We start from the raw sequence: 57,671 nt of genomic DNA on the forward strand, positions 1-57,671 counted from the left end.
AAGCCTGAGTAATATTTGACCAAATGCTCGGCCAGCCAAACTAACATGGTGCTTTCTCCTGTAACGCGCGTACTACCTGCTCCATTGCGGCACTACGTGAACCTTTGATTAACACGGTGATGACCGCATGTTCCGACAGTAATTCCGCCACGCGCGCGATCACTGCTGTCTTGTCCTGATAATGTTCGCCGTTGCCGGACGCTTCGCTCAGCACGCGGCTCAAACCGCCGACGCTGATCACTTTGTCGACGCCGGCCAGACGGGCGGCTTCGCCCACCTGACGGTGGCACTCTTCCGCTTCCGCGCCCAGCTCGGCCATATCGCCGACCACCATCACGCGATAGCCCGGCATCTCTGCCAGCACCTGCGCCGCCGCGGTCATCGACCCGACGTTGGCGTTATAGCTGTCGTCCAGCAGCAGCTTGCCTTCGGCCAGCGCGACCGGGAACAAACGCCCCGGCACCGCCTGCAGCTGTTTCAGACCCTGACGCACCGCTTCGAGGGTGGCGCCCACCGACATCGCCAGCGCCGTCGCCGCCAGCGCATTGGCCACGTTGTGGCGCCCTGGCAGCGGCAGCGCGATCTCGGCGGTGCCGAACGGGCTGTGCAGCGTGAACTGCGTGCCTGCGCCGTTCACCCGTACGTCGCCCGCGAAGAAGTCCACGCCTTCGGCGGCCTGCGGCGAGAAGCGCCAGACGGTTTTGCCGCCCAGCATGCTCTGCCAGTGCGGCCAGTCGTTGTTATCGGCGTTGATGATCGCCACGCCGTCGGCCGGCAGGCCGGTAAAGATTTCACCTTTCGCCTGGGCGACGCCGGCCAGCGAGCCGAAGCCTTCCAGGTGCGCAGCCGCCAGGTTGTTCACCAAAGCGGTCTGCGGACGCGTCAATGCGGTGGTGTAAGCGATTTCGCCAATATGGTTAGCGCCCAGCTCTATCACGGCAAAATCATGCTGCGGTTCCAGACGCAACAGCGTCAGCGGCACGCCGATGTCGTTATTGAAGTTGCCGGCGGTATACAGCACTTCGCCGCATTCGCGCAGAATGGCGGCGGTCATTTCTTTCACCGAGGTCTTGCCCGAGGAACCGGTCAGCGCCACCACGCGCGCCGGCACCTGCTGACGCACCCAGGCGCCAAGCTGCCCCAGCGCCAGACGGGTGTCTTGCACCACCAGCTGCGGCGCGTCCACCAATAAGCGCTTACTGACCAGCAGCGCCCCGGCGCCTGCGGCTACGGCATCCGCCGCAAAGTCGTGAGCGTCGAAACGCTCGCCTTTCAGCGCCACAAACAGGCAACCGGCGGTCACCTTGCGGGTGTCTGTCGTCACCTCGACAATTTGGCAATCGGCGCCAATCAGTTCAGCGCTCAATACCTCAGCCAGTGTCTGAAGAGAGACAGGGATCATGCCAGCACCCCCAGCAGTCGGGCGACCGTCGTGCGGTCGGAGTAATCCAGGCGACGGTTGCCCACCAGCTGATAATCTTCGTGGCCTTTGCCTGCCACCAACACCACATCCTGTTCCTGCGCCTGCATGATGGCGCTGGTCACCGCTTCGGCGCGGCCGTGGATCACCAGCGCCTGCCCGGCGTCCAGCAATCCGGTCAGGATGTCGTTGATGATCGCGCGCGGCTCTTCGGTACGCGGGTTGTCATCGGTGATCACCACGCGATCGGCGAACTGCTCGGCGATGCCACCCATCAGCGGACGCTTGCCCTTGTCGCGATCGCCGCCGCAGCCGAACACGCACCACAACTGCCCCTGGCAGTGCAGGCGCGCGGCTTCCAGCGCTTTCTCCAGCGCATCCGGCGTGTGGGCGTAATCCACCACCACCGTCGGTTTGCCCGGCGCGTTAAACACTTCCATGCGGCCGCAGACCGGCTGCAAGCGGCTGCCGGTTTCCACCAGCGCCTCCAGCGGATAGCCCAGCGACAGCAGCGTCGCCAAGGCCAACAGCAGGTTGCTGACGTTGAACGCGCCCATCAGGCGACTTTCAATCTCGCCGTCACCCCAGCTGGAGCTGAAACGAACGGTGGCACCGTTGTCGTGATAATCGACCCCCGTGGTTTTCAGCCAGCGGCCGTGGCCGCCCGGCTGCAGGTTGCCCTGCATCGTCACCGCTACCGCATCCGGCAGCTTGCTCAGCCAGCGCTGACCGACTTCATCGTCGGCGTTGATGATCGCCTGCCCCACGCTGTGGGCGGCGAACAGCGACCATTTGGCCGCCTCGTAATTGGCCATGTCACCGTGGTAATCCAGGTGATCGCGGCTCAGGTTGGTGAAGACCGCCGCGGCGAACGGCAGCGCCGCCACCCGGTGTTGCACCAGACCGTGGGAAGAGACTTCCATGGCGGCGAAGGTCGCGCCCTGTTCCGCCAAATCGTTTAATACGTGTTGAACATCCACCGCAGAACCGGTGGTATTCTCGGTCGGACACACCTGGCCCAGCAGGCCGTTGCCGACGGTACCCATCACCGCGCTGGTTTCGCCCAGCAGTTGGCTCCACTGCGCCAGCAGCTGCGTAGTGGTGGTTTTGCCGTTGGTGCCGGTCACGCCGACCAGACGCAGACGCTCGCCCGGCTGGTGGTAAAAACGCCCGGCCAGCGCGGAAAGGCGCTGGTTCAGTTGGCTCAGATAGATCACCGGCACGCCGTGCATTTCAACGATGGCGCCGTCTTCGGCCTGACCGTCAGCTTCGGCGATCACGGCGGCGACGCCCTGCGCGATGGCCTGCGGAATATAGCGGCGTCCATCCGTTTGATGGCCGACAACGGCGACAAACAGATCCCCGGCAGCCGCCACACGGCTGTCTAATGTCATTTCCCGCAGCGCGCGCCCGGGTGCCGTCGGCACCCACGGGGCGAGTAAGTCGCGCAAATTACGATCTGCCACCTGAACCCTCTTTCTTGTTAATCACTAATTCGCTTTTGTCACCGGTAGGCAACGCGTCAGGCTCGACGTTCATGGTGCGCAATACGCCGCCCATGATGGCACCGAACACCGGCGCGGAGATTGCGCCACCATAGTATTTCCCGCCCTGCGGGTCGTTGATGACGACCACCAGGGCAAAACGGGGGTTACTTGCCGGCGCGACGCCGGCGGTATAAGCGATGTATCGGTTGACGTATTTGCCGTCCGGGCCCACTTTTTTCGCGGTACCGGTTTTGATGGCGATACGGTATCCCTTGATGGCGGCTTTCACGCCGCCGCCGCCCGGCAGGGCCACGCTTTCCATCATGTGCACCACGGTGCGCACCAGAGGTTCAGGGAAAACGCGTTCGCCGGCGACCGGAGGGTCAACCTTGGTGATCGACAAGGGGCGATACACGCCCAGGCTGCCGATCGTTGCATAGACTCGCGCCAACTGTAACGGAGTTACCATCAGCCCGTAGCCGAAAGAGAAGGTGGCCCTCTCTATGTCAGACCACCGTTGTTTTTTTGGGTATATGCCACTGCTTTCTCCGACCAGCCCCAAATTGGTCGCTTTTCCCAGCCCAAAACGAGAGTAAGTATCTACTAACGCTGAGGACGGCATCGCTAACGCCAGCTTTGAAACACCGACGTTACTCGACTTCTGCAAGATCCCGGTCAATGACAGCTCCGAGTACCGCGCCACGTCTTTGATCTCGTGGCCCTGAATGCGGTACGGGATGGTGTTCAGCACGCTGTTTTCTCTCACCACGCCGTTTTGCAGCGCGGTCATTACCACCATCGGCTTCACGGTTGAACCGGGTTCAAAAATATCGGTGATAGCACGGTTACGCATGGTTTCTTTCGGCGTACCGGCCATGTTGTTCGGGTTGTAGGACGGGCTGTTGGCCATCGCCAGCACTTCGCCGGTGTTCACGTCGATCAGCACCGCGGTGCCCGATTCGGCCTTGTTGAACGCCACCGCGTTGTTCAGCTCGCGATACACCAGCGCCTGCAGGCGTTCATCGACGCTCAGCACCAGGTTGTGCGCCGCCTGGCTGTCGACGGAGGAGATATCTTCGATCACCCGGCCGAAGCGGTCCTTACGCACCGTTCTCTCGCCCGGTTGCCCGGTCAGCCAGCGGTCGAAGCTCTTCTCGACGCCTTCGATGCCTTGCCCGTCGATGTTGGTCACGCCGATGATGTGCGACGTCACCTGCCCCGCCGGGTAGTAGCGGCGCGACTCCTGCCGCAGGTAGATCCCCGGCAGCTTGAGTTTGTGGATGTAGTCGCCGATCGCCGGGTTAACCTGGCGCGCCAGGTAAACGAAGCGCCCTTTCGGGTTGGCGTTGATGCGGTTGGAGAGTTGGTCCAGCGGGATGTTCAGCGCATCGGAAAGCGCTTTCCAACGGCTGTCCAGCGTGATGCCGCCGCGCTCGTTCAGCTCTTTCGGATCCGCCCACACCGCATTGACCGGCACGCTGACCGCCAACGGGCGGCCGGCGCGATCGCTGATCATGCCGCGCGCGGTCGGCACTTCCTGCACGCGCAGCGAACGCATGTCGCCTTCTTTCACCAGACGATCGGGATTGATGACCTGCAGGTAAGCGACGCGCAGCATCAGACCGACCATCGCCAGCAAAATACAGCCGCACAGCAACGCAAAACGCCAGCTGACAAAGCTGGCCTGATCTTCCTGGCGTCTCATCTTACCGGGGCGCGCTGCTTTCATGCGTTTCCTTTCTACTCCGTGTCATTATTCCGGTTAAACCATTCATTGTTTAACGATGATATTTTCCTGCGATGGATCAACGTGTTGCATCTGCAGTTTTTCTGTCGCGATACGTTCAACCCGGCTGTGATCGCCGAGGGCGTTCTCTTCTAAAATCAGGTTGCGCCACTCGATATCCAGCGCATCGCGCTCCAGAACCAGCTGCTCGCGCTCGGCGGTCAGCAGGCGGGTGCGGTGCGCGGTGGTCACCACGAAAATCGCGGAGACCAGTGACGCAATCAGTAAAATCATGGGGATCTTGGCGTTGCGCAGCAAATCGCCGCCAATGACCCCGACCAAACCGTGGCGTTCGTTGCCGATCACGCGGGCATCCTCTCAGCAATACGCAGCACCGAACTGCGCGCTCGCGGGTTGTCCGCCACTTCCGCTTCCGACGGCATCATTTTGCCCAGCGCTTTCAGCGTTCGCCCGCCCATGCTGCGCAGTTGCTCTTCGGTCAACGGAATGCCCGCCGGCACCTGAGCGCCGCGACTATGGTGGCGCATAAAGCGTTTGACGATGCGGTCTTCCAGCGAGTGGAAACTGATGATCGACAAACGGCCCTGTGGGGCCAGCACTTCCAGCGCGCCGTCGAGCGCACGCTCGATCTCTTCCAGCTCGCTGTTGATATAGATACGGATCGCCTGGAAGCTGCGCGTCGCCGGATGCTTGTGCTTTTCACGGAACGGGCTGGCATCGGCAATCAGATCCGCCAGCTCTTTGGTGCGTGTCATCGGCTCCACGCAGTTTCTTTCCACGATGGCGCGCGCGATGCGCTTGGCGAAACGCTCTTCGCCAAAGGTTTTCAGCACCCAGGCGATGTCGTCCGCTTCGGCTTTCATCAGCCACTCTGCGGCGGGCAGGCCGGTGGACGGATCCATGCGCATGTCCAGCGGGCCGTCGCGCATAAAGGAGAACCCGCGCTCCGCGTCGTCAAGCTGCGGCGAGGAAACGCCCAGATCGAGCAGAACACCGTCGATCTTGCCCACCAGTTCGCGTTCCCGCACATAGTGCGACAACTCGGAGAATGGGCCGTGTACGATGGTAAAACGAGGATCTTCAATAGATTTGGCGGCTGCAATCGCCTGAGGGTCACGGTCAATCGCCAGCAAGCGCCCTTCCGGCCCCAGCTGGGACAGAATCAGACGAGAATGGCCACCGCGACCAAAAGTACCGTCGATATATATGCCGTTGCTGCGGATGTTGAGGCCGTTGACGGCTTCGTCCAGCAGGACGGTGGTGTGTTTATAGTTTTCCAACATGCTTATAGCGACAAGTCCTGTAGCCGCTCAGACAACGGTTCCTGAGTCGACTGTTCAGCGTCAATATCATCCTTGACTTGTTGATACCAGGTCTGTTCATCCCACAGTTCAAACTTGTTGAACTGACCGACCAGCATCACTTCTTTCGTGAGCCCGGCGTGCTGCCGCAGCGTATTGGCGAGCAGCAAACGACCGGCACTATCCATCTGACACTCACTGGCATGCCCCAGCAGCAGGCGCTGAACGCGGCGCTCGGCAGGATTCATGCTCGACAGACGTGATAATTTTTGTTCAATAATTTCCCATTCGGGCAAAGGATAAAGCAGCAGGCAGGGCTGATGGAGGTCAATGGTACAGACCATTTGGCCTTGCGATTCCTCGTTGAGCAATTCCCGATATCGGGTAGGTACGGCGAGCCGCCCTTTGCTGTCGAGGTTGACCATCGTCGCTCCACGGAACATTCCTGAGCTACCCCTTAGTGACCGTTTTCACCACTTTACCCCACAAATTCCCACACAATGGAGTTTACGGAGGGTATGAAAACCTTGTCAAGCCAGAGCGCCAGCGCTTTGGCAATATTTCTCTGGTCATTTTGGGAGCTGGCTCGCGAAAGAAACGCTGATTATTCGACAATCAAAAATTAACACCATGATAAACGGAGAGAATTTTCTAAGCGGAAAGAATCTGATTAAAAACCTGACAAACTGGCGATTAATTAACTCATTACTTCCTTCTGCAAGCCATGTCTCATTTTTCAGCTCGGCAATCTCAGGGCGGTAACCGCTGGCGAGCCGCGCCCGCCAAGGCTCTGCGTCTGGCGAACCGATTGCGGAATAAGGCCATAACTCCTTGAGTTAATAACGCTCAATCGTTATTCACCGTAAAACCGGGCGCCATTTTACTTCAATTTGCACGGCCATGATGCGGCCGCGATAAAAATAAATGGCTCGGATATTACGAGCAGAAGTAATTTCGATTTAAATCAATTTGGTAAGATTATTCCCAAAATACCTGTTTACAATTATGGTTTCATTTTCTTACACCTTTATTTCCACAATTTTTGCCGGAAAAAATCCCCGCTCGGCGTAAAAAAACGCAACCACATGTTTTTAATAGATTTATCTTAAAATACCGATTTTAATCTCTCTGCCCCCTCATCTTCCCGGGTTCTGCGGGACAAAAACCGAACAAATGTTAAAAATAAAAATATAAATCTAGTTAAAAAACAAAACCCAGATTAGTACACTATAAAAAATGCAAATAGCCAACCTTAACAACTGATAATTAAAAAATTAACAGTATTTTAACCCAGTAAGGATGCCATATGCTTTCTCCCACCGCCCACTGGCGTAGCGCCGCTGCCGATACGTTCGCGCTGGTGGTGTACTGTTTTATCGCCGGTATGGCGATAGAAGTGTTGATCTCCGGCATGAGCTTCCAGCAATCCCTCTCTTCCCGCCTGCTGTCGATCCCGGTCAACATCCTGATCGCCTGGCCTTACGGCTGTTATCGCGACATGTTTATCCGCACGGCGCGCCGCAGCCCGCGCGGCCAATTCGTGCTGCGCAACCTCGCCGACCTGCTGGCCTACGTCAGCTTCCAGTCACCGGTTTATGCCGCCATTCTGTGGAGCGTAGGCGCCGACGGCCAGCAAATGCTGGCGGCGGTAACCAGCAATGCGCTGGTCTCCATGGCGATGGGCGTAGTGTATGGCTATTTCCTGGAATATTGCCGGCGGCTGTTCCGGGTGGCAGGCTACGTCTAAACCAGGAGCCCGACAAAGCGGGCTCCTGTAGAGCGAACTATTTGCGGCTCAGGCTGCCGCGGCGGAACAGATTGCGGCGAATGCGCGTCAGCCCCGGCTGAGGTTTACGCGGTTCGTCCAGGCTGGCCAGCACCAGCTCCAGCACGCGCTCGGCCACGTCACGATGGCGCTGCGCCACCGCCAGCACCGGGCACTCGAGGAAATCCAACAGTTCATGGTCGCCGAAGGTGGCAATCGCCAGATCGGTCGGCAAACGGCCGCGTTGCTTCAGCGTCACGTCCATCACGCCCTGCAACAGCGAGAACGAGGTGGTGAACAACGCCTGCGGCATCGGGTGCGTTTTCAGCCACTCGGCAAACAGCGCGCCGGCGGCTTCACGTTCATAGCTGTTGGCATACAGATAATCGACGTGGCGGGGATCCTCTTGCCAGGCCTGGCGGAAGCCCTGCTCACGCAGGAAGCTCACCGAAAGCTCCGGCAAGGCGCCCAGATACAACACCGATTCAGCCGGGAAGGTGCGTAGCTCCTGCGCCAGCGCAAAGGCATCTTCCTGATCGGCCCCGACGACGCTGATGAAATGCTCGCGGTCCAGCGCGCGGTCCAGCGCGATGATCGGCAGCGGATCGTTGGCCCAGCGTTGATAGAAAGGATGCTCCGGCGGCAAGGCGGTGGAGACGATGATGGCGTCCACCTGGCGCTGCAGCAGGTGCTCGATACAGCGCATTTCATTGTCCGGCTGATCTTCGGAACAGGCGATCAGCAATTGGTAACCACGCTGGCGCGCCTGCCGCTCCAGGTAGTTGGCGATGCGGGTATAGCTGGTATTTTCCAGATCCGGGATCACCAGACCGATAGAACGGGTGCGCCCGGCGCGCAGCCCCGCCGCGACGGCATTCGGGTGATAGTTATGCTCCCTGACCACGGCCATCACTTTCTCGACGGTTTTATCGCTGACACGATACTGCTTCGCCTTGCCGTTGATGACGTAACTGGCCGTCGTGCGCGAAACGCCCGCGAGACGCGCGATTTCATCCAGTTTCACATTAACCCCTTAATGACGCTGAAAATAGAAGTGAAGGCTGTGCTCGGATTAACCATGACATCCCGTGCGGTTATTCAATCCAGCCTCTGCGATCTAACAGCAGAAAACACTGCCTAGCAACCGCTTTTGCCGAAAGGTGCCAGCAATCGGGCAAAAAATACCGAAAAACAAAGGGCGCAGCCACGCTGCGCCCCCGATTATTCACCGCCTGACCACCATCAGCGCATGATCTTATCGCCGCGCGACACGCCGACTACCCCGGAACGGGCCACTTCGACGATCTCCGCCACTTCGCGCACCGCGCTCAGGAAGGCGTCCAGTTTGTCGCTGGTGCCGGCCAGCTGCACCGTGTACAGCGTCGCCGTCACATCGACGATCTGGCCGCGGAAAATGTCGGCGCAGCGCTTCACCTCTTCACGGCCGTAGCCACTGGCCTGCAGCTTCACCAGCATGATCTCGCGCTCGACGTGGGCACCCTGCACCAGCTCGCTGACGCGCAGCACGTCCACCAGCTTGTGCAGCTGTTTCTCAATCTGCTCCAGCACTTTCTCGTCGCCGACGGTCTGGATAGTCATGCGCGACAGCGTCGGATCGTCGGTCGGTGCCACCGTCAGGCTCTCGATGTTGTAACCGCGCTGGGAGAACAGCCCGACCACGCGCGACAAGGCGCCGGATTCGTTTTCCAGCAAGACAGATAAAATACGGCGCATGATCAGGTCCTCTCCGTTTTGCTAAGCCACATTTCGTCCATGCTTCCGCCGCGGATCTGCATCGGGTAAACATGTTCGGTTTCATCGACGGTCACGTCGACGAACACCAGCCGCTCTTTTTCCGCCAGCGCCTGCGCCAGCTTGCTTTCCAGCTCATCCGGCGTGCGGATGGCGATGCCGACATGGCCGTAAGCCTCGGCCAGCTTGACGAAGTCCGGCAGAGAATCCATATAGGACTGCGAGTGGCGGCCGGAATAGATCATGTCCTGCCACTGCTTCACCATGCCCAGATAGCGGTTGTTGAGGTTCACCACCACCACCGGCAGGTTATATTGCAGCGCGGTGGACAGCTCCTGAATGTTCATCTGAATGCTGCCGTCGCCGGTCACGCACACCACGGTTTCCTCAGGCAGCGCCAGCTTGACGCCCAGTGCCGCAGGCAAACCGAAGCCCATGGTGCCGAGGCCGCCGGAGTTGATCCAGCGGCGCGGTTTGTCGAACGGATAATAGAGCGCGGCGAACATCTGGTGCTGGCCCACGTCCGAGGTGACATAGGCGTCGCCTTTGGTCAGGCGGTGCAGGGTTTCGATCACCGCCTGCGGTTTGATGGTGCCGCTGTGCTTGTCGTAACCCAGACAGTCGCGGGCACGCCACTGCTCGATAGACTGCCACCAGTCGCGCAGCGCATCGTGATCCTGCGCTTTCTCGTCCTGTGCCAACAGCTCCAGCATCTGCACCAACACCTGCCTGGCATCGCCGACGATCGGAATATCGGCGTCCACCGTTTTGGAGATCGAAGTCGGATCGATATCGATGTGCAGCACGGTGGCGTCTGGGCAGTATTTAGCAAGGTTATTGGTGGTGCGATCGTCGAAACGCACGCCGACGGCGAAGATCAGGTCGGCATGGTGCATGGTTTTGTTGGCTTCATAGGTGCCGTGCATGCCGAGCATGCCGACGCTCTGGCGATGGGTGCCGGGGAATGCGCCCAACCCCATCAGGCTGCTGGTCACCGGCAGGTTCAGCTGCTCCGCCAACGCCAACAATTCGGCCTCGCAACCGGCGTTGATCGCGCCGCCGCCGACGTACATCACCGGCTTTTTGGCCGCCAGAATGGTTTGCAACGCACGTTTGATCTGCCCGCGGTGGCCCTGCACCGTCGGGTTATAAGAACGCATGCTCACGTCCTGCGGGTAGGCATAAGGCATCCGCACCGCCGGGCCGACGATATCTTTCGGCAGATCGATCACCACCGGGCCGGGGCGGCCGCTGGAAGCCAGGTAGAACGCCTTCTTCAACACCGCCGGGATGTCTTCGGTGCGTTTTACCAGGAAGCTGTGCTTCACCACCGGGCGCGAAATCCCCACCATATCGCACTCCTGGAAGGCGTCGTAGCCGATCAGCGAGCTGGGCACCTGCCCCGACAGCACCACCATCGGGATCGAGTCCATGTAGGCGGTGGCGATACCGGTAATGGCGTTGGTGGCGCCGGGGCCGGAGGTCACCAGCACCACGCCCACTTCACCGGTGGCGCGCGCGTAGCCGTCGGCCATGTGCACCGCCCCCTGCTCGTGGCGCACCAGAATATGATCGATCCCTCCGACCGTATGCAGGGCGTCGTAGATATCGAGCACCGCCCCGCCGGGGTAGCCGAATACATGCTTAACGCCCTGATCGATCAACGATCGGACGACCATCTCGGCTCCTGACAACATCTCCATGGGTTTGCCTCCAGGCTTGCTTATTCTTCTCTGGCGCCGGAACGTAGCGCCTGCTGCGGGGCAATGCCCCAAAGTTTTTATGGGTTGTCGCTATCGAATTAACATAACGTCAGAATATGGGGCAGGCAAACGGCAAAATGGCTTAACGGTAGCGGGGTTATTGCCAAGCGGCTGGAGATCGCGGCTTTATAAAAACAATGCGCTAGCCTCGGGGTTGTCAGGCTAGGCATTGTTTCGAACAGGCGGGAAATTACAGAACTAAATCAGGTGAAGGATATGCCGCTTTTTTGGCCGGGCACATGGCCCGGCGGCGGCGTCAGGCCTGTTCCTGGTACATCGAGTCGATTTCACGCTGATAGCGCTGCAGGATCACTTTACGGCGCAGCTTCAGCGTTGGCGTCAACTCCCCCAGCTCCATCGAAAAGGCCGCCGGCAGCAGCGTGAACTTCTTCACCTGTTCGAAGCGCGCCAGCTCCTTTTGCATCTCGCGCAGGCGCTTTTCGAACAGCTCAAGGATTTGGCCATTGCGCAACAGCTCCAGGCGATCCTGGTATTTCAGGTTCACTGACTTCGCGTACTCTTCCAGCGACTCAAAGCACGGCACGATCAGCGCGGAAACGAATTTACGCGCATCGGCGATGATCGCCACCTGCTCGATAAAGCGATCCTGCGCCAGCGTGCCTTCCAGCATCTGCGGCGCGATATATTTGCCGCCGGAGGTTTTCATCAAATCCTTCAGGCGTTCGGTGATGAACAGGTTGCCCTCTTCATCGATCGCCCCGGCGTCGCCGGTTTTCAGCCAGCCGTCCTCGGTAAAGGTCGCGGCGGTTTCCAACGGCTTGTTGAAATAGCCGCGCATCACGATCGGCCCGCGCACCTGGATTTCATTTTCCTCGCCAATGCGCACCTCGACCTCCGGCAGCGGTTTGCCGATGGAGCCGAAGCGGAAATGCCCCTCTTCCCAGCAGGAGACGGTCGCACAGGTTTCGGTCATGCCGTAACCGTACTTGATGTTGACGCCCATCGCCTGGAAAAACAGGATCACATTGTCGTCCAGCTTGGCGCCCGCCGCCGGCAAAAAGCGCACCCGGCCGCCGAGGATACCGCGCAGCTTGCTCAACACCAGCTTATCGGCCCAGCGGTGGGTGAAGTCGAACACTTTGCCCAACGGTTTGCCGGCGCGCTCCTGCAGGAATTTGCGCTCGCCGCAGACGATCGCCCAGTGGAACAACGCACGGCGCAGCCAAGGAGCGCGCGCCACTTTTTCGTGCACCGCGCTGAAAATCTTCTCGTAGAAACGCGGCACCGCACACATCAGCGTCGGGCGGACCTGCCCCATCGCTTCCCGCACCCAGTCGGTGTTCGGCAGGAAAACGTTCTGCGCGCCGGAATGCATCACAAAGAAGCTCCAGGCCCGCTCAAAAACGTGCGACAGCGGCAGGAAGCTGAGCGACACATCTTCTTCGCCGACCGTCAGCCTTTCATCATGCAGATAGAGCTGCGCCGCCAGGTTGCGGTAGTCCAGCATCACTCCTTTCGGCTCGCCGGTAGTGCCCGAGGTATAGATCAGGGTGAAGAGATCCTGCAGGTCGCACTCTTCAATACGCTGCCGGCGTTGAGCGGCGAAAGCCGCCGGATCGGCAGCGCGCTCGAACGCACTCAGATGTTGTGCTATCTCGCAGCCGCGCAGATCGGCGCCCTCATCAAATACGATAATGTGACTCAGCTGTGGGCAGACGCCGCGCAGCGCGATGGCGGCGTCCAACTGCGCCTGCTCGCCGACGAACACTATGCGGATATCAGCGTCGTTGATAACGAACGCCGCCTGAGCCGGCGTGTTGGTGGCGTAAAGGGGGACGCTGACGCCACGCAGGTGCAGGATCGCCAGATCGGCCAACGACCAGGCCACGGCGTTATTGGCGAAAATGCCGATGCGCTCTTGCACTTCTGCGCCCAGAGCCAGCAGCCCGGCGGCAATGCGTTCAAGGCGGACGGCGGCCTCTCCCCAAGTCAGTTGAAACTCGCCGTTGGGCGACCATTGGCGAAAAGCTGTGCGATCGGCTCGGTGGGTGATTTGATGCTGTATACGAGGGATCAGATGGTATTGCAGCAGATTAGTGATCATAGTGCCCTAAGCCTGAAATGAATCAAACAGTTAAGTCAGACAACGCCTTGCGGCCGCCTTCTCAGCTTACACGTGTTTACTTTTTTCTGCGCAGTCTACCTACTCTCAGGCAGAGGGAAAAGCGATTTCAGCGTAGAAGTGTGAGCCAAAACTCAGGCCTGCTTGCGCGCTTCCCTAGGTTGGACAGAATGGGAAAGAAAAGGTTTGGCGGCGGCAATAAAATGCGGCCCATTCGGGCCGCCGCATCGGATTAGTTTAAAATACCAATCGGAAAGTAAAAATCAGAATATAAATTCATATTAATTATTTTTGGAAAACGAACAGACCCACCCTGAAAACAAGTTATTTTATCGCCGCAAAACCAAGAAATATCTTAATAAAAACACAGATAGTTCTTAGTTCTTATCATGAGAAAAAAACACTCAGTTGAATATTGTTTTTATATAACGCCATGCCCTTACCGTTTCATTTTGGGTTACCCGCCTCAATCAGAACGGATTTCATCCACTGGTGTCCCTTATCCCGTTCGGAGGATTCATGCCAGGAGAGATAGCAGGTGGCTTTATTGTCATTGGCAGATAAAGGAACCGCCTTTATGTTCAACGCCTCCGCCTGTTGTCGTACTAACCAGGCGGGCGCAATCGCCACCATTTCCGTTTGCGACACCATCTTCAACACGCTGTAGAGATCCGTGCACTGCTGCGTCACCGCGCGCAGCATCGGTTCCTCTAAATAAAAAGGCTTACTGAAGGATCCAAAACTTTCCAGGGAAACCGCTGCATGCTGTTCGGCCAGTATTTGCTCCGGCGCTGCCTCCTCGCCAATTCTCGGGTGCGTCTGCGCAAGCGCCAACACCAATTCGTCGTCGAACATCGCCAGGCTGCGAAACTCCGCCGATTCGAAACGGCTGTAGCCAATGACAAACTCGACGTCCTGATAACGCAATTGATGTTCAATATTATTGTTAATGTACGACTTGATTTGCAGATTAAGCTGCGGCGCGATCTGTTTGACGTGATTGATTATCCCGGCACCCAGACGCAAATCGAGCGGACTGCACAGAGAAAGGGAGAACATCCGCGTGCTGGTCAGCGGCTCGAACTCGGCGCCCGGCAGCTCATTTTGCACCAGTTGCAGCGCCTGCCGCACCGGCCCGAACAGCTGCCTGGCCCGCATGGTGGGCTGGATCCCACGCCCGCAGCGCACGAACAGTTCATCATTGAACATCACCTTCAGGCGCGCTACCGCGTTACTCACCGCCGGCTGCGACATCCCTAACGAATTAGCGGCTCGCGTAATATTTTGCATTTGCATCACGGCGTCAAACACCGTCAGCAAATTAAGATCGACGCTGCGTAAATGAATGTCCGCCGGCTCTTTGACCATGGCGATTTCTGAATCATATTCAGCCATATTTCACTCCACTAAATCCTGTGTAGATAATCTAATCCTTATGCTCGACAAACAATGAAACGCCGCATTGTCTTATCTTTGCACGACAAATCCTGCCATTACCGTCATCAGCCGATAAAAAACCTCGTGTTATCGACACGATATAAGTCGTATATGGAATGCATGTCAGTAGCTTCTCCCGTTGGCGGGAAGAATGCCACCTGGGTGGTACTAATAATTAGGTATCAACAATGATTAATACAATTAAACAACGCAACCGCACTGTATGGGACAAACTATAAAAACACATCATAAGCAATCAAACCATCTAAAAACACCGCTCACTTTGTGTAAAATCGCATTATTTTGTTATATTATGACTAAAACAATCAATTAATCATATGAATTAAATTTAAACCATTTGTATTAAAAATGTTATTTCATCCCCCTCCGTGATTAACCTCTCTTATTTTTCCATCACAAATCTTAACCCAACGAAATCCAGAAGCAATTAGCGCAGTATATATTCGATTCGTTTATGCTAAGCAGCACGCAAACTGGCCCCATTTTTTCTCTAAGCCATCGCTTTTTTGCCGAATTATCCTCTGTTTGGCCGCTTAGCCGGTGCATTCTCCCCTCATTCAATCAGGTGTTGACATCGCCAGGCCAATCACGTATCAAATTAGGCAGACACCCCATTTAAGAGAAGCTGAACCCTTATGATCCGTACTCACCGTCTACTAGGCCTACTACTCAACGCATCTTGTTTGCGCGGTATGCCTGTGGACGAAGTTCGGAGCTGACTCAGCCGATCACCCATAAGAAACCCGCGCTACTGCGCGGGTTTTTTTTTGCCCGCTTAGCGTGAAATCAACACGATAAGGAACGCACCGATGAGCCAACAAGTCATTATTTTCGATACCACGCTGCGCGATGGCGAACAGGCGCTGCAGGCCAGCCTGAGCGTAAAAGAGAAGATTCAGATTGCGCTGGCGCTGGAAAGAATGGGCGTTGACGTGATGGAGGTCGGCTTCCCGGTCTCTTCGCCGGGCGACTTCGAGTCGGTGCAAACCATCGCGCGCCAGATCAAGAACAGTCGCGTCTGCGGCCTGGCCCGCTGCGTGGACAAAGACATCGACGTGGCCGCCGAAGCGCTGCGCGTCGCCGAAGCGTTCCGCATCCACGTGTTCCTGGCCACCTCGACCCTGCACATCGAATCGAAGCTGAAGCGCTCGTTCGACGAAGTGTTGGAGATGGCGGTGCGCTCGGTCAAACGCGCCCGCAACTACACCGACGACGTAGAGTTCTCCTGTGAAGACGCCGGTCGCACGCCGATCGACAATCTGTGCCGCGTGGTCGAAGCCGCCATCAACGCCGGTGCCACCACTATCAATATCCCGGACACCGTCGGCTACACCACGCCGAACCAGTTCGGCGGCATCATCACCACCTTGTATGACCGCGTGCCGAACATCGACAAAGCCATCATCTCCGTACACTGCCACGACGATCTGGGCATGGCGGTCGGCAACTCCATCGCCGCGGTACAGGCCGGTGCCCGTCAGGTGGAAGGCACTCTGAACGGCATCGGCGAGCGCGCCGGTAACTGTTCGCTGGAAGAAGTGATCATGGCGATTAAAGTGCGCCAGGACATCATGAACGTGCACACCAACATCAATCACCAGGAAATCTTCCGCACCAGCCAGATCGTCAGCCAGCTGTGCAATATGCCGATCCCGGCCAACAAGGCGATCGTCGGTTCCAACGCCTTCGCTCACTCCTCCGGCATTCACCAGGACGGCGTGCTGAAGAACCGCGAAAACTACGAAATCATGACCCCGCAGTCGATCGGCCTGAAGGACGTGCAGTTGAACCTGACCTCCCGCTCCGGCCGCGCGGCGGTGAAACACCGCATGGAAGAGATGGGCTACCAGGAGCAGGACTATAACCTGGATACCCTGTACGCCGCCTTCCTGAAGCTGGCCGACAAAAAGGGCCAGGTATTCGACTATGACCTGGAGGCACTGGCCTTCATCAACAAACAGCAGGAAGAGCCGGAGCACTTCAGCCTGGGCTACTTCAGCGTGCAGTCCGGCAGCAGCATCATGGCCACCGCCTCGGTGAAACTGATCTGCGGCGGCGAAGAGAAAGCCGAGGCCGCCACCGGCAATGGCCCGGTCGATGCGGTTTATCAGGCAATCAATCGCATCACCGACTACCCGATCGAGCTGGTGAAATACCAGTTGACCGCCAAGGGCCATGGCCGCGACGCGCTGGGCCAGGTAGATATCGTGGTCTCTTACAACGGCCGCCGTTTCCACGGCGTAGGTCTGGCGACCGACATCGTCGAATCCTCCGCCAAGGCGATGGTGCACGTGTTGAACAATATTTGGCGCTCACAGCAGGTAGAAAAAGAAAAGCAGCGCCTGCAGCAAAACAAACATCAAAATAATCAGGAAACGGTGTGAACATGACGAAGACTTATCACATTGCCGTCTTGCCCGGAGACGGCATCGGCCCGGAAGTAATGGCTCAGGCGCGCAAAGTGTTGGACGCCGTGCGTCAACGCTTTGACATTCGCATCACCACCGCCGAATACGACGTCGGCGGCATCGCCATCGATCGCCACGGCAGCCCGCTGCCTCAAGCCACCGTCGCCGGCTGCGAGCAGGCCGACGCCATTCTGTTCGGCTCGGTGGGCGGTCCGAAATGGGAACACCTGCCGCCGGCCGAGCAGCCGGAACGCGGCGCGCTGTTGCCGCTGCGCAAGCACTTCAAGCTGTTCAGCAACCTGCGCCCGGCGCGCCTGTATCAAGGGCTGGAGGCATTCTGCCCGCTGCGCGCCGACATCGCCGCCCGCGGCTTCGACATCCTGTGCGTGCGCGAACTGACCGGCGGCATCTACTTCGGCCAGCCGAAGGGCCGCGAAGGCCAGGGCATGCAGGAGCGCGCCTTCGACACCGAGGTGTATCACCGTTTCGAGATTGAACGCATCGCGCGCATCGCCTTCGAATCCGCCCGCAAGCGCCGCCACAAGGTGACGTCGATCGACAAGGCCAACGTGCTGCAAAGCTCCATCTTGTGGCGTGAAGTGGTCAATCAGGTCGCCAAGGATTACCCGGACGTGTCGCTGTCGCACATGTATATCGACAACGCCACCATGCAGTTGATCAAGGATCCGTCGCAGTTCGACGTGCTGCTGTGCTCCAACCTGTTCGGCGACATCCTGTCCGACGAGTGCGCGATGATCACCGGCTCGATGGGCATGCTGCCGTCCGCCAGCCTGAACGAGCAAGGCTTCGGCCTGTACGAGCCGGCGGGCGGTTCCGCGCCGGACATTGCAGGCAAAGGCATCGCCAACCCGATTGCGCAGATCCTGTCCGCCACCCTGCTGCTGCGTTACAGCCTGGGCGCTGACGAAGCGGCCGACGCCGTCGAGCGCGCCATCAATCAGGCGTTGGAACAGGGCTACCGCACCGCCGATCTGGCCGGTGACGGTAAAGCCGTCAGCACCGATGAAATGGGCGACATCATCGCTCGCTTTGTAGCTCAGGGGGCATAACATGGCCAAGACCTTATACCAGAAGCTGTACGACGCCCACGTGGTGCACGAAGCGCCGAACGAAACGCCGTTGCTGTATATCGACCGTCACCTGGTGCACGAAGTCACCTCGCCGCAGGCGTTCGACGGCCTGCGCGCCATGGGCCGCAAGGTGCGCCAGCCCGGTAAAACCTTCGCCACCATGGATCACAACGTGTCGACCCAGACCAAAGACATCAACGCCAGCGGCGAAATGGCGCGCATCCAAATGCAGGAGCTGATCAAGAACTGCGCGGAATTCGGCGTTTCGCTGTATGACCTGAACCACCCGTTCCAGGGCATCGTACACGTGATCGGGCCGGAGCAAGGCATGACGCTGCCGGGCATGACCATCGTCTGCGGCGACTCGCACACCGCCACCCACGGCGCTTTCGGTTCGCTGGCGTTCGGCATCGGTACCTCCGAAGTGGAACACGTGCTGGCGACCCAGACCCTGAAGCAGGGCCGCGCCAAGACCATGAAGATTGAAGTCACCGGCGACGCCGCCGAGGGCATTACCGCCAAAGACATCGTGCTGGCGGTGATCGGCAAAACCGGCAGCGCCGGCGGCACCGGCCACGTGGTGGAATTCTGCGGCAAGGCGATCGAAGCGTTGAGCATGGAAGGCCGCATGACCCTGTGCAACATGGCGATCGAAATGGGCGCCAAGGCCGGGTTGGTGGCGCCGGACGACACCACCTTCGCCTACCTGAAGGGGCGCCAGTTCGCACCAACCGGCGAAAACTGGGAGCAGGCGGTCGCCTATTGGCGCACGCTGAAGTCCGATGCCGACGCCCAATTCGATACCGTGGTGACGCTGCACGCCGAAGAGATCGCGCCGCAGGTCACCTGGGGCACCAACCCCGGCCAGGTGATCGCCGTCAATCAGGCGATCCCCGCGCCGGAATCGTTCAGCGATCCGGTCGAGCGCGCGTCGGCCGAGAAAGCGCTGGCCTATATGGATTTGAAACCGGGCATCAAACTGACCGACGTGCCGATCGACAAAGTGTTCATCGGCTCCTGCACCAACTCACGCATCGAAGATCTGCGCGCGGCGGCGGCGATCGCCAAGGGGCGCAAGGTCGCCAGCGGCGTGCAGGCCATCGTGGTGCCGGGATCCGGCCCGGTGAAAGCCCAGGCGGAAGCCGAAGGGTTGGACAAAATCTTTATCGAAGCCGGTTTCGAATGGCGTTTGCCGGGCTGCTCGATGTGTCTGGCGATGAACAATGACCGCCTGAATCCGGGCGAGCGCTGCGCATCCACCAGCAACCGTAACTTCGAAGGGCGTCAGGGCCGCGGTGGGCGCACCCACCTGGTCAGCCCGGCGATGGCCGCCGCAGCCGCCGTCGCCGGTCACTTCGCCGACATCCGTGATATTCACTAAGGGGCTAACGTGGCTAAATTTACTCAACATACCGGCTTAGTGGTGCCTTTGGATGCGGCCAACGTCGACACCGACGCCATTATTCCCAAGCAGTTTTTACAGAAGGTCACCCGCACCGGCTTCGGCCAGCACCTGTTCAACGACTGGCGCTTCCTCGACGACGCCGGCCAGCAGCCGAACCCTGAGTTCGTGCTGAACAAACCGCGCTATAAAGGCGCCAGCATCCTGCTGGCACGGGAGAATTTCGGCTGCGGCTCCTCGCGCGAACACGCGCCCTGGGCGTTGACCGACTACGGGTTCAAAGTGGTGATCGCGCCGAGCTTCGCCGATATCTTCTACGGCAATTCGTTCAACAACCAGCTGTTGCCGGTGACGCTGAGCGAGCAGCAGGTGGATGAGCTGTTCAAGCTGGTAGGCGCTAACGAGGGGACCGAGTTCGTGGTGGATCTGGAGAACCAGACGGTCAACGCCGGCGGCAAAAGCTATCCATTCGAAATCGACAGCTTCCGCCGCCACTGCATGATCAACGGGCTGGACAGCATTGGTCTGACGCTGCAGCACGAAGCGGACATCTCCCGCTACGAAGCGCAGCAGCCGGCGTTTCTGAATTAATCCCCTTCACCCGCCGCCCGGCGGGTGAATTTTTTCCTCACCAGTAGCCCAGCAGCTTCCACCATGCCCCGCCGATCAGCATCCAGATCAGCAGGTTAACCACGCTCATGACCCATCCCGCTTTCCACCACTCCCCGAGCGTCACATAGCCGGAGCCGAAGATGATCGGTGCAGTGCCGGTACCGTAATGCGTCAGCGACATCATCAGCGAGGAAGAGAACGCCAGGATCAGGCCCAACAGCGCCGGAGGCGCGCCGAGCGCGATGCCGGCGGCGAAGAAGGCGGCGAACATCGCCGTCACGTGCGCAGTGGTACTGGCAAAGAAATAGTGCGAATACAAATAGATGAGGGTCAGCAAGATCGTGCCGCCCACCCAGCTCATGCCCATATGGTCGATGCCGTTGCCCACGGTTTGCGACAGCCAACCGATCAGCCCCAGTTTGCCGAGGAAGCCGGCCATCATCACCAGCGCCGAGAACCACACCACGGTGTCCCAGGCACCCTTGTGTTTCAGCACGTCCTCCCAGCTCAGCACGCCGGTGGCCAGCAGCACCGCCAGGCCGATCAGCGCCGCGGTGGTGGGATTGACCGCCAGCGCCGGGCCGAAAATCATCGCCGGAATGCCGGCCCACAGCACCAGCAGCAGGGCGAACACCCCGAGGGTGATCTTCTCCGGCAGCGTCACCGGCCCCAGCGCCTGCAGTTTTTCACGGGCGAAGCGCGGCGCGTCCGGGGTGCTTTTCACCTCCGGCGGATACAGCAGGTAGATCACCAACGGCATTACGATCAGCGAACACAGCCCCGGCACCAGCGCGGCGACCGCCCACATCGACCAGGACAGCTCGAAGCTGCCGTGGGTGCCTTTGGCGATCAGGCTGACGATCAGCGGGTTAGGCGCGGTGGCGGTGATAAACATCGCCGAAGTGACCGGGTTGATGTTGTAGTTCACCAGCGACAGATAGCGGCCGATCTTGCCGGAGGTATTGAGCTCGGGTTTGGAACCGAAGCTGTCGGCGATCGACTTCATGATCGGATGAATGATGCCGCCGCCGCGCGCGGTGTTGCTCGGCGTCACCGGTGCCAGCGTGGTTTCCGCCAGCGTCAGCGCATAGGCGATGCCCAGCGTTTTCTTGCCGAACAGCGAAATAAAGTAGTAGCCGATGCGCGCGCCCAGCCCGGTTTTGTTCAGGCTGAGAGAGATCATGATCGAAAAACCGATCAGCCAGATCAGCGGGTTGGAAAAGCCGCTGAGGGCGTCGTCCAGCGCGGCGCCCGGCTTGCCGGGGTTGGTGACGCCGGTCACCGCCACCAGGGCGATGGCGATCACCGAGACCGCACCGATCGGCATCGCCTTGCCGATGATGGCGATGATGGTGCCGATAAACAGCGCCAGCAGTTGCCAGGCGTTAGGCGCAACGCCCTCCGGCACGGGAATGAGGAACCAGATAATCAGCGTGGCGGCGAGGGCGCACAGGGAAGGAAGCGGTTTGAGCGGTGTGAGTTTATCCATAACGTTCCCACTGTTCTAAACAACAAGGCGGCATCTCAATAGCGAGACGGGCGTGGGCGCAACGATCGCGCTCCATATGCCTTCAGCTTGGGCGTCCGGTTTAGCCTTCTCAATGACTTGCATCAAGAATGCCGCCGTTTGACCTCACACTTCACGCACTTTGGCGCTCATACCGAGCGCCGTCAGCGCCAACAGCGCCGCCATCCAATACACCGAGCCATGGCCGAAGTTCTCCACCAGCGCCCCCTGCAGCACCCCGGCCAGGATCACCCCGGTGGAGATGCTGTTGGTAAACAGCGTGGTGGCGGCGCCCGGTCGGCCCGGCATCAAATCCTGAAAGTAGAGCATGCCGATACCGGCAACGATGCCGATAAACACCGCGTTGAGCAGCTGCAGCGCGATCAGCGCCGGCTTGGTCGCCAGCACCGTCAGCCCAAGGTAAAACAGCACGCCCGCCACTACCGCCAACAGCATCATGTTGCGCTTGCCGACGCGTTTGACGTAATAACCGGCCAGCAACATCGCCGGGATCTCCAGCCCGGCGGCGGTGCCCATCAGCACCCCGGCCAGCCCTTTCGGCAGGCCGAGCTCGGCGGTGATATACAGCGGCATGTCAATGATATATAGCGTATTACAGGTCCACATCAGCATCGAGGCGATAAACAGCAGCCGCACGTCGCGATTGCGCCAGACGCTGGCGGGCGCAATCGGCGCGGCAGCGCCGTCCCGCAGCCCTTCGCCATCCGCCGCACGCGGCACCGAAGGCAACGTAAAACCCACCAGCAGCACGCAAACCGCGAAGGTGGCGGCGGCAATCAGGAACATCACGGTAAACCCGTAACTGAGCGCCAGCGCAAACGACAGCGGCGGGCCGATCACCCAGGCCAGCGAAAGCTGGGCGCGCATCACGGTGCTGAACATCACCACTTCACGCGCCTCGCTGTCGGCATACTCTCGCGCCAACGCGAAAATCTGCGGCATGGCGGTGTTGGCTACGGCGGACATCAGTACTCCCGCCGTGATCAGCGTCAGGTAGTCGCGGTTAAAAGCGAACAGCAGACAGTTGCCAACCGCCATCAGACAGCACAGCAGGATCAGCCTGCGCCGGTCGCCGCGGGTGTCGGAGCGCTTGGCCAGCAGGAAGCTGACCACGATGCCGGCCACCGCGTTGGCGGTGTAAAACAGCCCGACCCACAGCGGCCGCACCTTGACCTCTGTGGTCAAAAACAGGCTGAGCGTCGGCGTCAGCAAGGCGCCGGCGATACCCGAGAGAAAAGCGATCAGCAGGAATGCGGCAAAGATGGGGTGGATGCGCAGTGGTAACCGGCTCAGGCGGTGCATATCGTCTTCCCTGACCTCAAAGCAGAAGAAAGAACCTTAGGCCAAGGTGAGGAAAATGCAAGCATATCGCCATGACCAGACATAAAAAAACCAGTGGGTCGCCCCACTGGCTGGTGAAACAGCACCATTACTCAGAAACGGGTTGTCGCGGCCCCTACAGGTGCTCGCGATACTGCTTATCGGTCATCTCTTTGATGTCCCATTGCGTCAGGTGCGCCAGCATCGCCAGCCGCGCCTGTTCGGGCACCACGCTCAGCCAGTCGGCGCGCTGGCGGCGTACCGCGCTGAAGTAGCGCTGATAGAACTGTCTGGATAAGCAAGCTTTCATGATTACGCCCTCCCCCTTTCATTGATGAAAATTATCGGCGTAATATAGGGAAAGAAAAATTGACGAGTTGAAGCGGGAGCGTTCCTCTTTTATGTCTACCTCCAGATTGCAGCAGCAGTTCATCCGCCTGTGGCAACGGTGCCAGGGCGAAGCCACCGATACCACGCTGCAGGCGCTGGCGGAGGTGCTGAGCTGCTCGCGGCGCCACGTGCGCTCCCTGCTGAGCGCCATGCAGCGAGAGGGCTGGCTCACCTGGCAGGCGGAGTCGGGGCGCGGCAAGCGTTCACGGTTAACCTTCCACTATACCGGCCTGGCGCTGCAGCAACAGCGGGCCGAGGAACTGCTGGAGCAGGATCGCATCGATCAGCTGGTGCAGCTGGTGGGCGACAAAAACGTGGTGCGCCAGATGCTGCTGTCCCAGTTGGGGCGCAGCTTCCGCCAGGGGAAACACATCCTGCGAGTGCTCTACTACCGACAGCTGTACAACCTGCTGCCCGGCTCGGCGCTGCGGCGTTCGGAAACCCATTTGGCGCGCCAGATCTTCAACGGCCTGACGCGCATAAATGAGGAAAACGGGGAACTGGAGTCCGATCTGTCTCACCATTGGCAAACACTGACGCCGCTGCACTGGCGGTTTTACCTGCGCCCGGCGATCCATTTTCATCATGGCCGCGAGCTGGAAATGGCGGACGTCATCGCGTCGCTTTCGCGTCTGACCTCGCAACCGCTGTTCTCGCATATCGAGAGCGTCACCTCGCCGACGCCGTTCGTTATCGACGTGCAGCTGCGCAGCCCCGATCACTGGCTACCCTGGCTGCTGGGCAGCGTGCACGCCATGATCCTGCCGCGCGAATGGCACGAGCTGCCGGATTTTTCACGCCATCCGGTCGGCACCGGCCCCTACCGCGTGGTGCGCAACCATCCCAGCCAGATGAAGATCCACGCCTTCGACGACTATTTTGGCTACCGGGCGCTGATCGACGAGGTGAACATCTGGGTGCTGCCGGAGTTTTCCGAAGAACTGGTGCACTCCGGCGTGCAGCTGCAGGGCGATGAAACCGGCAACAGCGAGCTGGAAAGCCGGCTGGAAGAGGGGTGCTATTTCCTGCTGTTCGATCAGCGTTCTCCGCTGGCCGCCGATCCCGCCATTCGCAGTTGGCTGTGTGAAGTGATCAACCCCATTTCGCTGCTGAGCCACGCCGGGCCGCTCTACCAGCGCTATTGGTCGCCGGCGTACGGCCTGCTGCCGCGCTGGCACCACAACCGCACGCTGGCGCAGCAGCCCAAACCGGCGGGCCTGACCGAACTGACGATGACCCACTTCAATGAACATTCGGAGTTTCACGCCATTCGCCAGGCGATCGAACCGCTGCTGGCGCAGCACGGCATCCGCCTGATCGTGCAAAGCGTGGATTACGCTACCTGGCACCAGGGTGACGCGCGCAGCGATCTGTGGCTCGGCAGCGCCAACTTCTATCTGCCGCTGGAGTTTTCGCTGTTCGCCACGCTGTACGAACTGCCGCTGATGCAGCATTGCATGAACGAAGATCTGGCGCAGGACGCGGCGCTGTGGCGCGCCAACCGCTTGCCGCTGGCCGAGTTCTGCCAGCGTCTGGTCAGCAACCACCAGCTGCATCCGCTGTTCCACCACTGGCTGCAGCTGCACGGCCAGCGCAGCATGCGCGGCGTGCGGATGAACACCCTCGGCTGGTTCGACTTCAAGTCCGCCTGGTTTGCTCCGCCGGAGGCATAAGCGCCTTTCGCCCGGGTCGGTTAATCTTTACAATAGCGCCGTCTCAACGGGGTGCGGTTAGTCGGGCCGCGTGATAAGCCCGATTTTCCGCTGAGAGCACACCCGTCGAACCTGATCCGGTCAATACCGGCGGAGGGATTTGAGCCCAGCGAACCGGCGACGCCGCCTCGCCCCCTCAGATGCCCTTGCCCCCTTATTTTTCAGGAGTGCAACGTGGTCAAAACATATCTGCCCTGCTTATTGCTGCTGTGTGCCGCGCCGGTGTTCGCCAAGCCGACGCTGACGGTTTACACCTACGATTCCTTCGCCGCCGACTGGGGCCCAGGCCCGGCGGTGAAAAAAGCCTTCGAAGCCGAGTGCGGCTGCGAACTGAAGTTCGTCGCGCTGGAAGACGGCGTCTCGCTGCTGAACCGCCTGCGCATGGAAGGCAAGAACAGCGCCGCCGACGTGGTGCTGGGGTTGGACAACAACCTGTTGCAGGCGGCGCAGCAAACCGGCCTGTTCGCGCCGAGCGGCGTTGACACCGCCAAACTGACGGTGCCGGGCGGCTGGCAGGACGCGACCTTCGTGCCTTACGACTACGGGTACTTCGCCTTCGTCTACAACAAAGAAAAACTGAAGAACCCGCCGAAAAGCCTGCAGGAGCTGGTCAGCGGCGATCGCAACTGGAAAGTGATCTATGAAGATCCGCGCACCAGCACGCCGGGCCTCGGCCTGCTGCTGTGGATGCAGAAAGTGTATGGCGACAAGGCGCCGGCCGCCTGGCAGCAGCTGGCGAAGAAGACCGTCACCGTCACCAAAGGCTGGAGCGAAGCCTACGGCCTGTTCCTGAAAGGCGAAGGCGATCTGGTGCTCAGCTACACCACCTCTCCCGCCTATCACCTGATCGAAGAGAAAAAAGATCTCTACGCCGCCGCCACGTTCAGCGAAGGCCACTACCTGCAGGTGGAAGTGGCGGGCAAGCTGAAGGCCGCCAAACAGCCTGAGCTGGCGGAGCGCTTCATGCAGTTCATGGTGACGCCGGCCTTCCAGAACACCATCCCGACCGGCAACTGGATGTACCCGGTGATCAACACCCCACTGCCCGTCGGCTTTGAGCAGATGAGCGTGCCGCAGACCGCGCTGCAATACAGTGCCGAAGAGGTGGCCAAACAACGCGGCGGCTGGATCCGGGCATGGCAAACCGCCGTCAGCCGCTGATCCCCCGCTGGCTCTGGCCGGGGCTGCTGGCCGCCGGCGTGATCCTGTTGGTCGCCACGCTGGCGATGGGCTCGCTGTGGCGTCACGCGCCGGACAGCGACTGGCGCGGCCTGTGGCAGGACAGCTACCTGTGGCACGTGGTGCGCTTCACCTTCTGGCAGGCGCTGCTGTCTGCGCTGATTTCGGTGTTGCCCGCCGTTTTGCTGGCGCGCGCGCTCTATCGCCGCCGATTCCCCGGCCGGCAGCTGCTGCTGCGGCTGTGCGCCATGACGCTGGTGCTGCCGGTGCTGGTGGCGGTGTTCGGCCTGCTCAGCGTCTATGGGCGCCAGGGCTGGCTGGCGACGCTGTGCGGCTGGCTGGGCGTCGAGTACGGCTTCTCGCCCTACGGCCTGCAGGGCATTCTGCTGGCGCACCTGTTCTTTAACCTGCCGCTGGCCACCCGCCTGTTGTTGCAGGCGCTGGAGCATATTCCGGTAGAGCAACGCCAGCTGGCGGCCCAGCTGGGCATGAACGGCTGGCAGCAGTTCCGCTTCGTCGAATGGCCGGCGCTGCGCCGCCAGATCCTGCCGAGCGGCGCGTTGATCTTCATGCTGTGCTTCGCCAGCTTCGCCACCGTGCTGTCGCTGGGCGGCGGGCCGCAGGCCACCACCATCGAACTGGCGATCTACCAGGCGCTGAGTTACGACTACGATCTGGGCCGCGCCGCCATGCTGGCGCTGATCCAGCTGGGCTGCTGTCTGGGGCTGGTGTTGATCAGCCAGCGTCTGAGCCAGGCGTTGCCGGTAGGCCATACTCATGCTCAGCGCTGGCGCAATCCGGAAGACAGCCTGTGGCGGCGCGTCGGCGATTTTCTGCTGATCGCCGCTGCGCTGCTGCTGCTGCTGCCGCCCCTGCTGGCGGTGATCGCCGACGGCGCCAATCAGGCCGTGGTCAGCGTGCTGCGCCAGCCGGTGCTGTGGCAGACGCTGTTCACGTCGCTGCGCATCGCCCTCGGCGCCGGGCTGTTGTGCGTGGCGCTCACCGTGATGCTGCTGTGGAGCAGCCGTGAGCTGAAGCTGCGGCAGCATCTGCGCGGCGGCCAGGCGCTGGAGCTGAGCGGTATGGTGATCCTGGCGATGCCGGGCATCGTGCTGGCCACCGGTTTCTTCCTGCTGTTGAGCGATACGATCGGGCTGCCGCAATCGCCCTATGCGCTGGTGATCCTCACCAATGCGCTGATGGCGGTGCCCTACGCGCTGAAAGTGTTGGAGAACCCGATGCGCGACCTCGCCGAACGTTACAACCCGCTGTGCCTGTCGCTGGATATCCACGGCTGGCAACGGCTGCGGATGATCGAACTGCGCGCGCTGCGCCGCCCGCTGGCGCAGGCGCTGGCCTTCGCCTGCGTACTGTCGCTGGGCGATTTCGGCGTGGTCGCCTTGTTTGGCAACGAGCATTTCCGTACCCTGCCTTTTTACCTGTATCAGCAGATTGGCGCCTACCGCAGCAACGACGGGGCGGTGACCGCATTGCTGCTGTTGCTGCTGTGCTTCCTGCTGTTTACCCTGATCGAACGCTTACCGGGCCGCCATGCTGACGCTTGAAAAACTGACCTATCTGTATGAACACCTGCCGATGCGCTTCGATCTGCGCATCCAGCCGGGCGAGCGCGTCGCGGTGCTCGGCCCCAGCGGCGCCGGTAAAAGCACCCTGCTGAGTTTGATCGCCGGTTTTCTGCCGGCGGCCAGCGGCCGGCTGCTGCTGAACGGCGAAGACCACACCGCCACGCCGCCGGCCAAACGGCCGGTGTCGATGCTGTTTCAGGAGAACAACCTGTTCGCGCACCTGACGGTGGCGCAGAACATCGGGTTGGGGTTGGATCCCGGTCTGCGTTTGAACGCGCAGCAGCGCCAACAGCGGGCGCATATCGCCCGTCAGGTCGGATTGGAGGAGCACCTGGAGCGCCTGCCGTCGCAGCTTTCCGGCGGCCAGCGTCAGCGCGCCGCGCTGGCGCGCTGTTTGCTTCGTCAACGGCCGATCCTGCTGCTCGACGAGCCCTTCTCGGCGCTCGACCCGGCGTTGCGCAATGAGATGCTGCAGCTGCTGCAAACGGTGTGCGAACAGCGCAACCTGACGCTGCTGATGGTGTCGCACAACCTCGACGACGCCGTGCGCATCGCGCCGCGCACCCTGCTGGTGGTCGACGGCCGCATCTACTACGATGGCCCGACGCAGGCCCTGCTGGACGGCAGCGCGCCGGAAGCGCGCGTGCTGGGCATCTCGGGCAAAGCGTGATCTGACGCGCGTTTTTTATGCTGTGGCAATAAACCTGTTGTGCGAATTTTGCGCCTGTGTTTTTATAAAAACCTGACTTTTTTTACTGATGATAAGGTTCCCTGTGATCGCATCCTCGCTGACTTCGACCCTACTAATGACCGCGCTACCAGCCGCGGTGGTCGTCGTGCGTGTGGTGGTGGTCGTCGGCAATGCGCCGTAGGGTCCGAATCAACGCATCGATTCCCAAACCCCGCCGGCGCAAACCGGGCGGGGTTTCTTGTTTCAGCACCCTGCCCAGCACAGCTCACCGGCCTTGAGAAAGGACAGGAACATGGCAACTTCGGGCACGCCTCAACCGGGCACCAGCTTCACCGGCGCACAATTGATCGTTCATCTGCTGGAGCGTCAGGGCATCACCACCGTCGCCGGCATTCCCGGCGGCGCGGCGCTGCCGCTGTATGACGCGCTGAGCCAAAGCACCCGCATTCACCACGTGCTGGCGCGCCACGAACAGGGCGCGGGCTTTATGGCGCAGGGCATGGCGCGCGCCAACGGCAAGGCGGCGGTGTGCATCGCCTCCAGCGGGCCGGGCGCCACCAACCTGGTCACCGCCATTGCCGACGCCAAGCTCGACTCCATTCCGCTGGTGTGCATCACCGGGCAGGTGCCTTCCTCGATGATCGGCACCGACGCCTTCCAGGAGGTGGACACCTACGGCATTTCCATCCCGATCACCAAACACAACCATCTGGTGCGCGATATTCGCGAGCTGCCGCAGGTGATCGGCGACGCGTTCCGCATCGCCGAGTCCGGCCGCCCCGGCCCGGTATGGATCGATGTGCCGAAAGACGTGCAAACCGCCACCATCACCCTGGAAGAGCTGCCGCCGATCGCCGTGCCGGACGCCGCCCCAGCCTTCGATCCGGCGCGGGTTTCACAGGCCGCCGCGATGATCAATCAGGCGAAGCGCCCAATCCTTTACCTGGGCGGCGGCATCATCTGTGCCGACGCTCACCGCCAGGCATTGGAACTGGCCGAGCGCGCCGGTCTGCCTACCACCATGACGCTGATGGCGCTGGGTGCAATACCGGTGGAACACCCGCTGTCGCTCGGCATGCTGGGCATGCACGCAGCGCGCAGCACCAACTTCATTCTGCAGGAGGCCGATCTGCTGATCGTGCTGGGCGCACGTTTCGACGATCGGGCGATCGGCAAAACCGAGCAGTTCTGCCCTAACGCCGCCATCATTCACGTGGATATCGACCGCGCCGAGTTGGGCAAGGTCAAGCAGGCCAACGTGGCGATCCATGCCGACGTCGGCCAGGTACTGCAACAGCTGCTGCCGCAGATCGACAAGCAGCCGCGCAGCGCGTGGCTGAACACCGTCAACGACCTGAAGCGCGAGTTCCCGTTCAACATGCCGAACGCCGACGATCCGCTCAGCCATTACGGCCTGGTGCTGGCCGCCGCGCGCTGCGTGGACGACAGCGCCATTATCACCACCGACGTGGGCCAGCATCAGATGTGGGTGGCGCAGGCCTATCCGCTGAGCCGGCCGCGCCAGTGGCTGACTTCGGGCGGCCTGGGCACCATGGGCTTCGGCCTGCCGGCGGCGATCGGTGCGGCGCTGGCGGAGCCCGAGCGCAAAGTGCTGTGCTTCTCCGGCGACGGCAGCCTGATGATGAACATTCAGGAAATGGCCACCGCGGTCGAACACGATCTGGACGTGAAAATCATTTTGATGAACAACCAGGCACTGGGGCTGGTGCACCAGCAGCAAACCCTGTTCTACCAGCAGCGCATCTTCGCCGCCGCCTATCCGAAGCGCACCGACTTCCTGAAGATCGCCGCCGGATTCGGGCTGGATACCTGCGATCTGAACGCTGCCGAAGATCCGCTGGCGGCGCTGGCCGAGGCGATCCAGCGCCCGGGCCCCTGCCTGATCCACGCGCTGATCGATATCAACGAAAAAGTGTTCCCGATGGTGCCGCCGGGCGCCGCCAACATCGACATGATTGGAGAATAAGCCATGCTGCAACCACAAGATAAACCCCAGGTGATCCTGGAGCTGGCGGTGCGCAACCATCCGGGCGTGATGTCGCACGTTTGCGGGCTGTTCGCCCGCCGCGCGTTCAACGTCGAAGGCATTTTGTGTCTGCCGCTGAAGGACGGCCAGCAGAGCCGCATTTGGCTATTGGTCGCCGACGACCAACGGCTGGAGCAGATGATAAGCCAGGTGGAAAAGCTGGAAGACGTGCTGCTGGTGAAGCGCCACAGCGAGGACGTGCGGGTCTTTGAACAGCTGGAAGCGTTCTTCCAGTAAGGCGAACGGGGGCTAACGCCCCCTATCCATTATGATTGCCCGGACAGCACCTGCCACAGCAGGTGCCGATATACCGGCATCAGCGGCTGCTGGCTCAGCAGATAACCGATCGCCAACGCCGCCAGCCAACTCACCGCGCACACCACGCGCAGCCGCAGCGGCGTCAGCCAGCGGCTCAGCCGATCGGCATTGCGCTTGCCCTCACGCCACCAGCGCCAGCTCAGCCACACCGCCAGCCAGGCAAGCAGCGCCGCAGCGAGCAGCAGCCACTTGAACATCGCGCTGTTGGCACCGGCGGGAATGTCGATCGCCACGCCGGCCAAAATGCCGGGGAAAAAATAGACCGGCGGCCAGGTCAGGCAGCCGATGATGTTCGGCAAGGCAAACTTGTACGGCGGCAGATCGAGCATGCCGGCCACCATCGGCACCAGCGGGCGCGTCGGGCCAACGAAGCGGCCGATCAGAACGGTGGCCATGCTGTGCTGGTGCAAGGCATGCTCGGTTTTATCGAGCAGCGCTTTGTTCTTCTTCAGGAACGACCAGCGGTGCAACGGCCCCTTGAAGGCGCGGCCGACGAAATAGGAGATCCAGTCGCCGAGCAGGCAGCCGACGATGCCCGCCGCCCAGGCGTAGTAGAAGTCCACCTTGCCGCTGCCGATCAGCGCGCCGATGCTGGCCATCATCACCGTACCGGGCAGCAGCAGCCCTACCAGCGCCAGCGACTCGAGAAAAGCGACCAGCAGAACGACCATCAAGGTGAAAGCCAGTGACTGGGTGATCAAATCTTGTAAATAGGCTTCCATTACACCTCTGTGGATTATTCGGGCCAAACGGGGCGAAGGATTTTCCAGCGCCGCCGCAAACGAGTCAATCGATGAATTGTATGTGCATTTGGCAACGCCCCACGGCGATGGACAATCACTGTATAAAAAACCATACTATAATTTATCTATATTAGCGCCAAAACAAACATCTCGCTGAATGTCGCACACGCCGTCCGGCGGAACACGAAGGGGTTATGACAGCACTGCAACAGGGTTTCCTGCTTACCCGCCACTGGCGCGATACGCCTGCCGGCACCGAGGTCGAATTCTGGCTGGCGACCGACGCGGGCCCGCTTCAGCTGCGCCTGCCGCCGCAAACCTCGGTGGCGTTCATCCCCGCCGAACACAGGCTGCGTGCGGAACTGCTGCTGCGTGAAGAGCGGCAGGCCGAGCTCAAGCCGCTGGCGCTGACGGATTTTCATCACCGCCCGATGCTGGGGCTGTACTGCCGCCAGCACCGTCAGCTCATCAAGCTGGAAAAACTGCTGCGGGACGGTGGCGTTACGGTCTACGAGGCCGACATTCGCCCGCCGGAGCGCTACCTGATGGAGCGCTTCATCACCGCGCCGGTGTGGTTCAGCGGCCAGGGCAACGGCGGCGGGCCGCTGCTCAGCGGCCAGATGAAGCCGGCGCCGGACTATCGCCCGACGCTCAAACTGGTGTCGCTGGATATCGAAACCACCGCCCACGGCGAGCTTTACTCCATCGCGCTGGAAGGCTGCGGCCAACGGCAGGTCTACATGCTGGGGCCGGCCAACGGCGGCGATGCGCCGCTGGATTTCGATCTGGAATACTGCGCCAGCCGCCCCCAGCTGCTGGAACGGTTGAACGCGTGGCTGGAGCGCCACGATCCTGACGCCATCATCGGCTGGAACCTGGTGCAGTTCGATCTGCGGGTGCTGCAAAAGCACGCCGAACGCTACCAGATCCCGCTGCGGCTGGGGCGCGGCGGCAACCTGCTGGAGTGGCGCGAGCACGGCTTCAAACAGAACCACTTTTTCGCCGCCGCCGCCGGCCGCCTGATTATCGACGGCATCGAGGCGCTAAAATCCGCTACCTGGAACTTTCCCTCCTTCAGCCTGGAATACGTTTCGCAGGCGCTGCTGGGCGAAGGCAAGGCGATCGACAACCCTTATCAGCGTATGGCGGAAATAGACCGGCGTTTCGCCGAAGACAAGCCGGCGCTGGCCCGCTACAACCTGAAGGACTGCGAGCTGGTGACGCGCATCTTCGCCAAGGCCGATCTGCTCAACTTCCTGCTGGAGCGCGCCACCGTCACCGGGCTGGCGGCCGATCGCAGCGGCGGATCGGTGGCGGCCTTCAGCCACCTCTATATGCCGCGCATGCATCGCCTGGGCTTTGTCGCTCCCAACCTCGGCGAACAGCCGGAGGAACACAGCCCCGGCGGCTTCGTGATGGATTCCCAACCCGGCCTGTACGACTCGGTGCTGGTGCTGGACTATAAAAGCCTGTATCCGTCGATCATCCGCACCTTTCTGATCGATCCGGTCGGATTGGTGGAAGGCATGCGCCATCCGGACGACGCCGACTCGGTGCCCGGCTTTCGCAACGCCCGCTTCTCGCGCAGCAAACACTGCCTGCCGGCGATCGTCGAGCAGATCTGGCAGGGGCGCGAGGCCGCCAAGCGCCAACACAACAAGCCCCTGTCACAGGCGCTGAAGATCATCATGAACGCGCTGTACGGCGTGCTGGGATCGAGCGGCTGCCGCTTCTTCGATCCGCGGCTGGCGTCGTCGATCACCCTGCGCGGCCACGAGATCATGCGCCAAACCCGCGAGCTGATCGAGACCGAAGGGTATCAGGTGATTTACGGCGATACCGACTCCACCTTCGTGTGGCTGAAGCAGCCACATGACGAGCAGCAGGCGGCGCAGATCGGCCGGGCGCTGGTACAGCGGGTCAACGCCTGGTGGCAGCAGCATCTGCAGCAGCAGTTCGGGCTGGAGAACGCGCTGGAGCTGGAGTTCGAAACCCACTATTCCCGCTTCCTGATGCCGACCATTCGCGGTGCCGAACAGGGCAGCAAAAAACGCTACGCCGGCCTGATCGCACGCGCCGGCGGCGAGGAAGAGATGGTGTACAAAGGCCTGGAAACGGTACGCACCGACTGGACGCCGCTGGCGCAGCAGTTCCAACAGCAGCTCTATCAGCGCATCTTCAAACGGCAGCCCTACCAGGACTATGTGCGCGACTACGTCGGCAAAACCCTGAACGGCGACTTCGACGATCAGCTGGTGTACCGCAAACGCCTGCGCAGAAAGCTCGACGACTATCAGCGCAACGTGCCGCCGCACGCCCGCGCCGCGCGTATCGCCGACGACTACAACCGCAGTCAGGGACGGCCGTTGCAGTATCAAAACGGCGGCTGGATCAGCTACGTGATGACCGTCGCCGGGCCGGAGCCGCTGGAAACGCGCCATTCGCCCATCGACTATCAGCATTACCTCGAACGCCAGCTGCAACCGGTGGCAGACGCTATACTCCCTTTCTTGCACGATGATTTCACCACGCTGGTCACCGGGCAGATGGGGCTGTTTTGAGATTGCGCCAGGTTAAGAAAAATCATCCGGTTTTGCAGGTGACGAACGCGCCGCCTTCCATTACCATAGCGCCCTTCCCAAAACTGAACCACGCTTAGCCCTGCCGTCTCGCGACGTCTGCATGGCGTGAACGGCTATTGCCCGTCAAATTTAAAACAAACCGGGATTAGCAGACGTTCAGTACAGGTGCCGCGGCCCTTCCCGCCCGGTAACAAGACTTACTTACAAAGAATCGAGCCGACAATATATGCCTTTTACTCTTGGTCAACGCTGGATCAGCGACACGGAAAGCGAATTAGGACTGGGCACCGTCGTGGCGCTGGACGCGCGCATGATTACCCTGCTTTTCCCCGCCACCGGTGAAAACCGCCTCTATGCCAGAAACGATTCGCCGATCACCCGCGTGATGTTCAACCCGGGCGATACCGTCAGCAGCCACGAGGGATGGCAGCTGCAGGTGGAAGAGGTGAAAGAGGAAAATGGTCTGTTGACCTATATCGGCACCCGCCAGGACACCCTGGAAAGCGGCGTGGCGATGCGCGAAGTGCTGCTGGACAGCAAGCTGACCTTCAGCAAACCGCAGGATCGCCTGTTCGCCGGCCAGATCGACCGCATGGACCGTTTCGCGCTGCGTTTTCGTGCGCGCAAATACCAGAGCGAGCAGTATCGCCTGCCGTTCGCCGGCCTGCGCGGTATGCGCGCCAGCCTGATCCCGCACCAGCTGCACATCGCCCATGAAGTCGGCCAGCGCCATGCGCCGCGCGTCCTGCTGGCGGACGAAGTCGGCCTCGGCAAAACCATCGAAGCCGGCATGATCATCCACCAGCAGCTGCTGGCGGGCCGCGCCGAGCGCGTGCTGATCGTGGTGCCGGAAACGTTGCAGCACCAGTGGCTGGTAGAGATGATGCGCCGCTTCAACCTCTACTTCTCGCTGTTCGACGACAGCCGCTACGCCGAAGCCAAGCTCGACAGCAGCAACCCGTTCGAAACCGAACAGCTGGTGATCTGCTCGCTGGACTTCGTGCGCCGTAACAAGCAGCGCCTGGAAGAGCTGGCGGACGCCCAGTGGGATCTGCTGGTGGTCGACGAAGCGCACCACCTGGCCTGGAGCGAAGAGGCACCAAGCCGCGAATATCAGGTGATCGAACAGCTGGCCGAACACATTCCCGGCGTGCTGCTGTTGACCGCCACCCCGGAACAGCTGGGCCAGCAGAGCCACTTCGCGCGCCTGCGCCTGCTCGATCCGAACCGTTTCCACGACTACGGCGAGTTCGTCGCCGAGCAGCAGAAATACCGCCCGGTGGCCGACGCCGTCACCCTGCTGCTGAGCGGCGAGCGCCTGGCCGACGACAAGCTGAACCTGCTGGGCGAGCTGATCGACGAGCAGGACATCGAACCGTTGCTCAAAGCCGCCAACAGCGAAGGTGACAACGCCGAGCAGGCGCGTCAGGAGCTGGTTTCCATGCTGATGGATCGCCACGGCACCAGCCGCGTGCTGTTCCGCAACACCCGTAACGGCGTGAAAGGCTTCCCGCACCGCAACCTGCACCAGATCAAGCTGCCGTTGCCAACCCAGTATCAGACCGCGATCAAAGTCTCCGGCATCATGGGCGCCAAGAAGTCCGTCGAAGCGCGCGCGCGCGACATGCTGTACCCGGAGCAGATTTATCAGGAGTTCGAGGGCGAGAACGCCACCTGGTGGAACTTCGACCCGCGCGTCGAGTGGCTGCTGGACTACCTGCTGGCCAACCGCAACGAAAAAGTGCTGGTGATCTGCGCCAAGGCCGACACCGCGCTGCAGCTGGAGCAGGTGTTGCGCGAGCGTGAAGCGATCCGCGCCGCGGTGTTCCACGAAGGGCTGTCGATCATCGAGCGCGACCGCGCTGCCGCCTACTTCGCCTCCGAAGAGGAAGGCGCGCAGGTGCTGCTGTGTTCCGAGATCGGCTCCGAAGGCCGCAACTTCCAGTTCGCCAGCCAGCTGGTGATGTTCGATCTGCCGTTCAACCCGGATCTGCTGGAACAGCGTATCGGCCGTTTGGACCGTATCGGCCAGATGCACGATATCCAAATCATGGTGCCTTACCTGGAGCACACCGCGCAGGCGGTGCTGGGACGTTGGTTCCACGAGGGGCTGGACGCCTTCGAACACACCTGCCCGACCGGCCGCACCATCTACGACAGCTGCTACGAGCAGTTGATCGGCTATCTGGCCGCGCCGACCGAGCAGGAAGGCCTGGACGAATTCATCCACGCCTGCCGCCAGCAGCACGATCAATTGAAAACGCAGCTGGAACAGGGCCGCGACCGCCTGCTGGAGATGCACTCCAACGGCGGCGACAAGGCCCAGGCGCTGGCTGCCGCCATCGCCGAGCAGGATAACGACGTCAACCTGGTAGGCTTCGCGCTCAACCTGTTCGACATCGTCGGCATCAATCAGGAAGACCGCAGCGACAACCTGATCGTACTGACGCCGTCCGATCATATGCTGGTGCCGGACTTCCCGGGCCTGCCGCAGGACGGCTGCACCGTCACTTTCGACCGCGACCAGGCGCTGTCGCGCGAAGACGCGCAGTTCGTCAGTTGGGAGCATCCGATCATCCGCAACGGCCTGGATCTGATCCTGTCCGGCGATACCGGCAGCTGTGCGGTATCTCTGTTGAAAAACAAAGCGTTGCCGGTCGGCACCCTGCTGGTTGAGCTGGTCTATGTGGTGGAAGCCCAGGCGCCGAAGCACCTGCAGCTGACCCGCTTCCTGCCGCCGACGCCGATCCGCATGCTGATGGACCGCAAGGGCACCAACCTGGCGGCGCAGGTCGAGTTCGAAAGCTTCAACCGCCAGCTGAACGCGGTCAACCGCCACACCTCCAGCAAGCTGGTCAACGCCGTGCAGCAAGACGTGCACGCCATGCTGCAGCAGGCGGAAAGCCTGGTGGAAGCGCAGGCGCGCACGCTTATCGAGCAGGCGAAGCAACAGGCGGACGACAAGCTGAGCGCCGAGTTGGCGCGTCTGGAAGCGCTGAAGGCGGTCAACCCGAACATCCGCGACGACGAAGTCGAAACGCTGGAGTTCAATCGCCGTCAGGTGCTGGCCAACCTCAATGAAGCCGGCTGGCGCCTGGACGCCATTCGTCTGGTGGTCGTCACCCACCAGTAACCGGCGCGACGCGGGGAGGCAACCGCCTCCCCGTTCGGCCTTTTCGCGGAGCCAAGATGGAACCCTACAATCCCCCGCAGGACCCGCTGCACATCCTGTATCAGGATGAACACATCATGGTGGTGAACAAGCCCAGCGGCTTGCTGTCGGTGCCCGGCCGCGCGCCGGAAAACAAAGACAGTCTGATGACCCGCATTCAGGCCGATCACCCGGCCGCCGAGTCGGTGCACCGGCTGGACATGGCCACCAGCGGGGTGATCGTGGTGGCGCTCAACAAGGCCGCCGAGCGCGAGCTGAAGCGTCAGTTTCGCGAGCGCGAACCAAAGAAATCCTATATCGCCCGCGTTTGGGGGCATATGGAACATGACGAAGGGCTGGTGGATTTACCGCTGATCTGTGACTGGCCGAATCGGCCGCTGCAAAAGGTCTGTTTTGACACCGGCAAAGCGGCGCAAACGGAGTATCGGGTGCTGTCGCGCGACGCCGACGGCAGCACGCGCGTGATGCTGACGCCGATCACCGGCCGCTCGCACCAGCTGCGGGTGCACATGCTGGCGCTGGGACATCCGATCCTCGGCGACGGTTTCTACGCCCCGCCGGCGGCCAAGGCGATGGCGCCGCGGCTACAGCTGCATGCGCAAGAGCTGCGCATCACCCACCCCGCCTTCCAGACGCCGATGCACTTTCGCGCCGAGCCGGATTTCTGAGCTCATCACCCAGGGATACCCTAAATAATTCGAGTTGCAGGAAGGCGGCAACCAAGCGCAGCCCCGGGAGCGTACAAAAAGTACGTGACCGGGGTAAGCGCGGGCAGCCAACGCACCTGCAGCTCGAAATATGACGCGTATCGTTATTTGAAGCCTTTCTCGCGTTTGATCAGGTCATACGCCGCCTGGATCTCCTGCGCTTTCTGCTTGGCCATTTCCATCATCTGCGGCGGCAAGCCTTTCGCCACCAGCTTATCCGGATGGTGTTCACTCATCAGCTTGCGGTAGGCGCGCTTGATGGTGGCGGCATCGTCGCTGCTGCGCACGCCGAGCACCTTGCACGCATCGTCAAGCGTCGGGCCGCGCTGCGCCTGCTGATAGCTGCCCTGCGAATATCCGCCCTGCTGACCGCCGCCGAACTGGCGCCCGCCTTCCATCATGCTGAGGAACTGATCGAACTGCGCACGCGATATGCCCAGCTCTTCGGCGATGACGTACAGCACCTGGCGTTCGTTCGGGTGCAGCGAGCCGTCGGCGAACGCCGCCTGAATCTGAATTTCCAGAAACATCCGAATCAGATCGAAGCGGCCGAAACAGATGCTGCGGAACTGCTGCAGCGTCTCACGCAGCGGGAACTGGCTCTGCTTGCCCTCGCGGAACGCCTGCTGCGCCGCGGTGCGCGCTTCGCCGTGCAGCTGCAGGCGGTCCATGAACAGGCTGGCGATCTGGATATCCGCCTCGGTGACGCGTCCTTTGGATTTGGTCAGGTGGCCCATCACCTGAAAAGTGGTGCGGAAAAACAGCGTTTGCCGCGTTTGCTGGTCGGTGAAGAACCCCCGGCTGCGCTTGTTGCTGCGCGCCGTATCGATCATATGACCGATAATCAGCCCCAGAACTACACCCCAGAATCCCGCGCCAGACCAGATGGCGACGATGACGCCGAGCAGTTTTCCCCAATACTGCATATACTCCTCAATTATCATGCCGAAAGCCGCCCACTCCCCTTCGCTTCAGGAAAGGGTGCAGGCGATTTTTCCTAGAATTTGGATTATCATACCTGTCATTTATCTTTGCGCCTAACGACGACGCAAGTAAACGGCTGGATTTAGCACTAGCGCAACGCAGATGAGTAATATAGTCTCTGACCGTTTGCCGGACATGACGCCTCTGATGACGGAACACCAAAACCGCGTATGAAAAAAAGTTTCCCAACACTGCTGGCCACGATGATTTGGACGGCACTCTACAGTCAGCATGCGCTGGCTGATCTGGCCGAGCAATGCATGCTTGGCGTCCCTGTTTACGACAAGCCGCTGGTCAGCGGCGATCCAAACAGCCAACCGGTGACCATCAATGCCGATGACTCGCGCGCCGACTACCCGAAAAGCGCCCTGTTCAGCGGCAACGTGCGCGTCGAGCAGGGTAACAGCACCCTGACCGCCAAAGAAGTCGAGCTGAACCAAGCGCAAAACCCCGGCCAGACAGAGCCGGTACGCACCGTCACCGCCACCGGCGACGTGCACTACAGCGACAATCAGATCAAACTGAAAGGCCCGAAGGCCTGGTCGAACCTGAATACCAAAGATACTGACGTCTATCAAGGCGACTACCAAATGGTAGGCCGTCAGGGGCGTGGCGACGCCGACAAGATGAAAATGCGCGGCGCCAACCGTTACACCATTCTGGAAAACGGCACCTTTACCTCCTGTCTGCCGGGCGACGACAGCTGGAGTGTGGTCGGCTCCGAAGTGATCCACGATCGCGAAGAGCAGGTGGCGGAAGTATGGAACGCCCGCTTCCGCATCGGCGGCGTGCCGGTGTTCTACAGCCCTTACCTGCAGCTGCCGGTCGGCGACAAGCGCCGTTCCGGCTTCCTGATCCCGAACGCCAAATACGGCAGCAACAACGGCTTCGAGTTCATGTTGCCGTACTACTGGAACATCGCGCCAAACTACGACGCCACCATCACGCCGCACTATATGTCCAAGCGCGGCCTGCAGTGGCAGACCGAGTTCCGTTATCTGGTGCAGCCGGGCCTCGGCCTGATGGAGTTCGACTGGCTGCCGGACGACAAAGAGTACGGCAAAGACAATGACGACAGCAAACGCTGGCTGTTCTACTGGAACCACAACGGTGTGATGGATCAGGTGTGGCGCTTCAACGTCGACTACACCAAGGTCAGCGATTACAAATACTTCACCGATCTGGACTCCAAGTACGGCTCCACCACCGACGGCTACGCCACGCAGAAATTCAGCCTCGGCTACGCCAACGAGAACTGGAACGCCACGCTGAGCTCCAAGCAGTTCCAGATCTTCGACAATACCGACCGCACCTGGTCACAGACCTACAAGGTGCAGCCGCAGCTGGATCTGAACTACTACAAAAATGACCTCGGCCCGTTCGATTTCCATATTTACGGCCAGGCGGCCAAGTTCACCAGCGTCAACCCGTATAGCCCGGACGCCACCCGTCTGCACATGGAGCCGACGCTCAACCTGCCGCTGACCAACGGCTGGGCCAGCCTGAACACCGAAGCCAAGGTGATGGCGACCCACTACCAGCAGAGTATTCCTGACGGTTTCGCCGCCAACTACAGTATGCGTAATCCAGGTGCAACGGCACCGACCTTGGATGACTCGGTCAACCGCGTATTGCCGCAGTTCAAGGTCGACGGCAAGCTGGTGTTCGAACGGCCGATGATCTGGGCCGAAGGCGCCACCCAGACGCTGGAGCCGCGCGTACAGTATCTGTACGTGCCGTACCGCGACCAGAGCAACATCTACACCTACGACAGCACGCTGCTGCAGACCGACTACTCCGGCCTGTTCCGCGACCGCACTTACAGCGGCCTGGATCGCATCGCATCGCAGAACCGCGTGTCTACCGGTTTGACCACCCGCATCTATGATGACGCGCTGGTGGAACGTTTTAACGCTTCCGTGGGTCAAATCTACTACTTCAGTCGCTCGCGCACCGGCGACCAGATGACGAACTTCGATAACAACGATAATACCGGCAGCGTGGCCTGGGCCGGCGATACCTATTGGAAGATCGACGATCGTTGGGGCCTGCGCGGCGGCCTGCAGTACGACACCCGCCTGAACAGCGTCTCGCTGGGCAACGGCGTGCTGGAGTACCGCCAGGACGCCGAGCGTGTGGTGCAGCTGAACTACCGTTACGCCACGCCGGAATATATCCAGACGGCGCTGAACACCAACCAGGTTCCGGCCTACCAGGACGGCATTTCGCAGGTGGGCATCACCGGCAGTTGGCCGATCGCCGATCGTTGGGCAGTGGTCGGGGCGTATTACTACGACACCCGCGCCAAGCAGTCCGCCGATCAGCTGTTGGGGCTGAAGTACAACACCTGCTGCTGGGCGGTGACCCTGGGCTATGAGCGCAAGATCACCGACTGGAACACCAGCAACAATACCAGCGTTTACGACAACAGAGTTTCGTTCAACGTCGAACTGCGCGGCCTGAGCAGCGATCATAGTCTCGGCTCCGCAGAAATGCTGCGCTCCGGCATTCTGCCGTATCAGCGCGCATTCTGACGCTTTGCAACACTTTGAAAACGAGAACTTTCACCCGCATTTGCGGATTACATAATGGGAAATGTATGAAGAACTGGAGAACGCTTATTCTCGGATTGGTGGTTTGCGCCAATGCCGCGTTCGCAGCACCCCAAGAAGTGGATAAAGTCGCCGCCGTCGTGGATAACGGCGTGGTACTCGAAAGCGACGTCAACGGTCTGTTGCAGTCGGTGAAGCTCAACGCCCAACAGGCCGGCCAACAGCTGCCGGACGACAAGACGCTGCGCCATCAGATCATCGAACGTCTGATCATGGATAACATCCAGCTGCAGATGGCCAAGAAAATGGGCATCACCGTGTCCGACGCCGATCTGGACAAGGCGATCGCCAACATCGCCGCACAAAACAAGATGAGCGTCGATCAGCTGCGCAGCCGTCTGTCGTACGAAGGGTTGAACTACAACACCTACCGCTCGCAGATCCGCAAAGAGATGCTGATCTCCGAAGTGCGTAACAACGAAGTACGCCGCCGCGTCACCATCCTGCCGCAGGAAGTGGACGCGCTGGCCAAACAGGTGGGCGAGCAGAACGGCAGCGACACCGAAATGAACATCAGTCACATCCTGATCCCGCTGCCGGAGAACCCGTCGCAGCAGCAGGTCGACAAAGCGGAAGAGCTGGCTAAACGCCTGGTGGGCGAGATCAACAACGGCGCCGACTTCGGCAAGCTGGCGATCACCTACTCCGCCGACTCTCAGGCGCTGAAAGGCGGCAACATGGGCTGGGGCAAGCTGCAAGAGATCCCGACCCTGTTCGCGGAACGTCTGGTGAGCGCCAAGAAAGGCGACATCGTCGGGCCAATCCGTTCCGGCGTCGGCTTCCACATCCTGAAAGTGAACGACATCCGCGGCGCCAGCCAGTCGGTGTCGGTCACCGAAGTGCACGCCCGCCACATCCTGCTGAAACCGTCGGTGGTGCTGACCGACGATCAGGCACGCGCCAAGCTGCAATCCGTCGCCGAAGCGATCAAGAGCGGCCACGCCAAGTTTGCCGACGAGGCCAAACAGCTGTCGCAGGATCCGGGTTCCGCCATGCAGGGCGGCGATCTGGGCTGGGCTTCCCCGGACATCTACGATCCGGCCTTCCGCGATGCACTGCTGAAGCTGAGCAAGGGTGAAATCAGCGCGCCGGTCCACTCCTCCTTCGGTTGGCACCTGATCCAGCTGCTGGATACCCGTCAGGTGGATAAGACCGACGCCGCGCAAAAAGATCGCGCATACCGCATGCTGTTCAACCGTAAGTTCGCCGAAGAAGCGCAGACCTGGATGCAGGAACAGCGCGCCCAGGCTTACGTGAAGATCCTCGATGGCAGCGATGCACAACAATAAGCGCGTCGTCATTACCCCCGGCGAACCCGCCGGGGTAGGGCCGGATTTGGTGGCAGCGCTGGCACAACAGGATTGGCCTGTTGAGCTGGTGGTGTGCGCCGATCCGGCCCTGCTGCTTGAACGCGCCCAGCGCTTGGGCCTGCCGCTGACGCTGCGCGACTACCAGCCGCAGCAACCGGCCGAAGCGCAACGCGCCGGCACGCTGACCGTGCTGCCGGTGCCGCTCGCTCACCCGGTCACCGCCGGGGAGCTGAACGTCGGCAACAGCGCCTACGTGGTGGAAACTCTGGCACGCGCCTGCGACGGCTGCCTGAACGGCGAATTCGCCGCGCTGATCACCGGCCCGGTGAACAAGGGCGTGATCAACGACGCCGGCGTGCCGTTTATCGGCCATACCGAATTCTTTGCCGATCGCAGCCGCTGCGATCGCGTGGTGATGATGCTCGCGACCGAAGAGCTGCGCGTGGCGCTGGCGACCACCCACCTGCCGCTGCTGGCGGTGCCGGGCGCCATCACCCAACAGAGCCTGTTCGAAGTCATCCGCATCCTCGACCACGATCTGAAAACCAAATTTGGCATCGCCCGGCCGCACATTTACGTTTGCGGTCTGAACCCCCACGCCGGGGAAGGCGGCCATATGGGGCACGAAGAGATAGACACCATCATCCCGGCGCTCGATGCGCTGCGCGCTGACGGCATCCATCTTGTCGGCCCGCTGCCGGCGGACACCCTGTTCCAGCCCAAATATCTGCAAGATGCCGATGCGGTGCTGGCGATGTATCACGATCAGGGGCTGCCGGTGCTAAAATACCAAGGGTTCGGCCGCGCGGTGAATATCACCCTCGGTTTGCCTTTCATACGCACCTCGGTCGACCACGGTACCGCTCTGGAACTGGCCGGCACCGGCACCGCCGATGTCGGCAGTTTCCAAACGGCCCTGAATCTCGCCATTAAAATGATAATTAATTGTAATGAATAACAGAGTCCACCAAGGGCACTTTGCCCGCAAACGCTTTGGACAAAACTTTTTAACCGATCAGTTTGTCATCGATAGCATTGTCTCCGCCATTCACCCGCAGCCGGGCGAAGCGGTGGTCGAGATCGGCCCCGGCCTCGGTGCCCTGACCGAGCCGGTCGGCGCACGCATGGACCGCATGACGGTGATCGAACTGGACCGCGATCTGGCCACCCGGCTGGAGAACCACCCGCGGCTGAAAGACAAGCTGACCATCCACCAGCAGGACGCCATGACGGTGAATTTCGCCGAACTGGCCGAGGAAGCTGGCCAACCGCTGCGCGTATTTGGTAACCTGCCGTACAATATTTCGACGCCGCTGATGTTCCACCTTTTCAGCTATACTCAGGCAATCCGCGACATGCACTTTATGTTGCAAAAAGAGGTGGTCAACCGTCTGGTGGCCGGCCCGAACAGCAAGGCCTACGGGCGTTTGACCGTGATGGCGCAGTACTACTGCAACGTCATTCCGGTGCTGGAAGTGCCGCCGACCGCGTTCGCGCCGCCGCCGAAGGTCGATTCCGCCGTGGTGCGCCTGGTGCCGCACAGCGTGCTGCCGAACCCGGTGGGCGACGTGCGCATGCTGAGCCGCATCACCACGCAGGCGTTCAACCAGCGGCGGAAAACCATCCGCAATAGCCTGGGCGACCTGTTCACGCCGGAGCAGCTGACGGAGCTGGGCGTCGATCCTTCGCTCAGAGCAGAAAATATTTCTGTGGCGCAGTACTGTAAGCTGGCGAACTGGCTGTCAGCCAATCCGACGCCGCAGCAATAAGGAGTTGTTGTCATGATCGATTCGCCCCGCGTGTGTATTCAGGTTCAGAGCATCTATGTGGAATCACAGTCGATCCCTGAAGAAGAGCGTTACGTCTTCGCCTATACCATCACCATCCGCAATCTGGGGCGGACCGACGTGCAACTGCTGGGCCGCTACTGGCTGATCACCAACAGCAACGGCCGCCAAACCGAAGTTCAGGGTGAAGGCGTGATCGGCGAACAGCCCGTCATTCCGCCCGGCGGAGAGTTTCAGTACACCAGCGGCGCCATTCTGGAAACGCCGCTGGGCACCATGGAAGGCCATTACGAAATGGTGGACCATCAGGGTCAGCCGTTCCGCACCGCTATTCCCGTGTTTCGCTTAGCCATTCCAACGCTGATCCATTAATTATGTCGACATACCTTATCGGCGACGTTCACGGCTGTTTCGATGAACTGAAGTCGCTGCTGGCTCAGGCTGCTTTCGATCCCGAGCGCGATCAACTGTGGCTGACCGGCGATCTGGTGGCGCGCGGCCCCGCCTCGCTGGACGTGCTGCGCTACGTGCGCTCGCTCGGCCCGGCGGTGCGCATGGTGCTGGGCAACCACGATCTGCACCTGCTGGCGGTGTACGCCGGCATCAGCCGCAACAAACCCAAAGATCGCATCACCCCGCTGCTGGAGGCGCCGGACGCCGACGAGCTGATCAACTGGCTGCGCCGCCAACCGGTGCTGCAGGTGGACGATGAGCAAAAGCTGGTGATGGCCCACGCCGGCATCACCCCGCAGTGGGATATCGACACCGCGAAAATGTGCGCGCGCGAAGTGGAAGCGGTATTGAGCAGCGACAGCTACCCGCTGTTCCTCGACGCCATGTACGGCGACATGCCGAACAACTGGGCGCCGGAGCTGAGCGGCCTGGCGCGTCTGCGTTTCAGCACCAATGCATTCACGCGCATGCGCTACTGCTTCCCCAACGGCCAGCTCGACATGATCTGCAAAGATGCGCCGGGCACAGCACCCGCGCCGCTGAAGCCGTGGTTCGAGCTGCCGCGCCTGGTCGATCCGGAATACACCATCGTCTTCGGCCACTGGGCCTCGCTGGAAGGCAAGGGCACGCCGGAAGGCGTGATCGGGCTGGATACCGGCTGTTGCTGGGGTGGCGATTTGACGATGCTGCGCTGGGAAGACCGCCGTTACTTCACGCAGCCCGCCAACCGTGGCGAGGCACCTGACCACGCCGGCAGATTGGCCGCGTCCTGAAAACATAAAGGCGACCTTGGGCCGCCTTGGTGCTCTTTACCGCCTTATGCTCCAATCACCCCGCCATCTTCACGCGTGATCATCAACACCGATGAACGCGGGCGCGAGCTGTTGTTCGGGAAGTGCGAATCGCCCTCTTCTCCCGGGTGCTGCACGTCGACGAACATCGTCTTGTCGTCCGGAGCGAAAGTGATGCCGGTCAGCTCGCAGGACTTCGGCCCCACCATGAAACGGCGAATTAGCCGCTGACCGGATCGCCCACCAACAGCTGGTTGTTGCCCTGCCCGACCTAATCGCCCTTGTTGCTGTACTTGCCATCGGCGAGGATCCACAGGTGGCCGGGGCGCTCGGAGTTGGGCTTCATACTAATCAGGTAATGTGACGGAAAGGTTACGCCCGGCAGGCGCAAAAAGACCGGGGGCGCAATTGCTTGCGCCCCCGGGGAGAGTTGGCTAACGCGCTGAAATCAACGGCGCTGCAGGATTTCGAAGCAGTAGCTGTGCGAATTCAGATCGTCGGCGTCGTGGAACTCGCTGAACGTGGTTTCCCACTCGTCCGGCTCGTAATCCGGGAAGTGAGTATCGCCGCCGACCTCGGCGTCGATGTGCGTCAGGTACAGACGATCGGCGCGCGGCAGCAGCTGGGTATAGATGCGCCCACCGCCGATCACCATCACTTCTTCCACGTCGCCGGCGGCGGCCAACGCCTCATCCAGCGAGGTCACCCAGGTCACCCCGGCGGCACTGCCCGGACGGCTGCTCAAAACGATATTGTGGCGGCCCGGCAGCGGGCGGCCAATGGACTCGAAGGTCTTGCGGCCCATAATAACCGGCTTATTCAACGTGTTGCGTTTAAACCACGCCAGGTCCGCCGGCAGGTGCCACGGCATGGCGTTTTCCATGCCAATAACGCGATCCGCCGCCAAGGCAGCGATCAGGCTGATAATCATTGTTTAACCCTGTGTAGGCAGCAAAATTGGTGACACTATACGTAAAGGCCTGAGTGCCGTCGATAGGCTAATCGAGCAAGATGAATATATAAGATAGCTCTTATCAGCATATCTAATAACCAACGATCTCCCGCCGGGAGATTTCACACGCCGGGGCGTTTGCGGTACAGCCACAGGCCCGGCAACGACAGGCCGATCGACAACGCGCCGACGATAAAACTGGCCTTGAGGAAGTTGGTGATCATGGTCTCCATCAAGGCTTCGCTGTAGCCGAGATGCGAGATCTCTACCACAGTTATCATCGCGGTATAGGCGGAAATGCCGGGGAACATCGGGATCACCGCCGCCACGGTGAACACCTTCGGGTGCGCCAGCAGCCAGCGCGACCAGTAGATGCCGATGATGCCGATCAGGATCGCCGCCAGCAGCGAGGCCCACTCGATATTCATGCCGCCGTGCATCATCAGCATGCGCGAGCCGCGCCCGATTGCGCCGAGCAACGCGCAATAGCGCAGCGCGCGCAGCGGCACGTTGAACACCATGGCGAAGCCCAGCGCCGGCACCGCCGCCAACAGCATCTCCTGCAACAAGGCCCACAACAGGCTCATGACCACCCCCGCAGATCCCACAGCGACATCGCCATCACCACCCCGATGCAGGTCGCCAGCGTCAGCAGGCTGGCCATCGCCCAGCGCGCCAGCCCGGTATTGACGTGCCCCTTGAACATGTCGGCCACCGCATTGATCAGCGGGAAGCCCGGCACCAGCAGCAGCACGCTGGCGGCCATCGCCACGCTCGAGGTGTCTTTAAACGCCGGCAGGCGCAGCAGCAGTCCGGAGATCGAGGTAGCGACAAACGCCGTCAGGCAAAAATTGATCAGCGGATTCATATGACGGGCGGTGAGGATCTGGCGCACCAGCATCGCCGTGCCGCTGGCGATAAAGGTCACCAGGAAGGCGTCGCCGCCGCCGCCGTTGAGCATGCTGAAGCACCCACAGGACAACCCCACCATCAGCACCACCAGGGCGCGCGGGTAGCGCAACGGCCGGATCCTGTCGAAACGGCGCGCCACGTCGTGCGCATCCGCCAGGTGGTGCTCGGCGAGGATCACGATATGCTGCACTTCGGTCACCACCTGCATATTGATGCCGCGATCGACGTTCTTGCGGGTAGTGGTCAGGCAGGCGCCGTGGCTGAGGGTGGTCAGCACCACCGCATTGGCGGAGATCGAGCTTTCCACGCTATCCATCCCCAGCGCCAGCCCCAGACGGGTCGACAGCTGTTCCACCACCGTGCTCTCGGCACCGTGCTGCAACAGCAGCAGCGCGCATTGAATGCACAGGCGAGTAATTTCGCGCTGTTGCCGGTGCGGCTCCGGCAGGTCTGTGGCGTTAGTCTGCTGCATGGTGCTCCGTCGCTGGCGATAGATGAATAATTATCATAGAGCCTAACAATACCTCATTGGGTTGATGCGCATCAGAAGAAGCGGCGTTATTATCGCCAGAATTCTGCCTTTTGCGCGAGACGCTCCCATGCTTGAAACTTCGCTGTTTGTCGCCGGCATCGCCGCCCTCGGCATGCTCTCCCCGGGCCCGGATTTTTTCCTGGTGATCAAAAACGCCGCCCGCTATCCGCGGCTGGCCGCCATGATGACCGCCTTCGGCGTGATCTGCGGCGTCGCCACCCACATGTCCTACTGCGTCGCCGGGCTGGCGGTGGTGATCACCACCACGCCGTGGCTGTTCAACCTGCTGAAATACGCCGGGGCGGTCTATCTGGTGTGGATCGGCATCCAGGCGCTGCTGTCGCGTGGCGGTGGCAAAATGAACGTCAGCAATCTGCCGCAGCAGCAGGTCAGCCTGAAGAGCGCCTTTGCGCAGGGCTACCTGTGCAACCTGCTGAACCCGAAGGCCACCCTGTTCTTCCTGGCGGTATTCACCCAGGTGTTGCAGATCGATTCCGGCCTGGGCGACAAACTGTGGTACGCGGGGATTATTCTCGGCCTGTCGGTCATCTGGTGGCCACTGCTGGTGTTCCTGATCCAGAGCGGGCCGGTGCGCCGCGGGTTGGAAAAAACCCAGAAGATCGTCGACAAGCTGCTGGGCGGCATGCTGATCGCCTTAGGCATCAAGGTCGCACTGAGCTAAGCAAAAAAAACGGGGCGCCATCACGGCGCCCCTACTCTTATCCTTTGGCTTCCACCACTTCGTCCTCCGGCGCCTTGCCGTCGATACTGCCGCGCCAGCCGGTCTGCTGCACCCGCGCCAGCCGATTCTGATCCTGCTCGATGGCCGCGCTGAGCATCTCCTTGGCCCGCTGCAGGCTGGCGATGCGGAACTCGGTGTCCTGATAATTCTCCAGCGTGTCTTCCAGCATCTTCAGGTTATAGCGGCGGAACGTGTCCGCTTTCTCGCGCGCCTCATAGGCGTCCAGCCCCAGCAGCTCCAGCGTTTCACGGCCGATGCGCAGCGAGCTTTCAAAGGTTTCGCGCTCCGGTTTTTCCACTCCCAGCTGCCGCAGCTGATACCAGTGATCGACGTCGCGCGCGCGCGCTACCACCTTCAGATGCGGGAAGTGCTGCCTGGCCAGCTCGGTTAACGCCAGGCTGTCTTCCACGTCGTCGATGGCGTTGATCAGCACCTTGGCGTGGGCGGCGCCGGCGGCCTCCAGCAAATCGGCCCGCGTGGCGTCGCCGTAAAACACCTTGGTGTCGAATTTGCGCAGCGTCTCGATATGGTCCGGATCGTGATCCAGTACCACGGTGTGTACGCCGTTGGCCAACAGCAAGCGGCCGGCGATCTGGCCGAAACGGCCGAAGCCGGCGATGATCACGCTGGCATTTTCGTCGTCGATGACGTCAGCCGGGCGCTCCTCTTTCGGCGCATTTTTCTCCCGCTGCGCGGCGATCACCAGCAGCAGCGGCGTGGCCGCCATCGACAGCGCCACCGCCAGCGTCAGCGACTTGGCCCATTCGACCGGCAGTACGCCGGCCAGCTGCGCGGCGCTGAAGATCACGAAGGCGAACTCACTGCCCTGGCCCAACAGAATGGCGAACAGGCCGCGCTGGCGCTTCGGCACGCCGAGCAGCGGCCCAATCAGCCACAGCAGCGCCGCCTTGATTAGCATAAAGCCCAGCAGCAGCGAGGCGATCAGCAGCGGGTGATGGAACAGCGTGCCGAAGTCGATCGACATGCCGACGCCAATAAAGAACAGCCCCAACAGCAGCCCCTTGAACGGCTGAATATCGCTCTCCAGCGCATGGCGATATTCCGAGCTTGCCAGCAGCACCCCGGCGAGGAACGCCCCCATCGCCATCGACAGCCCGGCCATCTCCAGCAGGATGCCGAAACCGAACACCAGGAACAGCGCCACGGCGCTGAACACCTCGCGCATGCCCGAACGGGCCACGAAGTGCAGCAGCGGGCGGGTGACATAGCGGCCGAGCAACACCACCATCGTCAACGCGCCCACCACCTTGGCCGCCGACAGCACGAAAGCGCCCAGCGTGGTGGTGGCACCGCTGCTGGCCAGTAGCGGGATCATCGCCACCAGCGGGATCGCCGCAATATCCTGGAACAGCAGCACCGCAAATGCGCTGCGGCCGATCGGCGACGGCGTCAGGTTGCGTTCGCCCATCGCCTGCATGGCGATGGCGGTGGATGAAAGCGCCAGCGTCAGGCCGATCAGCAGCGCCACCTTCCAGTTGAGGCCGAGGAAGTAACAGAAGGCGCTCAGCGCCAGGCCGCAGCCCACCATCTGAATGCTGCCGCCGCCGAACACCGAGGCGCGCAACGTCCACAGCCGCTTGGGATCAAGCTCCAGGCCGATGATAAACAGCATCAGCACCACGCCGATCTCGGCGAAGGTCAGGATAGACTCGGCGTCCGACACCAGCTTCAACCCCCAGGGGCCGATGATGCAGCCGGCGATCAGGTAGCCGAGCACCGAGCCCAGCCCCAACCGCACCGCGATGGGCACGAACAGCGCCGCCGAACCGAGGTAGATAAGCCCCTCGATCATCATGTGGTGATTATCCATGGCTGGCCTCCCGGGTTTCCGCTTCGGCATGCTCCATCAGGTAGTTGACCAACCGCTGCCGGTAGGCTTCGCCGGCGGCGAGCAACGCCGGCTCGTTGCAGGTAAAGGTATTGTGCACGGCGAAATAGGGTTGCCAGTTCATGCCGCAATAAATCGCCGTGGCCTGCAGCGGCTGCGCCAGCGCGGCGAAGTTGGGAAAGTCGCCCAGTTCGAAATGGTGCTTGTCGCCGCCGCTGGTCACCGCCCACAGGCAGTCTTTACCCACCAGCGCGTTGCCGTCGTGGCCGTAGGCCCAGCCGTGCTCCAGCACTTTGTCGATCCACAGCTTCAACAGCGGCGGGAAGCTGTACCACTGCATCGGATGCTGCAGCACCACCAGGTCGGCGCGCTCCAGCGCCCGCTGTTCGGCGTTGATGTCGATATTGAAATCAGGGTACAGCTCATACAGCGAGCGCACCTCTACCTCAGGGAGATCCCTCACCGCCTGCAGCAGGCGCTGATTGGCATGCGAATGCCGGGGATACGGGTGAGCATAAATTATCAGAATCATTGTTATCGTCGTTCCTTCGTTCCTTGCCAATACACCAAGCATATACCAATCACACAGGGTGACAGTTTGCCCACTGATTGATAGCGGAAATTTTTAACACCGGCCGACAAATTCGCTGAATAAAAAAGGGCGCTGCATTGCAGCGCCCCTGGCGTAGCGTTATCGCGCGGTTACTTGCCGATGCGCGCGTGCATCTCCTGCACCGACGTCACCTGCTCGGTCGGATCCGCTTTCAGCGCCATCGCGGTGGCGAAGCCGCCGTTCAGCGTGGTGTCGTAATGCACCTTGTACTGCAGGGCGCTGCGGCGAATCAACTTGGAGTCCTCAATTGCCTGACGGCCGGCCGTGGTGTTGACGATGTAGGTGTACTCGCCGTTCTTGATACGGTCCTGAATGTGCGGACGCCCTTCGTGCACCTTGTTGACCAGGCGCGGGTTGATGCCCGCTTCGCCCAGCACCACCGCCGTGCCGTGGGTGGCGTCCAGTTCGAAGCCCTGTTTCAGCAGGCTGGCGGCCAAATCGACCACGCGGGCTTTATCGCCTTCGCGCACCGACAGCAGCGCGCGGCCCTGCTTCTTCATGCCCGAGTTGCTGCCCAGCATCGCTTTGGAGAAGGCTTCCGCAAAGGTGCGGCCCACGCCCATCACTTCCCCGGTAGAGCGCATTTCCGGCCCCAGAATCGGGTCGACGCCCGGGAATTTGTTGAACGGCAGCACCACTTCTTTCACCGAGTAGTACGGCGGGATAATTTCTTCTGTCACGCCCTGCTCAACCAGCGTTTTGCCCGCCATCACGCGCGCGGCCACTTTGGCCAGCGGCACGCCGGTCGCTTTGGAGACGAACGGCACGGTACGCGCGGCGCGCGGGTTCACTTCAATCAGGTAGACTTCGTTGTCTTTCACCGCGAACTGCACGTTCATCAGGCCGCGTACCTGCAGCTCGAACGCCAGTTTTTCCACCTGGCGACGCATCACGTCCTGAATTTCCTGGCTCAGGGTATACGCCGGCAGCGAACACGCGGAGTCGCCGGAGTGCACGCCCGCCTGCTCGATGTGCTCCATGATGCCGCCAATCAGCACGCGCTCGCCGTCGCAGATCGCGTCGACGTCCACTTCCACCGCGTCGTCCAGGAAGCGGTCCAGCAGCACCGGCGCATCGTTGGACACGCTGACCGCGGTCTGGAAGTAGCGGCGCAGGTCGGTTTCGTCATAGACGATTTCCATCGCCCGGCCGCCCAGCACGTAGGAAGGGCGCACCACCAGCGGATAGCCGATGCCCGCCGCCTTCTCCACCGCCTGCTCGATGGCGGTAACGGTGGCGTTGGCCGGCTGCTTCAGGCCCAGGCGGTTAACCGCCTGCTGGAAACGCTCGCGGTCTTCGGCGCGGTCGATGGCGTCCGGGCTGGTGCCGATGATCGGCACGCCAGCGGCTTCCAGCTCGCGCGCCAGCTTCAGCGGGGTCTGGCCGCCGTACTGCACGATCACGCCCTTCGGCTTCTCGATGCGCACGATTTCCAGCACGTCTTCCAGCGTCACCGGCTCGAAGTACAGGCGATCGGAGGTATCGTAGTCGGTGGAGACGGTTTCCGGGTTACAGTTGACCATGATGGTCTCGTAGCCGTCTTCGCGCAGCGCCAGCGAGGCGTGCACGCAGCAGTAGTCGAACTCGATGCCCTGGCCGATACGGTTCGGCCCGCCGCCCAGCACCATCACTTTCGGCCGGTCGTTGGTCGGGTTGGACTCGCACTCTTCTTCATAGGTGGAGTACATGTAGGCGGTGTCGGTGGCGAATTCCGCCGCGCAGGTATCCACGCGCTTGTACACCGGATGCAGGCCGTGGCTGTGGCGCAGCTTGCGAATTTCGCTCTCGGCGACGCCGGCCAGCTTGGCCAGACGCGCATCGGCGAAGCCCTTGCGTTTCAGGGTGCGCAGGAACGCTTTGTTCAGGCCGTTGATGCCCGCGTCGGCCACCTGCTCCTCCAGGCGCACCAGCTCTTCAATCTGCACCAGGAACCAGCGGTCGACGTTGGTCAGGTTGAAGACGCCGTCAACCGACAAACCGGCGCGGAAGGCGTCGGCAATGTACCAGATGCGGTCAGAACCGGCGTCTTTCAGCTCGCGGCGGATCTTGGTCAGCGCTTCCGGATCGTCCAGGCTCACTTTCGGGTCGAAGCCGGTGGCGCCCACTTCCAGGCCGCGCAGCGCTTTTTGCAGCGACTCCTGCTGGGTGCGGCCGATGGCCATCACTTCGCCGACCGACTTCATCTGGGTGGTCAGGCGATCGTTGGCGCCGGCGAACTTCTCGAAGTTGAAGCGCGGGATCTTGGTCACGACGTAGTCGATGGACGGTTCGAACGATGCCGGGGTGCGGCCGCCGGTGATGTCGTTCATCAGCTCATCGAGGGTGTAGCCCACCGCCAGCTTGGCGGCGATCTTGGCGATAGGGAAGCCGGTGGCTTTCGACGCCAGCGCCGAAGAGCGCGACACGCGCGGGTTCATTTCGATAACGATCAGGCGGCCGGTTTTCGGGTTGACCGAGAACTGCACGTTGGAGCCGCCGGTTTCGACGCCGATCTCACGCAGCACCGCCATCGAGGCGTTGCGCATGATTTGGTATTCCTTGTCGGTCAGGGTCTGCGCCGGTGCGACGGTGATCGAATCGCCGGTGTGGATGCCCATGGCGTCGAAGTTTTCGATCGAGCAGACGATGATGCAGTTGTCGTTCTTATCGCGCACCACCTCCATCTCGTACTCTTTCCAACCGATCAGCGACTCATCGATCAGCAGCTCGTTGGTCGGCGACAGGTCCAGACCGCGTTCGCAGATCTCTTCGAACTCTTCGCGGTTGTAGGCGATGCCGCCGCCGGTGCCGCCCATGGTAAAGGAAGGGCGGATGATGCACGGGAAGCCGACGTCAGCGGCGACCGCCAGCGCTTCTTCCATGGTGTGCGCGATGCCGGAACGCGCAGTATCCAGACCGATTTTCTTCATCGCCACGTCGAAACGGCGACGGTCTTCGGCCTTGTCGATTGCATCGGCGGTGGCGCCGATCATGGTGACGCCGAACTCGGCCAGCACGCCCTGACGCTCCAGCTCCAGCGCGCAGTTCAGCGCCGTCTGGCCGCCCATGGTCGGCAATACCGCGTCCGGGCGCTCTTTTTCGATGATCTTGCGCACCACTTCCCAGTGGATCGGCTCGATGTAGGTTGCGTCGGCCATCTCCGGGTCGGTCATGATGGTCGCCGGGTTGGAGTTCACCAGAATGACGCGGTAACCCTCTTCGCGCAGCGCTTTACACGCCTGGGCACCCGAGTAGTCGAACTCACACGCCTGGCCGATAACGATCGGGCCAGCGCCGAGGATCAGGATGCTTTTTATGTCGGTACGTTTTGGCATTTTTTACTGCTCCTGATTATTTGGCGTTAGTACGGTAAGTCTCAATCAGTTCGATAAAGTGATCGAACAGCGGCGCGGCATCGTGCGGGCCAGGGCTGGCTTCCGGGTGGCCCTGGAAGCTGAACGCCGCTTTGTCGGTGCGGTGAATGCCCTGCACCGTGTGGTCGAACAGCGATTTGTGCGTGACGCGCAGGTTCGCCGGCAGGTGATTTTCATCGACGGCGAAGCCGTGGTTCTGCGCGGTGATCATCACGGTGTCGTTGTCCAGATCCTTCACCGGGTGGTTGCCGCCGTGGTGGCCGAGCTTCATCTTCATGGTTTTCGCCCCGCTGGCCAGCGCCAGCAGCTGGTGGCCCAGGCAGATGCCGAACACCGGAATGTCGGTTTCCAGGAACTGTTTGATGGCGGCGATGGCGTAGTCGCACGGCTCCGGGTCGCCCGGGCCGTTGGACAGGAAGATGCCGTCCGGAGCCATTTTCAGCACCTCGTCGGCCGGGGTCTGCGCCGGCACCACGGTCAGGCGGCAGCCGCGATCCACCAGCATGCGCAAGATGTTGCGCTTGGCGCCGTAATCGTAAGCTACCACGTGGAACGGCAGTTCCGCGGCGGTTTTGGCTTCAGGCAGCTCGCCTTCAAGCGTCCAGCTGCCTTGCTGCCAGCTGTAAGCTTCCTGGGTGGTGACCTCTTTCGCCAGATCCATGCCCTTCAACCCCGGGAAACCTTGCGCCTTGGCCAGGGCCAGCGCGGCGTCCGGTGAATCGGCGGCGATGATGCAGCCGTTCTGGGCGCCCTTCTCACGCAGCAGGCGGGTCAATTTGCGGGTATCGATATCGGCGATCGCCACGATGTTGTGACGCTTGAGGTAGTCGGACAGGCTTTCTTCGTTGCGGTAGTTGCTGGCGATCAGCGGGAGGTCACGAATCACGAGGCCTTGGGCGTGTACTGCGGAGGATTCTTCGTCGGAAGCATTGGTGCCGACATTGCCGATATGAGGATAAGTAAGAGTAACGATCTGGCGGGAATAGGAAGGATCAGTGAGGATTTCTTGATAACCGGTCATCGACGTATTGAAGACCACTTCCCCCACTGCCGTTCCCTCTGCCCCGATGGCCCGACCGTGGAATTGGGTTCCGTCTTCCAGAACCAATAGCGCTGACTTTATCAAAACATCCTCCGAGGAATAATCAATCACAATATTTGCATATTAATTCAGATATCGCGATCTAAATCAATGCAAAAACCGTCCGCGAGGCCAATTTTTGGCAAATTGGGCGCATTTTAATGATGAGTGCCCGGCTTGTCTAGCCAAACTGCCATTTTTTGTTTTATTTTTGCAGTTCTCAGCGCTGATGCGGCTTGAGCGGCGATAAAAACACAGAAAACCGGGGCTGGAAAACGGTTGCGAGGCTGGATGACGAAAAATGGCGCCAGAATGGGCTCCAAAAGACGCTGAGATGGGATCTGGTGGATAAAAATGGGATGATTAGCAAGGTAAACATCAATAAATAACAATCAATGAAATAAAATCACACCAACCATTCATTTTTCATGTTAAAAAAAAGGACAATAAAATTATTGTCCGATTATCATAGCATTATGATCAATACAACCACATCACGATGGTATACAAATCAATTATAGTTGGTCCAAATTCAACACGTCACGCATATCAAACAGACCTTTATCCCGGTGATGCAACCAGGTAGCCGCGCGCACCGCGCCGCTGGCAAAAGTCATGCGGCTGGAGGCTTTATGGGTGATCTCCACCCGTTCACCGATGTCGGCGAACATGGCGGTGTGCTCACCGACGATGTCGCCGGCGCGAATGGTGGCAAAGCCGATGCTTTTCGGATCGCGTTCGCCGGTATGGCCTTCGCGCGCATAGACCGCGCAGCTTTTCAGATCGCGCCCCAGCGCGCCGGCGATCGCTTCGCCCATGGCCAGCGCCGTGCCCGACGGCGCATCCACTTTGTGGCGGTGGTGCGCCTCAACGATTTCGATATCGGTATAGTCGCCCATCACCTGCGCGGCCTTCTCCAGCAGTTTCAGCACCAGGTTGACGCCGACGCTGAAGTTGGCGGCGAACACGATGCCGATATGCCGCGCCGCATCGCGGATCGCCTGCTTGCCGGCGTCATCGAAGCCGGTGGTACCGATCACCATCGCCTTGTGATGCGCCACGCAAAAATCCAGGTAGCCCCGGGTGCTTTCCGGGCGAGTGAAGTCGATCAGAATGTCGAACTCGCTCGCCACCTTCTCCAGGCTGTCGCTTACCTTGACGCCCAGCGCGCCGATGCCCGCCAGCTCGCCGGCGTCGACGCCGACCAGGCTGGAGCCCGGGCGCGACAGCGCCGCCCCCAACACCACGCCTTCCGCCTGCTGCACCGCCTGGATCAATTGACGGCCCATCCGGCCGCCGGCGCCCGCAATCGCAATGCGGATTTGTGAATCACTCATGCTTGCTCTCTTCTTGATTTGACGCCTATCCCATTAGGCTATCGATTCAGGGTAACCGCCCCGCTTCAGCGTCGCCAGAGGATTCATTTCATAATTAGA

General features: G+C 60.9%; 47 protein-coding genes, 1 pseudogene and 1 riboswitch (1 of these 49 only partly in view). Of the genes and pseudogenes, 22 read left to right on the forward strand and 26 right to left on the reverse strand.

Annotated elements, in window-relative coordinates:
• The 7 genes in view from mraY to mraZ are tightly spaced (at most 42 nt apart) and all read right to left on the reverse strand, a layout consistent with a single transcriptional unit that may run on beyond the window.
• A protein-coding gene (gene mraY / locus M6G53_RS10910) for a phospho-N-acetylmuramoyl-pentapeptide-transferase (protein WP_004932782.1) crosses the window boundary here: on the reverse strand, positions 1-47 show its beginning. The gene continues 1,036 nt to the left of window position 1, outside the view; 47 of the gene's 1,083 nt are visible here — the first part of the coding sequence; its start codon is at positions 45-47; its stop codon lies beyond the left edge, outside the window.
• Entirely contained in the window at positions 41-1,402 is a 1,362-nt protein-coding gene (gene murF, locus M6G53_RS10915; protein WP_253331239.1) for a UDP-N-acetylmuramoyl-tripeptide--D-alanyl-D-alanine ligase, read from the reverse strand. Before murF ends, mraY begins: the two co-directional genes overlap by 7 nt.
• A complete protein-coding gene (gene murE, locus M6G53_RS10920; RefSeq protein ID WP_253331241.1) occupies positions 1,399-2,886 on the reverse strand; it encodes a UDP-N-acetylmuramoyl-L-alanyl-D-glutamate--2,6-diaminopimelate ligase in 1,488 nt (495 codons plus the stop codon). The genes murF and murE overlap by 4 nt, the downstream gene beginning before the upstream one ends.
• Entirely contained in the window at positions 2,873-4,636 is a 1,764-nt protein-coding gene (locus M6G53_RS10925) for a peptidoglycan glycosyltransferase FtsI (RefSeq protein ID WP_019455066.1), read from the reverse strand. Before M6G53_RS10925 ends, murE begins: the two co-directional genes overlap by 14 nt.
• A gap of 42 nt (positions 4,637-4,678) precedes the next feature.
• Positions 4,679-4,999, reverse strand: coding sequence for a cell division protein FtsL (gene ftsL, locus M6G53_RS10930; protein ID WP_033651674.1), 321 nt, complete (start codon positions 4,997-4,999; stop codon positions 4,679-4,681).
• Complete coding sequence (gene rsmH / locus M6G53_RS10935; protein WP_253331243.1) at positions 4,996-5,937, reverse strand: 16S rRNA (cytosine(1402)-N(4))-methyltransferase RsmH; 942 nt, start codon at positions 5,935-5,937, stop codon at positions 4,996-4,998. The genes ftsL and rsmH overlap by 4 nt, the downstream gene beginning before the upstream one ends.
• A gap of 2 nt (positions 5,938-5,939) precedes the next feature.
• Complete coding sequence (mraZ, locus tag M6G53_RS10940; protein ID WP_025159638.1) at positions 5,940-6,398, reverse strand: division/cell wall cluster transcriptional repressor MraZ; 459 nt, start codon at positions 6,396-6,398, stop codon at positions 5,940-5,942.
• A gap of 863 nt (positions 6,399-7,261) precedes the next feature.
• Between mraZ and M6G53_RS10945 the strand changes: the two genes are divergently transcribed.
• The gene (locus M6G53_RS10945) at positions 7,262-7,702 is read left to right on the forward strand and encodes an L-alanine exporter AlaE (RefSeq protein WP_253331245.1); all 441 of its coding nucleotides are present in this window, start codon (positions 7,262-7,264) and stop codon (positions 7,700-7,702) included.
• Between the two features lie 37 nt (positions 7,703-7,739).
• Here M6G53_RS10945 and cra read toward each other — a convergent pair whose 3' ends face one another.
• From cra to leuO, 5 genes are all read right to left on the reverse strand, one after another.
• Positions 7,740-8,744: a catabolite repressor/activator gene (cra, locus tag M6G53_RS10950; protein ID WP_253331247.1), complete on the reverse strand. Its 1,005-nt coding sequence runs from the start codon at positions 8,742-8,744 to the stop codon at positions 7,740-7,742.
• 218 nt (positions 8,745-8,962) lie between these two features.
• On the reverse strand, positions 8,963-9,454 hold the full coding sequence (gene ilvN, locus M6G53_RS10955; protein WP_004932806.1) for an acetolactate synthase small subunit: 492 nt from the start codon (positions 9,452-9,454) through the stop codon (positions 8,963-8,965).
• A gap of 2 nt (positions 9,455-9,456) precedes the next feature.
• Positions 9,457-11,175 (reverse strand): acetolactate synthase 3 large subunit, encoded by a 1,719-nt coding sequence (ilvI, locus tag M6G53_RS10960; protein ID WP_253331249.1) that lies wholly within the window; start codon positions 11,173-11,175, stop codon positions 9,457-9,459.
• Between the two features lie 316 nt (positions 11,176-11,491).
• On the reverse strand, positions 11,492-13,300 hold the full coding sequence (locus tag M6G53_RS10965) for an AMP-dependent synthetase/ligase (protein WP_253331251.1): 1,809 nt from the start codon (positions 13,298-13,300) through the stop codon (positions 11,492-11,494).
• A gap of 465 nt (positions 13,301-13,765) precedes the next feature.
• Positions 13,766-14,713 carry a transcriptional regulator LeuO gene (gene leuO, locus M6G53_RS10970; RefSeq protein WP_253331253.1) on the reverse strand — a complete coding sequence of 316 codons (948 nt, stop codon included), beginning with the start codon at positions 14,711-14,713 and terminating at the stop codon, positions 13,766-13,768.
• An 872-nt stretch (positions 14,714-15,585) separates the two neighbouring features.
• Between leuO and leuA the strand changes: the two genes are divergently transcribed.
• The 4 genes from leuA to leuD are packed head-to-tail and all read left to right on the forward strand — an operon-like array spanning position 15,586 to position 20,268.
• The gene (leuA, locus tag M6G53_RS10975) at positions 15,586-17,160 is read left to right on the forward strand and encodes a 2-isopropylmalate synthase (protein WP_004932820.1); all 1,575 of its coding nucleotides are present in this window, start codon (positions 15,586-15,588) and stop codon (positions 17,158-17,160) included.
• A 2-nt stretch (positions 17,161-17,162) separates the two neighbouring features.
• Positions 17,163-18,254, forward strand: coding sequence for a 3-isopropylmalate dehydrogenase (gene leuB, locus M6G53_RS10980; RefSeq protein WP_049198159.1), 1,092 nt, complete (start codon positions 17,163-17,165; stop codon positions 18,252-18,254).
• Position 18,255: 1 nt separating this feature from the next.
• Positions 18,256-19,656, forward strand: coding sequence for a 3-isopropylmalate dehydratase large subunit (gene leuC / locus M6G53_RS10985; RefSeq protein WP_048232639.1), 1,401 nt, complete (start codon positions 18,256-18,258; stop codon positions 19,654-19,656).
• A 9-nt stretch (positions 19,657-19,665) separates the two neighbouring features.
• On the forward strand, positions 19,666-20,268 hold the full coding sequence (gene leuD / locus M6G53_RS10990) for a 3-isopropylmalate dehydratase small subunit (protein ID WP_240023167.1): 603 nt from the start codon (positions 19,666-19,668) through the stop codon (positions 20,266-20,268).
• Between the two features lie 37 nt (positions 20,269-20,305).
• On the opposite strand, the gene M6G53_RS10995 is transcribed toward leuD, so the two are convergent.
• From M6G53_RS10995 to sgrT, 3 genes are all read right to left on the reverse strand, one after another.
• Complete coding sequence (locus M6G53_RS10995) at positions 20,306-21,778, reverse strand: DASS family sodium-coupled anion symporter (protein WP_253331255.1); 1,473 nt, start codon at positions 21,776-21,778, stop codon at positions 20,306-20,308.
• A 144-nt stretch (positions 21,779-21,922) separates the two neighbouring features.
• Complete coding sequence (locus M6G53_RS11000; RefSeq protein ID WP_253331257.1) at positions 21,923-23,119, reverse strand: MFS transporter; 1,197 nt, start codon at positions 23,117-23,119, stop codon at positions 21,923-21,925.
• A gap of 154 nt (positions 23,120-23,273) precedes the next feature.
• A complete protein-coding gene (gene sgrT / locus M6G53_RS11005; RefSeq protein WP_253331259.1) occupies positions 23,274-23,447 on the reverse strand; it encodes a glucose uptake inhibitor SgrT in 174 nt (57 codons plus the stop codon).
• 91 nt (positions 23,448-23,538) lie between these two features.
• On the opposite strand from sgrT, the gene sgrR reads away from it, so the two are divergent.
• The 7 genes from sgrR to ilvN (M6G53_RS11040) all read left to right on the forward strand — a co-directional run bounded on the left by sgrR (position 23,539) and on the right by ilvN (M6G53_RS11040) (position 30,979).
• Entirely contained in the window at positions 23,539-25,200 is a 1,662-nt protein-coding gene (sgrR, locus tag M6G53_RS11010; protein ID WP_253331261.1) for an HTH-type transcriptional regulator SgrR, read from the forward strand.
• A gap of 37 nt (positions 25,201-25,237) precedes the next feature.
• A riboswitch (TPP riboswitch) is annotated at positions 25,238-25,356 on the forward strand.
• A gap of 57 nt (positions 25,357-25,413) precedes the next feature.
• On the forward strand, positions 25,414-26,400 hold the full coding sequence (thiB, locus tag M6G53_RS11015; RefSeq protein ID WP_253331263.1) for a thiamine ABC transporter substrate binding subunit: 987 nt from the start codon (positions 25,414-25,416) through the stop codon (positions 26,398-26,400).
• Positions 26,376-27,983, forward strand: coding sequence for a thiamine/thiamine pyrophosphate ABC transporter permease ThiP (thiP, locus tag M6G53_RS11020; RefSeq protein WP_253331265.1), 1,608 nt, complete (start codon positions 26,376-26,378; stop codon positions 27,981-27,983). Before thiB ends, thiP begins: the two co-directional genes overlap by 25 nt.
• Positions 27,970-28,674: a thiamine ABC transporter ATP-binding protein ThiQ gene (thiQ, locus tag M6G53_RS11025; RefSeq protein ID WP_253331267.1), complete on the forward strand. Its 705-nt coding sequence runs from the start codon at positions 27,970-27,972 to the stop codon at positions 28,672-28,674. The genes thiP and thiQ overlap by 14 nt, the downstream gene beginning before the upstream one ends.
• Before the next feature lie 88 nt (positions 28,675-28,762).
• Entirely contained in the window at positions 28,763-28,876 is a 114-nt protein-coding gene (ivbL, locus tag M6G53_RS11030; RefSeq protein WP_301286184.1) for an ilvB operon leader peptide IvbL, read from the forward strand.
• A gap of 111 nt (positions 28,877-28,987) precedes the next feature.
• Complete coding sequence (gene ilvB, locus M6G53_RS11035) at positions 28,988-30,682, forward strand: acetolactate synthase large subunit (protein ID WP_253331273.1); 1,695 nt, start codon at positions 28,988-28,990, stop codon at positions 30,680-30,682.
• Between the two features lie 3 nt (positions 30,683-30,685).
• The gene (gene ilvN, locus M6G53_RS11040; protein ID WP_253331274.1) at positions 30,686-30,979 is read left to right on the forward strand and encodes an acetolactate synthase small subunit; all 294 of its coding nucleotides are present in this window, start codon (positions 30,686-30,688) and stop codon (positions 30,977-30,979) included.
• Positions 30,980-31,008: 29 nt separating this feature from the next.
• Here the strand turns inward: ilvN (M6G53_RS11040) and M6G53_RS11045 are convergent, their stop codons facing one another.
• Positions 31,009-31,782 carry a DedA family protein gene (locus M6G53_RS11045; RefSeq protein WP_253331275.1) on the reverse strand — a complete coding sequence of 258 codons (774 nt, stop codon included), beginning with the start codon at positions 31,780-31,782 and terminating at the stop codon, positions 31,009-31,011.
• A 215-nt stretch (positions 31,783-31,997) separates the two neighbouring features.
• On the opposite strand from M6G53_RS11045, the gene M6G53_RS11050 reads away from it, so the two are divergent.
• The 3 genes from M6G53_RS11050 (at position 31,998) to rluA (ending at position 38,225) form a co-directional block, all read left to right on the forward strand.
• The gene (locus M6G53_RS11050; protein WP_253331276.1) at positions 31,998-34,364 is read left to right on the forward strand and encodes a DNA polymerase II; all 2,367 of its coding nucleotides are present in this window, start codon (positions 31,998-32,000) and stop codon (positions 34,362-34,364) included.
• A 247-nt stretch (positions 34,365-34,611) separates the two neighbouring features.
• The gene (rapA, locus tag M6G53_RS11055) at positions 34,612-37,518 is read left to right on the forward strand and encodes an RNA polymerase-associated protein RapA (RefSeq protein ID WP_253331277.1); all 2,907 of its coding nucleotides are present in this window, start codon (positions 34,612-34,614) and stop codon (positions 37,516-37,518) included.
• A gap of 56 nt (positions 37,519-37,574) precedes the next feature.
• Entirely contained in the window at positions 37,575-38,225 is a 651-nt protein-coding gene (gene rluA, locus M6G53_RS11060) for a bifunctional tRNA pseudouridine(32) synthase/23S rRNA pseudouridine(746) synthase RluA (protein WP_253331278.1), read from the forward strand.
• Between the two features lie 143 nt (positions 38,226-38,368).
• Here rluA and djlA read toward each other — a convergent pair whose 3' ends face one another.
• Complete coding sequence (djlA, locus tag M6G53_RS11065) at positions 38,369-39,190, reverse strand: co-chaperone DjlA (RefSeq protein WP_253331279.1); 822 nt, start codon at positions 39,188-39,190, stop codon at positions 38,369-38,371.
• Between the two features lie 228 nt (positions 39,191-39,418).
• On the opposite strand from djlA, the gene lptD reads away from it, so the two are divergent.
• From lptD to apaH, 6 genes are all read left to right on the forward strand, one after another.
• The gene (gene lptD / locus M6G53_RS11070; protein WP_253331280.1) at positions 39,419-41,782 is read left to right on the forward strand and encodes an LPS assembly protein LptD; all 2,364 of its coding nucleotides are present in this window, start codon (positions 39,419-39,421) and stop codon (positions 41,780-41,782) included.
• 65 nt (positions 41,783-41,847) lie between these two features.
• Complete coding sequence (surA, locus tag M6G53_RS11075; protein ID WP_253331281.1) at positions 41,848-43,149, forward strand: peptidylprolyl isomerase SurA; 1,302 nt, start codon at positions 41,848-41,850, stop codon at positions 43,147-43,149.
• Positions 43,136-44,128 (forward strand): 4-hydroxythreonine-4-phosphate dehydrogenase PdxA, encoded by a 993-nt coding sequence (gene pdxA / locus M6G53_RS11080; protein WP_253331322.1) that lies wholly within the window; start codon positions 43,136-43,138, stop codon positions 44,126-44,128. Before surA ends, pdxA begins: the two co-directional genes overlap by 14 nt.
• A complete protein-coding gene (gene rsmA, locus M6G53_RS11085) occupies positions 44,121-44,939 on the forward strand; it encodes a 16S rRNA (adenine(1518)-N(6)/adenine(1519)-N(6))-dimethyltransferase RsmA (RefSeq protein WP_060422426.1) in 819 nt (272 codons plus the stop codon). Before pdxA ends, rsmA begins: the two co-directional genes overlap by 8 nt.
• A 12-nt stretch (positions 44,940-44,951) precedes the next feature.
• Complete coding sequence (gene apaG / locus M6G53_RS11090; RefSeq protein ID WP_016929119.1) at positions 44,952-45,329, forward strand: Co2+/Mg2+ efflux facilitator ApaG/CorD; 378 nt, start codon at positions 44,952-44,954, stop codon at positions 45,327-45,329.
• A 2-nt stretch (positions 45,330-45,331) separates the two neighbouring features.
• Positions 45,332-46,183: a bis(5'-nucleosyl)-tetraphosphatase (symmetrical) ApaH gene (apaH, locus tag M6G53_RS11095; protein WP_253331282.1), complete on the forward strand. Its 852-nt coding sequence runs from the start codon at positions 45,332-45,334 to the stop codon at positions 46,181-46,183.
• A 44-nt stretch (positions 46,184-46,227) separates the two neighbouring features.
• Here apaH and M6G53_RS11100 read toward each other — a convergent pair.
• The 4 genes and pseudogenes from M6G53_RS11100 to M6G53_RS11115 all read right to left on the reverse strand — a co-directional run.
• Positions 46,228-46,532: pseudogene (locus M6G53_RS11100) on the reverse strand (alkaline phosphatase PhoX); the annotation flags it as partial.
• A 117-nt stretch (positions 46,533-46,649) separates the two neighbouring features.
• A complete protein-coding gene (gene folA, locus M6G53_RS11105) occupies positions 46,650-47,132 on the reverse strand; it encodes a type 3 dihydrofolate reductase (RefSeq protein ID WP_253331286.1) in 483 nt (160 codons plus the stop codon).
• 143 nt (positions 47,133-47,275) lie between these two features.
• On the reverse strand, positions 47,276-47,740 hold the full coding sequence (locus M6G53_RS11110) for a threonine/serine exporter (protein ID WP_033637072.1): 465 nt from the start codon (positions 47,738-47,740) through the stop codon (positions 47,276-47,278).
• Positions 47,737-48,537: a threonine/serine exporter family protein gene (locus tag M6G53_RS11115; RefSeq protein ID WP_253331289.1), complete on the reverse strand. Its 801-nt coding sequence runs from the start codon at positions 48,535-48,537 to the stop codon at positions 47,737-47,739. Before M6G53_RS11115 ends, M6G53_RS11110 begins: the two co-directional genes overlap by 4 nt.
• Positions 48,538-48,664: 127 nt before the next feature.
• On the opposite strand from M6G53_RS11115, the gene M6G53_RS11120 reads away from it, so the two are divergent.
• A complete protein-coding gene (locus tag M6G53_RS11120) occupies positions 48,665-49,279 on the forward strand; it encodes a LysE family translocator (RefSeq protein ID WP_015376619.1) in 615 nt (204 codons plus the stop codon).
• Between the two features lie 37 nt (positions 49,280-49,316).
• Here the strand turns inward: M6G53_RS11120 and kefC are convergent, their stop codons facing one another.
• The 5 genes from kefC to dapB form a co-directional block, all read right to left on the reverse strand.
• The gene (gene kefC / locus M6G53_RS11125; protein WP_253331290.1) at positions 49,317-51,170 is read right to left on the reverse strand and encodes a glutathione-regulated potassium-efflux system protein KefC; all 1,854 of its coding nucleotides are present in this window, start codon (positions 51,168-51,170) and stop codon (positions 49,317-49,319) included.
• Complete coding sequence (gene kefF / locus M6G53_RS11130) at positions 51,163-51,720, reverse strand: glutathione-regulated potassium-efflux system oxidoreductase KefF (protein WP_253331293.1); 558 nt, start codon at positions 51,718-51,720, stop codon at positions 51,163-51,165. Before kefF ends, kefC begins: the two co-directional genes overlap by 8 nt.
• 170 nt (positions 51,721-51,890) lie before the next feature.
• Positions 51,891-55,115: a carbamoyl-phosphate synthase large subunit gene (gene carB, locus M6G53_RS11135; protein WP_033649161.1), complete on the reverse strand. Its 3,225-nt coding sequence runs from the start codon at positions 55,113-55,115 to the stop codon at positions 51,891-51,893.
• A 16-nt stretch (positions 55,116-55,131) separates the two neighbouring features.
• Positions 55,132-56,280 (reverse strand): glutamine-hydrolyzing carbamoyl-phosphate synthase small subunit, encoded by a 1,149-nt coding sequence (carA, locus tag M6G53_RS11140; RefSeq protein WP_301286185.1) that lies wholly within the window; start codon positions 56,278-56,280, stop codon positions 55,132-55,134.
• Positions 56,281-56,750: 470 nt separating this feature from the next.
• Entirely contained in the window at positions 56,751-57,572 is an 822-nt protein-coding gene (gene dapB, locus M6G53_RS11145; RefSeq protein WP_253331297.1) for a 4-hydroxy-tetrahydrodipicolinate reductase, read from the reverse strand.
• Positions 57,573-57,671 lie beyond the last annotated feature (99 nt).

The sequence above is a fragment of the Serratia nevei genome (assembly GCF_024160145.1).
Taxonomy (GTDB): Bacteria; Pseudomonadota; Gammaproteobacteria; order Enterobacterales; family Enterobacteriaceae; genus Serratia; species Serratia nevei_A.

Coding starts and splice junctions, on each gene's coding strand:
- kefC (WP_253331290.1), bottom strand. CDS start 51,170: ATGGATAATCACCACATGATGATCGAGGGGCTTATCTACCTCGGTTCG.
- folA (WP_253331286.1), bottom strand. CDS start 47,132: ATGATTATCAGCCTGATCGCTGCCTTGGCGGCGGATCGCGTTATTGGC.
- lptD (WP_253331280.1), top strand. CDS start 39,419: ATGAAAAAAAGTTTCCCAACACTGCTGGCCACGATGATTTGGACGGCA.
- sgrT (WP_253331259.1), bottom strand. CDS start 23,447: ATGAAAGCTTGCTTATCCAGACAGTTCTATCAGCGCTACTTCAGCGCG.
- thiP (WP_253331265.1), top strand. CDS start 26,376: ATGGCAAACCGCCGTCAGCCGCTGATCCCCCGCTGGCTCTGGCCGGGG.
- apaG (WP_016929119.1), top strand. CDS start 44,952: ATGATCGATTCGCCCCGCGTGTGTATTCAGGTTCAGAGCATCTATGTG.
- rsmA (WP_060422426.1), top strand. CDS start 44,121: ATGAATAACAGAGTCCACCAAGGGCACTTTGCCCGCAAACGCTTTGGA.
- pdxA (WP_253331322.1), top strand. CDS start 43,136: ATGCACAACAATAAGCGCGTCGTCATTACCCCCGGCGAACCCGCCGGG.
- M6G53_RS11120 (WP_015376619.1), top strand. CDS start 48,665: ATGCTTGAAACTTCGCTGTTTGTCGCCGGCATCGCCGCCCTCGGCATG.
- ivbL (WP_301286184.1), top strand. CDS start 28,763: ATGATAAGGTTCCCTGTGATCGCATCCTCGCTGACTTCGACCCTACTA.
- leuC (WP_048232639.1), top strand. CDS start 18,256: ATGGCCAAGACCTTATACCAGAAGCTGTACGACGCCCACGTGGTGCAC.
- M6G53_RS11110 (WP_033637072.1), bottom strand. CDS start 47,740: ATGAGCCTGTTGTGGGCCTTGTTGCAGGAGATGCTGTTGGCGGCGGTG.
- ilvN (WP_004932806.1), bottom strand. CDS start 9,454: ATGCGCCGTATTTTATCTGTCTTGCTGGAAAACGAATCCGGCGCCTTG.
- mraZ (WP_025159638.1), bottom strand. CDS start 6,398: ATGTTCCGTGGAGCGACGATGGTCAACCTCGACAGCAAAGGGCGGCTC.
- leuB (WP_049198159.1), top strand. CDS start 17,163: ATGACGAAGACTTATCACATTGCCGTCTTGCCCGGAGACGGCATCGGC.
- ilvB (WP_253331273.1), top strand. CDS start 28,988: ATGGCAACTTCGGGCACGCCTCAACCGGGCACCAGCTTCACCGGCGCA.
- thiQ (WP_253331267.1), top strand. CDS start 27,970: ATGCTGACGCTTGAAAAACTGACCTATCTGTATGAACACCTGCCGATG.
- leuO (WP_253331253.1), bottom strand. CDS start 14,713: ATGGCTGAATATGATTCAGAAATCGCCATGGTCAAAGAGCCGGCGGAC.
- murF (WP_253331239.1), bottom strand. CDS start 1,402: ATGATCCCTGTCTCTCTTCAGACACTGGCTGAGGTATTGAGCGCTGAA.
- apaH (WP_253331282.1), top strand. CDS start 45,332: ATGTCGACATACCTTATCGGCGACGTTCACGGCTGTTTCGATGAACTG.
- M6G53_RS11050 (WP_253331276.1), top strand. CDS start 31,998: ATGACAGCACTGCAACAGGGTTTCCTGCTTACCCGCCACTGGCGCGAT.
- M6G53_RS11115 (WP_253331289.1), bottom strand. CDS start 48,537: ATGCAGCAGACTAACGCCACAGACCTGCCGGAGCCGCACCGGCAACAG.
- rluA (WP_253331278.1), top strand. CDS start 37,575: ATGGAACCCTACAATCCCCCGCAGGACCCGCTGCACATCCTGTATCAG.
- ilvN (WP_253331274.1), top strand. CDS start 30,686: ATGCTGCAACCACAAGATAAACCCCAGGTGATCCTGGAGCTGGCGGTG.
- M6G53_RS11045 (WP_253331275.1), bottom strand. CDS start 31,782: ATGGAAGCCTATTTACAAGATTTGATCACCCAGTCACTGGCTTTCACC.
- kefF (WP_253331293.1), bottom strand. CDS start 51,720: ATGATTCTGATAATTTATGCTCACCCGTATCCCCGGCATTCGCATGCC.
- dapB (WP_253331297.1), bottom strand. CDS start 57,572: ATGAGTGATTCACAAATCCGCATTGCGATTGCGGGCGCCGGCGGCCGG.
- rapA (WP_253331277.1), top strand. CDS start 34,612: ATGCCTTTTACTCTTGGTCAACGCTGGATCAGCGACACGGAAAGCGAA.
- M6G53_RS10945 (WP_253331245.1), top strand. CDS start 7,262: ATGCTTTCTCCCACCGCCCACTGGCGTAGCGCCGCTGCCGATACGTTC.
- carB (WP_033649161.1), bottom strand. CDS start 55,115: ATGCCAAAACGTACCGACATAAAAAGCATCCTGATCCTCGGCGCTGGC.
- M6G53_RS10995 (WP_253331255.1), bottom strand. CDS start 21,778: ATGGATAAACTCACACCGCTCAAACCGCTTCCTTCCCTGTGCGCCCTC.
- leuA (WP_004932820.1), top strand. CDS start 15,586: ATGAGCCAACAAGTCATTATTTTCGATACCACGCTGCGCGATGGCGAA.
- ilvI (WP_253331249.1), bottom strand. CDS start 11,175: ATGGAGATGTTGTCAGGAGCCGAGATGGTCGTCCGATCGTTGATCGAT.
- surA (WP_253331281.1), top strand. CDS start 41,848: ATGAAGAACTGGAGAACGCTTATTCTCGGATTGGTGGTTTGCGCCAAT.
- djlA (WP_253331279.1), bottom strand. CDS start 39,190: ATGCAGTATTGGGGAAAACTGCTCGGCGTCATCGTCGCCATCTGGTCT.
- M6G53_RS10965 (WP_253331251.1), bottom strand. CDS start 13,300: ATGATCACTAATCTGCTGCAATACCATCTGATCCCTCGTATACAGCAT.
- M6G53_RS10925 (WP_019455066.1), bottom strand. CDS start 4,636: ATGAAAGCAGCGCGCCCCGGTAAGATGAGACGCCAGGAAGATCAGGCC.
- sgrR (WP_253331261.1), top strand. CDS start 23,539: ATGTCTACCTCCAGATTGCAGCAGCAGTTCATCCGCCTGTGGCAACGG.
- M6G53_RS11000 (WP_253331257.1), bottom strand. CDS start 23,119: ATGCACCGCCTGAGCCGGTTACCACTGCGCATCCACCCCATCTTTGCC.
- rsmH (WP_253331243.1), bottom strand. CDS start 5,937: ATGTTGGAAAACTATAAACACACCACCGTCCTGCTGGACGAAGCCGTC.